48 protein-coding genes (1 of these 48 running past the window's edge) are annotated in these 57,671 nt (G+C 60.4%); 18 read left to right on the top strand and 30 right to left on the bottom strand.

Annotated elements, in window-relative coordinates; all coding sequences use genetic code 11:
- Positions 1-859: the end of a BCCT family transporter gene (locus EKN07_RS11030; protein ID WP_108715804.1), read on the top strand. The gene continues 1,070 nt to the left of window position 1, outside the view; only the last 859 of its 1,929 coding nucleotides appear in the window; the start codon falls outside the window, past its left edge; it ends in the stop codon at positions 857-859.
- Positions 860-963: 104 nt separating this feature from the next.
- Here the strand turns inward: EKN07_RS11030 and dnaG are convergent, their stop codons facing one another.
- The 5 genes from dnaG to EKN07_RS11005 all read right to left on the bottom strand — a co-directional run bounded on the left by dnaG (position 964) and on the right by EKN07_RS11005 (position 8,506).
- Positions 964-2,937, bottom strand: a complete 1,974-nt coding sequence (gene dnaG / locus EKN07_RS11025) for a DNA primase (protein ID WP_126146413.1) — start codon at positions 2,935-2,937, stop codon at positions 964-966.
- 210 nt (positions 2,938-3,147) lie between these two features.
- Positions 3,148-4,383 carry a deoxyguanosinetriphosphate triphosphohydrolase gene (locus EKN07_RS11020; protein WP_108715805.1) on the bottom strand — a complete coding sequence of 412 codons (1,236 nt, stop codon included), beginning with the start codon at positions 4,381-4,383 and terminating at the stop codon, positions 3,148-3,150.
- A 48-nt stretch (positions 4,384-4,431) separates the two neighbouring features.
- Positions 4,432-5,691 (bottom strand): tRNA dihydrouridine synthase DusB, encoded by a 1,260-nt coding sequence (gene dusB, locus EKN07_RS11015; protein WP_108715806.1) that lies wholly within the window; start codon positions 5,689-5,691, stop codon positions 4,432-4,434.
- A complete protein-coding gene (locus EKN07_RS11010; RefSeq protein ID WP_126146412.1) occupies positions 5,688-7,109 on the bottom strand; it encodes a YibE/F family protein in 1,422 nt (473 codons plus the stop codon). Before EKN07_RS11010 ends, dusB begins: the two co-directional genes overlap by 4 nt.
- Positions 7,109-8,506: a glycine--tRNA ligase gene (locus tag EKN07_RS11005; protein ID WP_126146411.1), complete on the bottom strand. Its 1,398-nt coding sequence runs from the start codon at positions 8,504-8,506 to the stop codon at positions 7,109-7,111. Before EKN07_RS11005 ends, EKN07_RS11010 begins: the two co-directional genes overlap by 1 nt.
- 562 nt (positions 8,507-9,068) lie before the next feature.
- Between EKN07_RS11005 and EKN07_RS11000 the strand changes: the two genes are divergently transcribed.
- The 9 genes from EKN07_RS11000 to EKN07_RS10960 all read left to right on the top strand — a co-directional run bounded on the left by EKN07_RS11000 (position 9,069) and on the right by EKN07_RS10960 (position 15,413).
- Positions 9,069-9,293 carry a hypothetical protein gene (locus EKN07_RS11000; RefSeq protein WP_108715808.1) on the top strand — a complete coding sequence of 75 codons (225 nt, stop codon included), beginning with the start codon at positions 9,069-9,071 and terminating at the stop codon, positions 9,291-9,293.
- 113 nt (positions 9,294-9,406) lie between these two features.
- Positions 9,407-11,050, top strand: coding sequence for an alpha/beta hydrolase (locus EKN07_RS10995; RefSeq protein WP_126146410.1), 1,644 nt, complete (start codon positions 9,407-9,409; stop codon positions 11,048-11,050).
- Positions 11,051-11,054: 4 nt separating this feature from the next.
- Positions 11,055-11,624: an LppA family lipoprotein gene (locus EKN07_RS10990; protein ID WP_126146409.1), complete on the top strand. Its 570-nt coding sequence runs from the start codon at positions 11,055-11,057 to the stop codon at positions 11,622-11,624.
- Between the two features lie 38 nt (positions 11,625-11,662).
- Positions 11,663-11,956: a hypothetical protein gene (locus EKN07_RS10985; protein ID WP_125482461.1), complete on the top strand. Its 294-nt coding sequence runs from the start codon at positions 11,663-11,665 to the stop codon at positions 11,954-11,956.
- A 130-nt stretch (positions 11,957-12,086) separates the two neighbouring features.
- Complete coding sequence (locus EKN07_RS10980; protein WP_240611207.1) at positions 12,087-13,007, top strand: metal ABC transporter substrate-binding protein; 921 nt, start codon at positions 12,087-12,089, stop codon at positions 13,005-13,007.
- A gap of 13 nt (positions 13,008-13,020) precedes the next feature.
- A complete protein-coding gene (locus tag EKN07_RS10975; RefSeq protein ID WP_126146408.1) occupies positions 13,021-13,848 on the top strand; it encodes an ABC transporter ATP-binding protein in 828 nt (275 codons plus the stop codon).
- Entirely contained in the window at positions 13,845-14,723 is an 879-nt protein-coding gene (locus tag EKN07_RS10970) for a metal ABC transporter permease (protein WP_108715813.1), read from the top strand. Before EKN07_RS10975 ends, EKN07_RS10970 begins: the two co-directional genes overlap by 4 nt.
- A complete protein-coding gene (locus EKN07_RS10965) occupies positions 14,720-15,193 on the top strand; it encodes a Fur family transcriptional regulator (RefSeq protein WP_108715814.1) in 474 nt (157 codons plus the stop codon). Before EKN07_RS10970 ends, EKN07_RS10965 begins: the two co-directional genes overlap by 4 nt.
- Before the next feature lie 4 nt (positions 15,194-15,197).
- Positions 15,198-15,413 (top strand): RNA-binding S4 domain-containing protein, encoded by a 216-nt coding sequence (locus EKN07_RS10960; RefSeq protein WP_108715815.1) that lies wholly within the window; start codon positions 15,198-15,200, stop codon positions 15,411-15,413.
- Positions 15,414-15,433: 20 nt separating this feature from the next.
- On the opposite strand, the gene dnaE is transcribed toward EKN07_RS10960, so the two are convergent.
- From dnaE to dinB, 23 genes are all read right to left on the bottom strand, one after another.
- Complete coding sequence (gene dnaE, locus EKN07_RS10955) at positions 15,434-18,970, bottom strand: DNA polymerase III subunit alpha (RefSeq protein ID WP_126146407.1); 3,537 nt, start codon at positions 18,968-18,970, stop codon at positions 15,434-15,436.
- 10 nt (positions 18,971-18,980) lie between these two features.
- Positions 18,981-19,511, bottom strand: a complete 531-nt coding sequence (locus EKN07_RS10950; protein ID WP_108715816.1) for a GNAT family N-acetyltransferase — start codon at positions 19,509-19,511, stop codon at positions 18,981-18,983.
- 60 nt (positions 19,512-19,571) lie between these two features.
- Positions 19,572-20,501 carry an RluA family pseudouridine synthase gene (locus tag EKN07_RS10945; RefSeq protein WP_108715817.1) on the bottom strand — a complete coding sequence of 310 codons (930 nt, stop codon included), beginning with the start codon at positions 20,499-20,501 and terminating at the stop codon, positions 19,572-19,574.
- The gene (gene lspA, locus EKN07_RS10940) at positions 20,494-21,216 is read right to left on the bottom strand and encodes a signal peptidase II (protein ID WP_241228189.1); all 723 of its coding nucleotides are present in this window, start codon (positions 21,214-21,216) and stop codon (positions 20,494-20,496) included. The genes EKN07_RS10945 and lspA overlap by 8 nt, the downstream gene beginning before the upstream one ends.
- 46 nt (positions 21,217-21,262) lie before the next feature.
- Positions 21,263-21,859, bottom strand: coding sequence for a DivIVA domain-containing protein (locus tag EKN07_RS10935; RefSeq protein ID WP_108715818.1), 597 nt, complete (start codon positions 21,857-21,859; stop codon positions 21,263-21,265).
- Positions 21,860-22,030: 171 nt separating this feature from the next.
- Positions 22,031-22,318, bottom strand: a complete 288-nt coding sequence (locus tag EKN07_RS10930) for a YggT family protein (protein WP_108715819.1) — start codon at positions 22,316-22,318, stop codon at positions 22,031-22,033.
- A gap of 19 nt (positions 22,319-22,337) precedes the next feature.
- On the bottom strand, positions 22,338-22,757 hold the full coding sequence (locus tag EKN07_RS10925; protein WP_108715820.1) for a cell division protein SepF: 420 nt from the start codon (positions 22,755-22,757) through the stop codon (positions 22,338-22,340).
- 40 nt (positions 22,758-22,797) lie between these two features.
- Positions 22,798-23,694 carry a polyphenol oxidase family protein gene (locus tag EKN07_RS10920; RefSeq protein WP_108715821.1) on the bottom strand — a complete coding sequence of 299 codons (897 nt, stop codon included), beginning with the start codon at positions 23,692-23,694 and terminating at the stop codon, positions 22,798-22,800.
- Between the two features lie 238 nt (positions 23,695-23,932).
- Positions 23,933-25,186: a cell division protein FtsZ gene (gene ftsZ, locus EKN07_RS10915; protein WP_126146406.1), complete on the bottom strand. Its 1,254-nt coding sequence runs from the start codon at positions 25,184-25,186 to the stop codon at positions 23,933-23,935.
- A 239-nt stretch (positions 25,187-25,425) separates the two neighbouring features.
- Positions 25,426-26,565 carry an FtsQ-type POTRA domain-containing protein gene (locus tag EKN07_RS10910; RefSeq protein ID WP_126146405.1) on the bottom strand — a complete coding sequence of 380 codons (1,140 nt, stop codon included), beginning with the start codon at positions 26,563-26,565 and terminating at the stop codon, positions 25,426-25,428.
- Positions 26,562-28,052, bottom strand: coding sequence for a UDP-N-acetylmuramate--L-alanine ligase (gene murC, locus EKN07_RS10905; protein ID WP_108715823.1), 1,491 nt, complete (start codon positions 28,050-28,052; stop codon positions 26,562-26,564). Before murC ends, EKN07_RS10910 begins: the two co-directional genes overlap by 4 nt.
- On the bottom strand, positions 28,036-29,154 hold the full coding sequence (gene murG / locus EKN07_RS10900; RefSeq protein WP_126146404.1) for an undecaprenyldiphospho-muramoylpentapeptide beta-N-acetylglucosaminyltransferase: 1,119 nt from the start codon (positions 29,152-29,154) through the stop codon (positions 28,036-28,038). Before murG ends, murC begins: the two co-directional genes overlap by 17 nt.
- The gene (locus tag EKN07_RS10895; protein WP_126146403.1) at positions 29,147-30,358 is read right to left on the bottom strand and encodes an FtsW/RodA/SpoVE family cell cycle protein; all 1,212 of its coding nucleotides are present in this window, start codon (positions 30,356-30,358) and stop codon (positions 29,147-29,149) included. The genes murG and EKN07_RS10895 overlap by 8 nt, the downstream gene beginning before the upstream one ends.
- The gene (gene murD / locus EKN07_RS10890; protein WP_241228188.1) at positions 30,351-31,811 is read right to left on the bottom strand and encodes a UDP-N-acetylmuramoyl-L-alanine--D-glutamate ligase; all 1,461 of its coding nucleotides are present in this window, start codon (positions 31,809-31,811) and stop codon (positions 30,351-30,353) included. The genes EKN07_RS10895 and murD overlap by 8 nt, the downstream gene beginning before the upstream one ends.
- Positions 31,808-32,893: a phospho-N-acetylmuramoyl-pentapeptide-transferase gene (mraY, locus tag EKN07_RS10885; RefSeq protein ID WP_108715826.1), complete on the bottom strand. Its 1,086-nt coding sequence runs from the start codon at positions 32,891-32,893 to the stop codon at positions 31,808-31,810. The genes murD and mraY overlap by 4 nt, the downstream gene beginning before the upstream one ends.
- Positions 32,893-34,299, bottom strand: a complete 1,407-nt coding sequence (murF, locus tag EKN07_RS10880; protein ID WP_126146401.1) for a UDP-N-acetylmuramoyl-tripeptide--D-alanyl-D-alanine ligase — start codon at positions 34,297-34,299, stop codon at positions 32,893-32,895. Before murF ends, mraY begins: the two co-directional genes overlap by 1 nt.
- Positions 34,296-35,738, bottom strand: coding sequence for a UDP-N-acetylmuramoyl-L-alanyl-D-glutamate--2,6-diaminopimelate ligase (locus EKN07_RS10875; RefSeq protein WP_241228187.1), 1,443 nt, complete (start codon positions 35,736-35,738; stop codon positions 34,296-34,298). The genes murF and EKN07_RS10875 overlap by 4 nt, the downstream gene beginning before the upstream one ends.
- A 31-nt stretch (positions 35,739-35,769) precedes the next feature.
- Positions 35,770-37,671, bottom strand: a complete 1,902-nt coding sequence (locus tag EKN07_RS10870) for a penicillin-binding protein 2 (protein WP_126146399.1) — start codon at positions 37,669-37,671, stop codon at positions 35,770-35,772.
- On the bottom strand, positions 37,672-38,067 hold the full coding sequence (locus tag EKN07_RS10865; protein ID WP_108715827.1) for a hypothetical protein: 396 nt from the start codon (positions 38,065-38,067) through the stop codon (positions 37,672-37,674).
- A gap of 1 nt (position 38,068) precedes the next feature.
- On the bottom strand, positions 38,069-39,052 hold the full coding sequence (gene rsmH, locus EKN07_RS10860) for a 16S rRNA (cytosine(1402)-N(4))-methyltransferase RsmH (RefSeq protein ID WP_108716687.1): 984 nt from the start codon (positions 39,050-39,052) through the stop codon (positions 38,069-38,071).
- Positions 39,053-39,271: 219 nt separating this feature from the next.
- Entirely contained in the window at positions 39,272-39,703 is a 432-nt protein-coding gene (gene mraZ / locus EKN07_RS10855) for a division/cell wall cluster transcriptional repressor MraZ (RefSeq protein WP_108715828.1), read from the bottom strand.
- A gap of 682 nt (positions 39,704-40,385) precedes the next feature.
- A complete protein-coding gene (locus tag EKN07_RS10850; RefSeq protein WP_108715829.1) occupies positions 40,386-40,781 on the bottom strand; it encodes a DUF3040 domain-containing protein in 396 nt (131 codons plus the stop codon).
- 91 nt (positions 40,782-40,872) lie between these two features.
- Entirely contained in the window at positions 40,873-42,120 is a 1,248-nt protein-coding gene (gene dinB, locus EKN07_RS10845) for a DNA polymerase IV (RefSeq protein ID WP_126146398.1), read from the bottom strand.
- Between the two features lie 364 nt (positions 42,121-42,484).
- On the opposite strand from dinB, the gene EKN07_RS10840 reads away from it, so the two are divergent.
- Entirely contained in the window at positions 42,485-43,312 is an 828-nt protein-coding gene (locus EKN07_RS10840; RefSeq protein ID WP_126146397.1) for a fused MFS/spermidine synthase, read from the top strand.
- Between the two features lie 214 nt (positions 43,313-43,526).
- Here the strand turns inward: EKN07_RS10840 and EKN07_RS10835 are convergent, their stop codons facing one another.
- Positions 43,527-44,855 (bottom strand): PAC2 family protein, encoded by a 1,329-nt coding sequence (locus EKN07_RS10835; protein WP_164505489.1) that lies wholly within the window; start codon positions 44,853-44,855, stop codon positions 43,527-43,529.
- A gap of 419 nt (positions 44,856-45,274) precedes the next feature.
- On the opposite strand from EKN07_RS10835, the gene EKN07_RS10830 reads away from it, so the two are divergent.
- Together EKN07_RS10830 and serA are read left to right on the top strand one after the other, a co-directional pair.
- The gene (locus tag EKN07_RS10830; protein WP_241228186.1) at positions 45,275-47,578 is read left to right on the top strand and encodes a UvrD-helicase domain-containing protein; all 2,304 of its coding nucleotides are present in this window, start codon (positions 45,275-45,277) and stop codon (positions 47,576-47,578) included.
- A gap of 109 nt (positions 47,579-47,687) precedes the next feature.
- Positions 47,688-48,899: a phosphoglycerate dehydrogenase gene (gene serA, locus EKN07_RS10825; RefSeq protein WP_108715833.1), complete on the top strand. Its 1,212-nt coding sequence runs from the start codon at positions 47,688-47,690 to the stop codon at positions 48,897-48,899.
- A 154-nt stretch (positions 48,900-49,053) separates the two neighbouring features.
- Here serA and EKN07_RS10820 read toward each other — a convergent pair whose 3' ends face one another.
- Positions 49,054-50,703 (bottom strand): hypothetical protein, encoded by a 1,650-nt coding sequence (locus EKN07_RS10820; protein ID WP_126146395.1) that lies wholly within the window; start codon positions 50,701-50,703, stop codon positions 49,054-49,056.
- A 295-nt stretch (positions 50,704-50,998) separates the two neighbouring features.
- Between EKN07_RS10820 and EKN07_RS10815 the strand changes: the two genes are divergently transcribed.
- The 5 genes from EKN07_RS10815 to EKN07_RS10795 form a co-directional block, all read left to right on the top strand.
- Positions 50,999-51,712 carry a hypothetical protein gene (locus EKN07_RS10815; protein ID WP_108715835.1) on the top strand — a complete coding sequence of 238 codons (714 nt, stop codon included), beginning with the start codon at positions 50,999-51,001 and terminating at the stop codon, positions 51,710-51,712.
- A gap of 261 nt (positions 51,713-51,973) precedes the next feature.
- Positions 51,974-52,315, top strand: a complete 342-nt coding sequence (locus tag EKN07_RS10810) for a hypothetical protein (RefSeq protein WP_108715836.1) — start codon at positions 51,974-51,976, stop codon at positions 52,313-52,315.
- 242 nt (positions 52,316-52,557) lie between these two features.
- Complete coding sequence (locus EKN07_RS10805; protein ID WP_126146394.1) at positions 52,558-55,032, top strand: hypothetical protein; 2,475 nt, start codon at positions 52,558-52,560, stop codon at positions 55,030-55,032.
- 96 nt (positions 55,033-55,128) lie between these two features.
- A complete protein-coding gene (locus EKN07_RS13155) occupies positions 55,129-57,318 on the top strand; it encodes a hypothetical protein (protein WP_164505490.1) in 2,190 nt (729 codons plus the stop codon).
- Between the two features lie 135 nt (positions 57,319-57,453).
- Positions 57,454-57,671, top strand: a 218-nt coding sequence (locus EKN07_RS10795) for a transposase (protein ID WP_164546662.1), incomplete at its 3' end; no start/stop codon positions are given.

Raw genomic sequence — 57,671 nt, 5'->3', positions numbered from 1 at the left:
TATTTTCATCGCCCGTATTTCTCGCGGTCGCACCGTGCGCGAGTTTATCCTCGGTGTGCTCATGGTGCCCACCTTGGTCACCTTCATTTGGTTTGCGATCCTGGGTGGAAACGGACTCTACCAGCAGATGTTCGGCGCTTCGAATCTCATTGGCCCCGACGGCACCGTTACCGTTGATACGGTCCTCTTCCAAACCTTCGCCAACATGCCCGGAACGACGATTCTCTCCATCCTCGCAATGATCGTCGTCATCATCTTCTTCGTGACCTCGTCGGACTCCGGTTCGTATGTTATGTCGATGATCTGCTCTGGTGGAGATCCGAATCCACGTACCTCCGTACGGCTGACCTTTGCAACACTTTCGGGAGCGATCGCCGCCGTCATGTTGGCACGCGACTCCGACGCCGGTATGTCTGCCCTGCAAACCATCGCCATTCTCATCGGACTGCCATTCTCCGTCATCATGATCGTCATGTGTGTGGCACTGTGGCGGGAACTGGCGAAGGAAGAGAAACTCCGGATGCGGATACAGCGCCGCGAATTCGCCAAGGCGCTCGCTGAGAGGGTATCCGGCGAAGTACGCTCGGATATCTATGCGGAGATCTCCCAGCACACTGCCGCTTCACGCGCACGGCCAATTGAAACGACGGTTGATCTGCGGCGCTTCTTCGAACGCCTCTCCCGTCAATCCAGCCGCAGCGCATTGCCACGATCACGGCGTGGAGCCACAACCAACACACCGCTAAGCACCGCTGGTATTCCGAACGAGATCATCAACAGCACAAGTACAGCGGTAGATCCGACCGAGGCACCCGATCCATCCGATGACGATGGGCGACCATCCTCCACCGCATCGTAAAGCCCGTCGCCCCGGCTCATAGCGCCGAGTATTTCTTCATACGCTCCGGTTCCGCAACGATCAGTTCCGAAGCAGTGTGCAGCGCGGTGGAAGCAGACTCGAGGTTACTCAATCTGTTCGTCGCAGGCTCTGCGCTGCCCTTCTAATTCGATGAGTCGAGCAAATAACTCGCCATGGCGGGGATCGTCGGCAGATGTGCGCTGTAGTTCGGAGCGCAGGTCGGCTATCTGCCGCGTAATACCCTGCCTGATCAGAGACACGGCAATACTCCACACGTACCGCTCCAACCGTTCTGGACGATTCTCCGGCAGCTCCTCCACCGCTAACTGCGAGACTGCTCGCGCGATTACGGGGTCCGCCTGCGCCGCAACCTGCTCAACGAACCACGCGGACGCCTCACGGTCGGCTTGCAGCGGGTCCACGCCGTTGCCCTGCAGCTCCTTGAAACGCTGCAGGTAGCATGCGGTGCCCCCCACCGCTCGAATCGCCTCGTGGACGCGCCGATGTGCTGGAACGGTGAAGGTCTGAGACGGAAGCTCATCCATTTGCGCCGACGCGGCATAGCGGGGCAGCTGCAGATAGACCTCCAGTGCTTCCCGCTCAATCCGCTCGACCGGATCACGCAGACTCGCACGTGGGGCAAGCGGCGGCCCGGATGCGGCTTCCGGTTTGGGAGTGTTCGATTTGGCACGCCGTGGCTCCGATGCCACCTGCCGCCCTGCATGCTGAACCGCCTGCCGAACCGTTGTTTCATCCATACCGAGCCACCCGGCGAGTTGCCGGGTGTACTCGCCACGCAGAACCCGATCACGGATTGAGGCCACCATGGGCGCCGATGCGCGCAGTCCCACTGTTCGCCCCTCGGCGGTGCCGAGCGGCACTCCCTTCAACACGGATTGAATCGCGAACTCGAATAGCGGCCGCCGTGACTGAACAATTGCGCGAACTCCTTCATCCCCGTATGCCATGCGAACCTCACACGGGTCCATGCCCTCGGCTGCCACGGCCACGAAAGTCTGGGCTGCGAAGGCCTGGTCTTCCTGAAACGCGCGCAGGGCTGCCTTCTGGCCGGCGGCGTCACCGTCGAAGGTAAAAATGACTTCTCCACCGTAGGCACGCCCTGATGACAGCATCACCCCCGCCGCTGGGTCGGCTCCATCGCCAATCAGGCGACGCACGATCTTAACATGCTCCGCACCGAACGCGGTACCGCAGGTAGCGACGGCACATTCAATACCGGCCAGTTGAGCAGCCATAACATCCGTATATCCTTCGACGACGACGATGCGCCGCTCCCGCGCAATCGCACGCTTGGCCAAATCCAGCCCATACAGCACCTGCGCCTTGTGATAGATCGGAGTCTCCGGTGTGTTGAGATACTTGGGGCCGTTGTCCTCATCACTGAGCTTGCGGGCCCCGAAACCGATCGGTTCGCCGGTGATTGAGGTAATCGGCCACATCAGACGGCCGCGGAAACGGTCGTAGAGACCGCGCGATCCTTGCGCCGTCAACCCGGATGACGCGATCTCCTTTTCACTGAATCCGTGCCCGCGCAGCTGCTTGAGCAACCCATCCCAGGTATCGGGAGAGTACCCGATACTGAAACGCGCCAGGGCATCATCGTCAAAACCACGCGTGGTGAGCAACTGGCGTGCCTTCTCCCCTGCCGGGGTATGCAGCTGGGCGACGTAAAAGTCCACCGCCACGCGATGCGCGTCGATAAGACGCTGCCGGGTGGCTCCACCTTGCTCCCGGCGCTTCCCGCGGCCGTTATCCTCGTAGTGAAGCTCAATGCCCGCCTTGCGTGCGAGCAGCTCAACGGCCTCAACGAAGGAGATATGCTCGATCTGTTCCACGAAGGAGATGACATCGCCTCCCTCACCGCAGCCGAAACAGTGCCAACGGCCAACATGCGGACGCACATGAAATGACGGCGTCTTCTCGTCATGAAAGGGGCACAGTCCGACCTGCGAATCCACGCCTGCCGTGCGGAGTGAAACGTATTGACCGACGACCTCTTCAATACGCGTGCGGGCGCGGACCTCGTCGATGTCCTCCCGTTTGATCAACCCGGGCATGGATCCAGTGTAGTCTGCCCCACCGACACACTTCACCGCGTGTCCCCATAGCTCAATCATCGCCGCAGACATTTGTGAAATGTTCCCTTATACCCGTCGAGAGCAAAACGGTATTGGATGTCCTATCCCACCACGCATCGGCGGTGGATTCGCGGCGTTGCGTCACCTGACCCGGGCTCTATCCACGGCCCGTGCCGTCGCGGTGCCGCATTAGTGTCGGAGCATACCGCATAGGCGGGAATGCCACTGCCGCGCCGACTGGTCCGTTAACGATGCCACCTGGTCGACCACCACCCGCAGCCGGGCGTCGTCGTCGGCCCGCTGCCACATCTCATAGAAGTGCGGCTCAAGTTGTGCCGGAGATTCCTGCAGAGCGTCTACAAGGTCGAACAGAAGTGAGCGTTCCTCGAAGTAGCGCGGTTCATGTTCACGCGGCATCATAACGTATTCGACTGCGATGCCCTTCAGAATCATGATCTCGTCCAGAGTGCCCGGAGGGATGACGATGTCGCCTTCATATCGTACGAGCGGGGCACGGCCAGTCGCATCACACACGGCGGAGACGAAGCGCCCGATCAGGTCACTCGTCAGGTCCTTCATTACGGCCAGAGCACGGTATGAACCGGTGAACTCCTCCGGCCATGCCTCCTCGCGCAGCAGGCGTTGCAGGGCGTTATACAGTCGATCCGAGTCGGTGAGACCATACCACTGCTGCGTCGAAGCAATAATCTTAGACTGTTCTGCCGGGATGCGTAGTCGGCCAGGCGAGACAAAGCCACGCACCACGCCGTCTTCGACATCGTGCACCGAATAGGCGATGTCATCTGCCAGATCCATAATCTGCGCTTCGATACAGCGCGCGGTTCCCCGCGTTGAACGTACCCACTCAAAGACCGGCATGTCGTCGTCGTACACGTTGAACTTCGAGGTGCGCAGACCGTCGGCCCCATACGGCCTGTTTTCCGCCGACCAGGGATATTTTACGACGGCGTCCAACGCCGCGCGCGTCAGGTTCAGACCCGCTGGTCGCCCATCCGGTTGCATACGTTTTGGTTCTAGGCTAGTGAGGATCCGGAACGTCTGTGCATTACCCTCGAAACCGCCAACGGAGTGCGCTACCTCGGCCAAGGCTCGCTCACCGTTATGCCCGAAGGGCGGATGGCCAAGGTCATGGCATAAGCAGGCCGTCTCGACGATATCGGGATCGCATCCCAGGTTCTTGCCCAGCGAACGCCCGATCTGGGCGACTTCCAGAGAGTGAGTCAAACGCGTGCGAATGAAGTCGTCGGATTCGGGCCCTAGGACCTGCGTCTTAGCACCGAGCCTGCGTAGCGCAGAGGAATGCAGCACACGGGCACGGTCGCGTTCAAACTCCGTGCGGCTTGGATTCTTACCCGGCTCCGGTACGAAACGTTCCCGGTCGGCAAGACTATACTTCTGGTCCACGTCCTGAGCCTAGCGGCTAGCCCCCAGCATTAGCCACTGACACAGGCGTTAACCACCGGATATGTTCAGTTCCGCCAAGTGTAAAGAATTGCGTTGCGCTGGGCTGAGCGTGCGTGATTCCAACCAGCCGTCGGGTAGGTGGGGTCGCCTATAACCTCCGGCACGCCCGCGCGGCCCGTCTGCCGCCTGCGGATAGGGTTGATACAGGTCCAGCTGTTCGAGGCGTTCCTTCACTTCATCCAGCGTTGATACCAACGCCAATTGGCGCCGCGCCTGCCCACCCACGGCGAATCCACGCAGGTACCAACTGATGTGCTTACGAAGCTCGCGCATGGCACGGTACTCGTCACCGTTGAAGTGGGCAATGGAGAGTTCCCCGTGGCGAATGATCGTGTTGGCAACCTCGCGCAAGGAGGGTTCAGCATGAAAGTCGTAGCCGTGGAAATAGGCGGCCAGATCGGTGAAGATCCAGGGGCGGCCCTGGCAGCCACGGCCAATGGCAATGCCCGCGCAGCCGGTGTGCTGCAACAGATGATCGGCGTCTTCTACTCCGAAAACGTCACCATTGCCAAAAACGGGCAATTTGGTCATTGCTACCAGGTCACCGATACGGTCCCAGTTGGCTTGGCCGGCATAATGCTGCGCCGCAGTACGCGCATGCAGAATGATCCCCGCTACACCTGCATCTTCACAGATACGCGCGGCATCGCGGAAGGTCTCATGGTCATTATCGATACCGATGCGGATCTTCACCGTCACCGGTATTTCGCGCCCTCTCGCCGCGACGGCGCTGCGGGCGGCCCGAACCGCCTGGTCGACAATAGCCTCGAAAAGATCGAGTTTCCATGGCAGAGCGGCTCCTCCGCCCTTGCGAGTGACTTTTGGAACCGGACAACCGAAATTGAGGTCAACGTGGTCGGCAAGGTCTTCCTCGGCCAGGGTACGAACCGCGCGTGCCACCACAGCCGGGTCAACACCGTACAGTTGCACCGAGCGAACCGGGTCACCCGGATCGGGACGGATCATATTAAGTGTCTCGGCATTGCCTTCCACCAGGGCGCGCGACGTGATCATCTCGCAGACCCACAGGCCAGCCGGAGCACAAGTGCCGGCAGACAGGCGAGGATCGGCGTCGGTATGCGCGGGCTCGCCATGACCAGCAAGCCGACGCGCAGTAGCAAAAGCTGCATCCACACCGCGCTCTGCTGCTTCACGGCACAGCTGACGGAAGGGCGGATTCGTCACCCCGGCCATCGGTGCAAGAATAACGGGAGTTTCCAGTGCCAGCGACCCTAAACGAACGGTCACAGGTCTGCCTCTTTTTCGCTGATTTCAAGCTGACTCGCAGTATCCGAATCCGCCGCAGCCTCTCGTTCTTTCGTGCCCTTGCGGCCTTCGACGGCCGCCGCATCATTGGGAGTGCCCACGCCTTGCACGCTCTCGCGTTCTGTGCCAGCAGCGCCGTGCGCGTGACCCGTTCCTTTCACGGTATCCGTCTTTACAGCGCCGCCGGTATTCCCGACGACGCCGTCCCGGTGCCCGGGAGCGATCCGCGCCAGCGAGGCCGCAATCGCCGTCGTGAGCGGTATAGCGAGCACGAGCCCTACTGATGCAACCAGGGTACGGGCAATCTCTTCGGCAATCTGCCCGGCCTGCAGCAGATCCTGCACCGGACGATTAATCAAGGATGCACCGATCAACAGGGGCAACGCGGAACCAACGTAGGCAAAAACCAAGGTGTACACGGTTGAGGCGATATGGTCACGTCCAACAGCCATACCCTGTTGAAAGAGTCTGCGGCGCGAAAGAGATGGGTTGGCAGCATGCAGTTCCCACACGGAGGATACCTGCGTGATAGTGACATCGTTAAGCGCACCCAGCCCGGCAAGAATCATGCCGCATAGCAGCAGCGCCCGCATATTCAGTCCGGGCACCGCGCTGGTCAAGAGTAGCGCTTCGTCACCCAGGGTGCCCGATAACTCCACCGTGCCGACCGACCAGACGGCTAGCAAGGTGGTGATGACGAGACCCGCAAAAGTGCCGAGCACCGCCGTCGTCGTACGAACGGATACGCCGTGCGCCATATACAGGGAGGCGAACATCATTGCCGCCGCGCCGACAAGAATCACTAGCACGGGCGGGCGGCCAATGGCCAGCGCGGGGATCATGAAGGCGCCCACGACGGCTAGCGAGACCCCTAGTCCGAGCAGCGCCCGGATTCCTTTCCCACGCGCCACGAGCGCCACGCAGACCACATATGTCCCCAACAAGAGCAGCAGCGGAGTTGTGCGCACGTAGTCCACGAAGGTGTAGGAGTTGCCCTCCCCAATCGTCCGCGGATCGAAGACGGCACGGATCTCATCTCCCACGTCCAAGCCGTTTTGTACGATCTCCAACGGAACGTGGACGCCGACTTCGACGCCCGACACCTCCATCGTGACCGGGGTCTGCCCACTCTCATCCAGCGTGCCGATGGACACGATTTTCCCGGTCACCTGCTCGACACCCTCCGCATACAGCGGCATTGAGCCCACGGGCGACTCACCGCGCGGCCACAGAACGGCCAGCGCTATGCCCGTGGCAAGAGCCAGTGGGATCACCAGTGCCGCCAGTACCCGGCGGATTGTGCGCAGCTGACCCGGCGGAATGTCGAGTGGTCCCGTGGCGTGAGAGTGGGCGTGAGAGTGGGCACGCCCATCTGCCTGGGAGTATTCCCCGTGCGCCATCAGCAGCCGACCAGTTTGCCCGCCAAATAGGACTCGATGGCGTCGATGGGCAGGCGTACCTGCCCCATCGTGTCACGGTCGCGTACCGTTGCCGCGTGATCCTCCAGGGAGTCGAAGTCAACCGTGATACACCATGGGGTTCCGATCTCATCCTGACGCCGGTAACGACGCCCCACCGCTCCGGCGTCGTCGAAGTCGACGTTCCAGTTGCGCCGCAGCTTGGCGGCGAGTTCGCGGGCAATGGGCGAGAGCCGCTCATCGCGTGACAACGGCAAGACGGCAGCCTTCACGGGGGCTAGTCGCGGATCCAGTTTGAGTACTACTCGCTTATCGACGCCGCCCTTGGTATTCGGTGCCTCGTCTTCCACGTAGGCATCCACCAAGAAAGCCATCAGCGAGCGGGTCAGCCCGGCCGCCGGCTCAATCACATACGGGATCCAGCGCTCTCCGGTGGCCTGGTCGAAGTAGGAGAGGTCCTTCCCAGAATGCTTGGAGTGCGTGGAAAGATCGAAATCGGTGCGGTTGGCGATGCCTTCCAACTCTCCCCAATCGGAGCCCTGGAAACCGAACTTGTACTCGATATCGACCGTGCGCTTGGAGTAATGCGACAGCTTCTCCTGCGGATGCTCATAGAAGCGCAAGTTCTCCGGGGCGATACCCAGATCGACATACCACTGACGACGCTGTTCAATCCAGTACTCATGCCATTTCTCATCGGTACCCGGTTCGACGAAGAACTCCATCTCCATCTGCTCAAACTCACGGGTACGGAAGATGAAGTTGCCGGGCGTGATCTCGTTGCGGAAGGACTTTCCGATCTGCCCGATGCCGAAAGGCGGACGCTTACGCGCGGATGTCATGACGTTCTGGAAGTCCACGAAAATGCCCTGCGCAGTTTCGGGACGCAGGTAGTGCAGGCCGGATTCGTCCTCAACCGGTCCGAGATAGGTCTTCAGCATCATGTTGAAATCGCGCGGCTCGGTCCATTGGCCACGTGTGCCGCAGGCCGGGCAGGGCAGGTCTGCGAGCTGCACTGAATCGGGGTCGGCAATGTCTTTACGAGCCGCGTACTCCTCCTGCATTTGATCCACGCGGAAACGCTTGTGGCAGGAGAGGCACTCGGTGAGTGGATCGTTGAACACACCCACATGGCCAGAGGCAACCCAAACCTCTTTCGGCAGAATAATGGAGGAATCCAGGCCGACGACGTCGTCGCGCGACGTAATCATCGCTTTCCACCACTGGCGCTTGATATTGTCCTTCAGTTCGACTCCCAGCGGCCCGTAATCCCAGGCCGAGCGGGTACCGCCGTAGATTTCTCCGCAGGGGTAGACGAAACCTCGGCGCTTGGCGAGGCTAATGACATTGTCGAGTCGCGACGGGGCCTTCTTGGCCATGTGTGTTCTCCTTTCCTCCGCATCTGGATGATGCGGGCCGGGCGCTAGTTTAGCTTAAGTACATGGCCGCGCACAGTTCGGGCGAAAATGCGGGCAGAAGGAGAGGCCCGCCAACACAAGGAGAGGCACAGCAAAGTAACGGGCCTTCGAGTTGAGTGCGCTGTTTGCGGTGGAGTAGATGGTTCCTCCCAAGAAGGAAGGGGAGGTAGGGAGGCGCGCACAACCTGTGCTTGGGTGTTGCAGAGAACGCCCGAATTGCCACCGAAGACTTGCGCAACATGCGGATCCGCATCCGGGCCACGGCTCAGTCACTGTATGCACTCTTTGCCGAATGCGGCTAAAAGTGCTGGTTATTCGGCTATACGGAGTGAGGCCTTGAGTCTTGTGCGAATGCGTCATTGCATGGTATGGGTTATCTGGTTAAGCTAACGGTGATCGTCGCGGTCGGTGTGGTTGCCTTGATTACCGTCTGGAGGTTTTCACTAGGTGGCGGGACGACTACTGCTGACGGACGAGGCACGGCAACAAGCTCGCAGAGAACTTAGATGGAAGGACGCAGAAGGTGTCGGAGTTGAGGGTGGTTTCGTCTAGTGTGGAGGAGGCGGCTTGGGTGGTGGGGAATGCGCGGGATGAGGCGGTGACGGTCAAGCTTGGTGACTCACTGGACGCTGTGGGGTCTGCTATGCCGGGTGGGGATGCGGCGGGCTCGGCGCCTGCGGCGGCCGGGTGGGTGGACGCGACCGCGGGGAAGCTGGCGGAGCTTTGGGCGGGTATCAGGACGCATTGAACGGGGCACTGGCCGCCTATACGGCAACTGATCAGAGTACGGACGTGGACTTCACGGCTTTTGATGCACTGGTCGACGAATAGGGCACAACGCGAAGGAGGGGGTGGACGGTCATGATCTGGGACGACGTGCTGGGATGGAACGAGGACGCGTTGGACCCGGCGGTGGATGCGTTGATCCGGATCCGTCAACGTGCCTACACCGTCGGCGAGTACATCCAGAGCATTGACGTGTCCTCCGGCTGGTCGGGTGCCGGAGCAACCGCCGCCCAAGAACGCCGCGATGGCCTAGAGGACTCATCCGAGCTGGTCCTCGGCTTGATTGGTGACCTGATTAGCGGGCTATCCGCCGCTCAGCACGGCGTGGCTGAGGTACGCCTGGCGGTGAGCGAGGCCCTGTCACGGGCAAGTTTCTTTGGTTTCCATATCTCCTCGTCCGGGAACGTGAGTGATCCTTGCGCGCGGGATCCGTCCATGACTCGTGGGGAGAAGGATGAGCGAGAAGCTGCGATGCAGACCACCCAGACCAACGTGTGGGACGCCGTGGACAAGGCGGCAGACGTGGATGCGGCGTTGAAATCCGTGTTGGATGTGGTGGGTCAGGGCAAGGCGTCGCAGGTGGAGGATCTCTCGGACACGCCAGGCCTGGCGGATTCGCCACCGGTGGGCGCCTCCACGCAGGAGGTGGCGGCATGGTGGGACGCGCTCACCGACGAGGAACGCCAACGCATGATCAAGGAGTATCCACGCCAGTTGGGCAACCTGGATGGTATTGATGCCTGGGCACGCAATGAAGCCAACCAGCACAACCTCAACGAGGATCTTGCCGCCGTGGAACGGCGTATAGCGGAGTTGGAAGGACAGTTCAACTACAAGGAACCAAAGCCGGGCGAGCCCAGCGATAATGTTTCCTACCAGGATCCGGCACTCGTGACCGAACTCCAAGACTTGGAACGCCAACGCGACGACATACTGTCCATCAAAGACGCCCTCGCGCAGGGTAGCCACACTCAGCTTTTGCTCTACGAACCCGCCACCGGCGGCCCGGGCAACGAACTGACCCACGCCGCCATCGCGGTCGGCAACATGGACACCGCCGACTATGTCGCCACCTACGTACCCGGCATGACCACCACCGCAGCAGACATGCCCGGACTGACGAAGGACATGCGGAACCTGCGGGACGTAGCGGAGGAAAACTGCTCCGGTGGGTCTGTTGCGACTATTGCGTGGATGGGGTATGACGCTCCACCGGATGTGCCGGCTGCGGCTGGTCTTGGCCGGGCGGAGACCGGTGGAGACTCGCTGGCCGCGTTTGTGGAGGGGATTGAGGACTCCCGCAACGTGGACGGCCAAGGCTCGGGGGTGTATCAGACCGTGCTCGGGCATTCCTACGGGTCAACCACCTCAAGTTATGGCGTGAGCCAGGCCCGTCCCGGCGTGGTGGACGGGTATGCCGTGTTCGGTTCCCCCGGAATAGTCAACGACTCCTGGGACATGAACGTCCCCGAAGACAACCGCTATATGATGGTGTTCAATGACGACCCGCTCTATTACGGTAATGGTCTTGTATGGGGTGAGGAAGGCCTACCACCCGGCAGTGGCCTGCTAGGCAAAGACCCCTTCCTGGATGACGGCTTCACCCACCTGAACCCAAAAGACGCCAACACGACAGTCACCGGGCACTCCGGCTACCTCGTCAACAACAGTAAGGCACAAGAACAACTCGCCAGAGTCGTGGTCGGGAAAGCCGGATAACACCATGCGACCACGACAACCCATGCAACGCCTGGCCGGGCTACTACTAGCAGCCCCGCTGGCGTTGAGTGGGTGTGCACTACTCGGAGGAAACACCATGTACGAACGGTCCTACTACGACGGAAACCTCCCCTCCCACCAACGCACCGACATCCAAACCACCCACACCGAACTCACCGGCGCCCTACAACGCGTCCGCGACCGCATCGATGCCGAATACGGACCCCAAAACTGGGAAGCCATACAGACACTCGAAGACAGAGGCACCGCCTATTGCAAGGACGGAGAGAACGAAGGACGAGAAGACGCCCGTAAGCAAGGACGCGCATTTGGTCTTCCGATTGACGACTTCCCGCACTTACTGGACATCGTAATCGAAGAGCTGGCTCCGCTCGGCTTTACCGAAGTGGTCGACATCTCCGACGAGAAAGACCGCTGGGTGAATATTTTCAATACGGAGGACGGCGGCTACGTCACTGTTATGATGCCCGAACCCGCCAGAAACTTCTCACTCCTCTACGCCAGCGGCTGCCGTCCCGAAACCAGCGACTCGAGCACATCCCCGTCGCAGTGATCCACCTCCGGTCATCACTTAGGTGCAGAGTGGTTCAGATGCGAACACGACGGTCACCGGGCACTCCGGCTACCTGGCTAATAACAGTAAGGCACAAGAACAACTCGCCAGAGTCGTGGTCGGGAAAGCCGGATAACACCATGCGACCACGACAACCCATGCAACGCCTGGCAGGGCTACTACTAGCAGCCCCGTTGGCGTTGAGTGGGTGTGCACTACTCGGAGGAAACACCATGTACGAGCGGCCCTACTACGACGGAAACCTCCCCTCCCACCAACGCACGGACGTGCAAACCACCCACACCGGACCGGCCATCACCCTAACCTCATGATTCCTCTCATCCGGCTTCCGCCCAGCTCACCCCAAGTCATGCCACCACAAACACACCCCATGTCAGCCCATCGGTGACCGCCTGCAGATACGTTTGACAGCGGGCACTAGCGAAACTGATAATGATTCTCATGACTCCTTTGTTTCGTTCGCGCTTTATAGCTCTATGCGCCACTCTGGCCGTGACGCTCGGAGCAGTCGGCTGCTCCTCCACGAACTCCAGCGACGATGGTACTCTCCATGTATCCGCGTCGTTCTATCCCATCGCCTGGCTCAGCGAGCAAATCGGCGGTGACAGGGTCACCGTCACCAGCGTGACGCCAACCAATGTTGAGCCGCACGATTACGAACTCTCCCCCGCCGATGTCACAGCCTTGAGCAAAGCAGATCTCATCGTGTACGTGGCTGGTTTCCAACCCTCAATGGACGACGCAGTCGACCAGCTCACCGGTCCGAGCGTCGCTGAACTCTCTTCAGTCGCCGACCTGCAAAAGGCGTCCTCAGCCGCGGTGGAAGCCGACGGGAGCACAAGCGAGTCCAACCTGGATCCGCACTTCTGGCTCGATCCGGTGCGAATGCAGGCAGTCGCCGCCGAAATCGAGCGGTCGCTGGCAGAGCAAGACCCTGATAATGCAGCCACATATGAAAAGAACCTTGGCGCACTACAACAAAGACTGACCGCACTCGATTCTGCCTATGAGACGGGGCTTGCCACTTGCGAAAGAGACACGATAGTCACATCCCACGCTGCCTTCAGTTATATGGCGAACCGGTACGGCCTCACCCAAGTCTCCATTTCTGGCATTGACCCTGAATCGGAACCGAGCCCAGCCGATCTAGCTGCGGTGAAGAAGGCCGTTGAAGAAACCGGTACGACCACAATATTCACGGAGTCGCTGGTCTCCCCGAAAACCGCTAACGCGCTCGCGGCCGAAACGGGTACGGAAACCGCTGTTCTTGATCCTATGGAGTCACAACCTCAGGAAGATGACTACCTCGCGGCGATGGAGAGTAATCTCAGTGCGTTGCGAACAGCCTTGAGTTGTCAGTGAATGAGAGCCACCAGTGACTGAAGTACCAGTGAACTCTTCCCACGACCGGGACCTCTACACTGCTATCGCAGTAGAGGATTTATCCGTGGTTCTCGGGGCCACGCGTATCCTCTCAGATATCACCTTCACCGTCGCGACGGGTTCCTCCGTCGCGCTTCTCGGCGCGAATGGCTCGGGAAAATCCACCCTCGTCAAGGCTATTCTCGGCGTCGTACCCCCAGCGTCCGGAACGATTAGGATATTCGGCACTCCTCTTTCGTCCCGACGCACCGTTACGTGGCAGAAGATCGGCTACGTACCACAGCGTGTCAGTGCCGCATCCGGTGTACCAGCCACCACCCTGGAGGTCGTCAGATCGGGACTCCTCTCCCCCGGCAGGCTCTGGCTAAGACGCGGACGCAAAGCCAAGGCGCGCGCACTGGAAGCTCTCGATGCGGTTGGGCTAGCAGACCGTGCACGCGACCATGTCCAGGTACTCTCCGGTGGGCAAGCTCAACGCGTCCTCATCGCACGGGCCCTAGTACGTAATCCCGAACTGCTTATTCTGGACGAGCCACTGGCAGGCATTGATCAGGAGTCACGGGAAACGCTTGCGCTTACCCTCTCGCGCCTTCGTGAACAGGGAGTCACTCTGCTCACCGTACTACACCAAATTGGCGAGCTAGCACCCCTCATTGGCCGAGTGATTGAACTCGACAGCGGCAGGATTGTCCGCGATAACCCGTTCTCCCCCACGGAGCATGCTCAGCAGAGCACTGGCGAAGACCACGACCACCACGGACCGGAAGCAGCGGGGCGTCCCCCGCATCACGCACCCGTATTGCGAACGGAAACACGATGATTGAACTCTTGTCCTCCGACCTGATGCAGCGTGCCCTCGTCGTCGCCTTCCTTGTCGGACTGTCCGCTCCCGTTGTCGGCACCTATCTAGTACAGCGTGGTATGGCGCTGATGGGCGACGGGATCGGACACGTGTCGCTCACCGGCGTTGCACTGGGTTGGCTGGTAGCGGGAGCGCTCGGACTCTCCCCTAACGATATTCTCGCCATTCCGGGCGCGATCCTCGCGTCACTCGTAGGTGCCATTCTCATCGAGGTTGTCCGCTCAACCGGTCGCACCGGCGGCGACGTCGCCCTGGCAATGCTCTTCTACGGCGGCATTGCCGGAGGCGTACTCCTCATCCGCATCGCTGGCGGCACAACCACCAATCTGAACAGTTATCTCTTCGGCTCCCTCGCCGTCGTCTCTACGGCCGATGTGCGATACACTGTCGCCCTTGCGATTGTCATCATGACGATTGGCATTGGTCTGCGAGAAGCACTTTTCGCCCTCTCCCATGACGAAGAGTTCGCCCGGGCATCCGGCCTGCCGGTGCAAACCCTCAATGTACTTGTTGCGGTCGTGGCGGCGCTCACGGTCTCCGTGTCCATGCGTGTCGTCGGCGTGCTCCTCGTCTCCGCCATCATGATCGTTCCAGTAGCAATCGCCCAGCTCGTCTCATCGTCCTTCGCACGCACCATGCATATTGCCATGGGTATCGGGGTGACGGCGTGCATTAGCGGCCTTGTCATCACCTACTATGTTCCGGCCTCGCCCGGAGCGACTATTGTCGTTATGCTGATAACCGTATACGCAATTGTCGCACTGGTCCGGGCGACAATGTCGGCAACGGCACGGCGCCGTTCACGGCATCAGCAGGTAGAGGCGATTTCATGACAGAACAACCACGCCGAACGGCGCAGCGGATGGCCATCCAAGAGGAAATGGCACGAATGCCGGGATTCGTCAGCGCGCAGGAACTGCACGGCAGGCTTGTGAACTCAGGGCAAGGAATCGGCCTCGCCACTGTCTATCGCACGCTACAGAGCCTCGCAGATCGGGGAGTACTTGACGTGCTCCGTCGCGACAACGAAACGCTGTACCGGCACTGCGTTTCCGAAGAACACCACCATCACCTCGTGTGTCGGCAATGTGGAGCCACCGTCGAAGTATCCGGCGCCGATGTCGAGGCATGGGCCTTGCGAGTAGCTGCAGAGGCGGGTTTCACAAATATCTCACATACCTTGGAACTGGACGGAATTTGCCGAGACTGCACACGGGCCAATACGGTGCCAACCAGCACCAATGATCCTGCCGAAAAACCCAGCATGCAGAGCAACACACGCACAACAGAAGAGAGAGGCTGACACAATGGACGAAATCCGGGTGCGTCTTCCTATCCGGCTGGGACAGTTCTTAAAACTCGCTTCACTGGCTGACTCGGGTGCACAGGCGCGTGAACTCATCGAAGACGGCGAGATCACCGTCAACGACGTAGTCGAAACTCACCGTGGGCACCGTTTGGCGGACGGCGACGTCGTCGCACTGGACGGCACTACGGTGCGCGTGCGCGGAACCGACAGCTAGCGGCTTGCCTGCGCGCAGGATCAGCTCAGCAAGCAGTTACGCCCGAGCAAAACCCGCAGATCTGAGAACATGCCTGGCCCCGGATGAACATAAAAGGCCCGGTCCACTTGCACAACCGCAGTAGAAGTCGGGCGTCGGATATGCAACCGGACTGGAGCCGAGCCGGGATACGAGCGGAGAATATTTGCCAACGACCCCATAAGCTCCTGCGTACACATCCTCTCCGGGACCTCGAGATCCAATGGCGAATCGGGCAGGAGATCCCCGGAAGGTAAAGAAAGATCCTGCGCGGACAACTGGATCGAACCGTCACGATCCTGCACCCGACAGGTCACCACTGCAACGGCGTCTTGCGTTAGCATCGTTGACACCGCTTGATATGTGGCCGGGAAGAAGTTGATCTCCGCACTTCCGGTGAGATCCTCCAACACCACCGTGGCCCAGAGCTTTCCGTTCTTCTTCGACACCCGCGGTTGCACCGAGGTGATTAGTCCGGCCAGGGTCACACTGGCGCCGTCGCGGGGATTCTCCTCGTTCATCAGACGAACGATGGTGGTATCTGCAGAACGTTCCAGCACGTGCTCTAGACCAGAAAGTGGATGGTCGGAAACGTACAGGCCGAGCATGTCGCGCTCGTGATCGAGCTTTACCTTCTTATCCCACTCAGGAATATCCGGCACGCTTACTTCCACGCCCCCTGCTATGGCAGGGCTGGCGCCTCCGAAGAGATCGAACTGCCCGGCCGCCTCGTTCTTCTTCAGCGCGACGACGGAGTCAACCGCTTCCTCAACCCGCGACAACAGAGCACGGCGCGTGTAGCCAAGTGAATCGAATGCTCCCGCTTTGACGAGGCACTCGATGGCACGCTTATTGCAGACCTGCAACGGAACCTTGTCAAGGAAGTCCTGGAAGGAGGTGAAGGGTCCCTTCTCTTCACGCGCCTGTATGATCCCAGCGACGACGTTCTCGCCTACATTGCGCACCGCGGAGAGTCCGAAGCGAATCTCGTTGCCAACGGCGGAGAAGTTCGAATCCGATTCATTGACATCCGGCACCAGGACCGTGATATCCATGCGGCGGCACTCGCCCAAATACAGTGCGAGTTTGTCCTTGTTGTCCTTCTTCGACGTAAGAACCGCCGCCATGAACTCGACCGGATAGTTGGCCTTGAGGTAGGCCGTCCAGAAGGAAACAACCGCATAGGCAGCCGAGTGAGACTTATTAAAGGCGTACTGGGCGAAAGGCACCAACACACCCCACAGCGTGTCGATGCACTCGCGAGAGTACCCCTTCTCCAACATGCCCTGCGAGAAGGACTCGAACTGCTTATTCAGCACATCGATCTTCTTTTTGCCCATGGCCTTACGCAGCGTATCCGCCTGCCCCATGGTGAAGCCAGCCACCACACGCGCGATCTCCATGACCTGCTCCTGATAGACAATCAGGCCATAAGTGGGAGCCAGAATGTCCCGTAGTTGCTCCTCTAACTCCGGGTGAATAGGCTCAATCTTCTGCAAGCCATTCTTGCGCAGAGCGTAGTTGGTATGGGAATTCATGCCCATAGGACCGGGGCGGTACAGGGCAGACACAGCCGAAATATCTTCGAAGTCCGTCGGCCGCATCTGCTTAAGCAGCGTCCGCATGCCAGCACCATCAAGCTGGAACACCCCGAGGGTGTCCGCCCGGCTAAGCAGGGCGAAAGTTGCCGGATCGTCCAGTTCTACCTTCTCGATATCAAGCGGTTCCTTATTGTTCGCCGCGATGTTGTGGAGGGCATCATCGATCGTTGTTAAATTTGATAGTCCGAGAAAGTCCATCTTGAGGATGCCCAGTTCCTCACATTGTGGATACTCAAATTGGGTGATGACGGCGCCGTCTGCCGGACGCTTCATCACCGGGATCACATCGGTGAGAGGCACACTTGACATGAGGACGGCACAGGCGTGTACGCCCCACTGGCGTGTTAGCCCTTCCAGTCCGTGGGCGAGGTCGTAAATCCGCTTTGCCTCGGGATCGGCACCGATTAGTTCTCGAAACTCACCCGCCTCCATATAACGTTCGGAGCTTTGATCGAAGATCTGCCCGAGCGGGATGTCCTTTCCCTGTACCGAGGGAGGCAATGCCTTGGTGAGTTTCTCCCCCATCTCGAATGGATAGCCCAGTACGCGCGAAGCATCCTTGAGTGCCTGCTTCGTCTTAATCGTGCCGAAAGTGACGACCTGCGACACTTTGTCCGCCCCATACTTCTTCTCGACATACTCGATGACTTCACCCCGTCGACGCTCATCGAAGTCAACGTCGATATCCGGCATGGAGATACGTTCCGGGTTCAGAAACCGTTCGAAGAGCAGACCGTGCCGGATGGGATCGAGCTCAGTGATCTGCAGGGCGTATGCAACCATCGATCCTGCACCGGAGCCACGGCCTGGTCCGACCCGAATACCGTGCTCTTTCGCCCAGAGAATATAGTCCGAGACGACTAGGAAGTATCCGGGGAATCCCATCTCAACAATGACCCCAACCTCATAGTCAGCCCGCTTCTGCACGTCTGCGGGAATGGTCTCCCCGTAACGCACATGCAGCCCGCGCTGGACCTCCTTCACGAACCAGGAGGTGATATCTTCACCGGGTGGCACCGGGAACACCGGCATGTAGTTTGCACCCTCGGCAGCGGTCTGGAAGGAGACATCGCAACGCTCCGCAATCATCAGGGTGTTCTCGCAGGCTCCGGGCAGGTCGCCGAAGAGATCCCACATCTCTTGAGAGGAACGCAGGTGGTAGCCCTCTCCGTCAAAGGTGAAACGGTTCGGATCCTGCAGGGTAGAACCCGAGTTGATGCACAGCATCGCATCCTGAATAGCTGCGTCACTGGACTGGACGTAATGCGAATCGTTGGTGGCGATCAGCGGCGCGTCGATCTTACGTGCCAACTCCAGCAAGTCATTGCGGACCTTACGCTCGATGGCGTTGTTGTGGTCCATGATCTCCACAAAGTAGTTCTCACGGCCGAAAATCTCCTGCATGCGTCCGGCTGACTCAAGTGCCTCCTTATGCTGTCCAAGACGCAGCCGGGTCTGCACCTCGCCCGAAGGGCACCCGGCTGTGGCGATGAGACCCTCATGGTAGGTCTCCAGAAGCTCCATGTCCATGCGCGGCCATTTGCCCATCTGTCCTTCGAGAGATGCCCGCGAGTCCAAGCGAAACAGGTTGTGTAGGCCCGTGTTGTTATACGAAAGCAGAGTGAGATGAGTATACGCGCCGCGTGCGGAGACATCGTCGGCACGCTGAGTTTCGTCACCCCACAGCACCCGCTCCGTTCCAAAACGGGAAGTGCCGGGAGTCATGTAGGCCTCGACGCCGATAATCGGCTTGATACCCTCGGCTTTTGCTGCCTTATAGAACTCATAAGCGCCGAAGCAGTAGCCGTGATCCGTGATGGCCACTGCCTCTTGGCCGTGTGCCTTTGCCTCCGCCACAAGTTTCTTGATCTTCGCGGCACCGTCGAGCAACGAGTATTCGGTATGAACATGCAGGTGAGCGAAGTCCTTGGCAACCATGTGCATCAGTCTAGTCCGGCTCGTCGACTCGGTCACCTTTCGCCGCACCGATGCGCAGCGTCTTCTGCATGTCGCGGTGCCAAATCCCCGCGTCAAGATAGCGTTCTCCCGCAAGGAGGCGATAACCACATTTCTCGTAGAAGCCGACGGCCTGTTCCTGAGAGGACAAGGCAATAACGACGCCGTCGCTATCCGCGCAGCGGTCTAGTGCCACGCGTTCCGCGTAACTCATCAAGGCATAACCAATGCCGGTGGCGCGTGCTGCTCTGCGAACTGCAACCCGCCCAATATGGCAGTAACCGGGCTTTTCCGGAAGCACCCGCAATGTCCCCACGTCAACGCCGTCTACGGTGGCGATGAGGTGCACAGTGGAGAGATCGGTGTCTAGGGCATCGATTTCCTCCTCCGGCGGCACATTCTGCTCGTGGACGAACACTTCCATGCGGATGTCCCAGCAACGCCGCAATCCGCTCTCGTCTGTCACAACTTCAACATGTGGGGCGCCTTTGGTCTCTACCATGCGCGTTTCGTCCTCACTCATTCGAAGTATCCGATGATCATTGGAACCCGCGGCATCATCACGTTCACCGGTCGTGCCGCGCTACCGAAACACTCCACCACGCATTGCGCTGAGAGCTTCTTCCAACTCGGGTGCATACGGCGACGTGAACTCCACCCAGGTGCCCGTGCCGGGATGCTCAAAGCCAAGCCGCGTCGCGTGCAGCCACTGCCGATTCAATCCGAGCCGCGCCGACAAACTCGGGTCGGCACCATACATTTCGTCACCCACACATGGATGACCGACCGCTGCCATATGCACTCGAATCTGGTGGGTGCGCCCGGTCTCGAGCTGAATCTCAAGCAATGAGCCGCCGGCCATTGCTTCCAGCGTGCGATAGTGTGTCACGGCGTGCCGCCCGTCTTGCCGTACACCCATCTTCCACTGATGGCGGTAATCGCGGCCAATTGGCGCATCAATCGTCCCGGTACTCGGATCGGGATGTCCCTGTACAAGAGCGTGGTATACCTTGGTCACTTCTCTATCACGAAAAGCGCGCTTCAGTGCACTGTATGCACGATCAGACTTTGCGACCACCATGCATCCCGATGTACCCACATCCAGGCGATGCACAATGCCCTTGCGCTCTGCGGGTCCGGAGACCGTCAACTGTCTCCCCAATGCCAGCAAGGCGCCAAGAACATCGGGGCCGACGAAGTTCAAAGAGGGGTGGGCCGCCAAGCCCGCTGGCTTGTTAACGACGACAATGTCCTCATCTTCATACACAATCGGCAGATCTGCCGGAGTCGGAACGGGCTCAATCGATGGTGGCGTCGGCACATCGATCTCGAGAGTCTGACCGGCAACAACTCGTTGCGAACGAGAGGGTGTCGCACCATCGACGCGGACCTCTCCGGCGTCAATGAGCCGAGCAACCGTACTGCGCGACATTCCGGTCATGGTCGCGAGAACCGCGTCAACCCTTCCGCCCTCCAGCCCGTCTGGAACCGGATAGTATCGACGCTCACTCATGGCGTACCTTCGACACCTCCGGCTCAGACGACCGACCGTCGTCCTCATCCGTCTGAGCGGCAGAATCGGCCTGTCTCGGCTCCGCGGAATCGAACTCGTCCGTCTTCCCAGAATCGGTTCCCTGCGGACCTGCCGTCCGCTGCCCGGCGTCGCCATCGACGTCGCTCTTGATAGTCGCCCCCGCCGCGCTGCCCTCCGGGTTCGCCTCCCCTTCCGTCAACTGGTTTGTACCGCTTGTATCCGCTGTTGTGAGCGGTGTGCCCCGCAGCATCAAAACAACAAGTGCAGCAATGCCAACCACCAGCGCAATATCGGCGACATTTCCCACGAAGAGATCACCGTAGGCAATGAAATCGACGACGTGGCCACGAGTGATCGCCGGCGGGCGGACCAAACGGTCAATGAGATTGCCTAAAGCGCCGCCCCAGACAACGCCGATAACCGCCATCCAAGCGCGCGATGTCGTCCGATATACCCAGATAGGCAGAATAATGACCACCAGCGCCGCGACAACAGTGAACACGATAGTGGCATTCTCCCCCAGAGAGAAGGCCGCACCCGGATTGTAGAGCAGGCGCAAGGACAGCGCCCGCCCCAACACCGGAATCGTGTGTCCATCGCTCAGGGTGCCTAGCGCCCATTGCTTAGTCAACTGGTCGGCGGCGACCGTGGCGATACCGCAAGCCGCGCCCAACACCCAGTACTCGCGCTTCACAATTCGGCTCCCCTAGTCCGGACGACCGGAGAACGTAATGCTAGTGTCAGTGCTGTGCACCTTCCGAGGCCGCCGAGGACTCCACATTGCTCAGCAGTGACTCGAGATAGCTCTTCAAGCGCGTACGGTAGTCGCGCTCGAAGTCGCGCAGCTCGGAGATCTTGCGCTCCAGCAGACCGCGCTCCTGCTCAAGTTGAGTGAGCGTGCGGTTGTGCTGCTCTTCGGCCTCGGCAACAATCTGCTGCCCCTTGGTAGTGGCTTCGGCGACGATGCGCTCCGACTCTGCCTTTCCGTCATTGATGTACTGATCATGCAGCTGTTGTGCCAGCGCGAGCATTCCTGTGGCCGTCTGAGCGTCGGCGCCACCGACTTGCGGTGCGAAGGACGAGGTCGACGTCGCCGAATCCGGAGCCTCCGCCTGCTGGGTCGGTACAGCGTGTTGAGCATTCTCCAACTCGGTCACGCGAGCCTCGGCGACCTTTACCTTGTTCTCAAGCTCAGCATTCGACTTCGTCAGTTGCGCAATAGTATCCGCAACCTCGTCAAGGAAGAAGTCGACCTCGTCCTGGTCATAGCCTTCCTCGTTCGGCTGCGAGTTCTTAAAGCGCATGTTGACGACATCTTGTTCCGTGAGCAGCGCCATGAGTATCCACCTCTAAGAATCCAGTTTCAACGGGACAAAGCGACCCGGCGGGCCGTTACACTATTGAGACTACCCGAGAGCCTACCAGATCGTGTGACAAATGTTCATAAAGTGATATGTGAGACTGAATGACCAGACTTCACACTCAATGTCACGTGCACAGCTGGGGCGCTATGCCATGCTCCGAAAGACCATGGAAAGAATCTGCACCCCGAAAAAGAGTACCAAGAATCCCATATCCAGCTGCACCCCTCCAAAACGAAGTGGCGGAATGTACTTGGCCAGAAGACGCAGCGGCGGATCCGTCAGCCGGTACGTGAGATTAGCCGCGACCAGGAAGAAACCCGTTGGACGCCAATCCCGTGCGGCCGTCATAACGACGTCGAAGACCACGCGGACGAAAAGCACAAAAACGTACAGGCTGCACAGTGCCGCGAGAGTGGCAAAAACCAGGTGCATCGTATTCGTCAACCAGCGTTTAGAACCGGTCAGCCTGCTCCGGTCGGTGCGTCTCCATTTTCACCGTGCGCGGCGTCATCAGCAGGACATCCCCGGAAATCTGATTGAGATGGCCGTGCAGCCCGTAGCAAACGCCAAGGGCGAAGTCAACGATGCGGTACCGGGCGGACTCCTCCGCTCCCGACAGGTTCAAGATAACCGGAAGGCCCTTACGGAACTGGTCGGCAAATCCCTGCACATCGTTGAACGTCTTCGGCCACACCGTGACGATACGAGCCAGGTCTGGCGCCGATGCCACGGACCGGATCGGCGTCACATCCGCCGCCTCTTCCTCAAGACCTTCGTCAAGGTACTCATCTTCGAAGCCCTCATCGCCATACTCGTCGTAGGCGTCGTCACTCAGTGTTGCTTTATCGACGAAGCGCTGGAACATTCCCATTGCCGGATCCTCTCACTGTGGGTCGCATGCTTCTCTCAAGCTAAGCGACGGCGGCACCAGGATTCGTGAGGCTGCCCGGGCGTGTCGCAACTTCCACAATGCCGACGAAGCGTCCGGTCACTCCACCATCGCGCCGATGCGAGAACAAAGAGGGAGCCTCAAAGGTACAGCGCCGGTCGTGCCGAATCTCGGGAACTCCCGCTCGGGCGAGCTGCGCATGAAGACCGGCTGGAATATCGATCGATGGGGTACCCCACCTCGTCTCAGCCACGCACTCCGGGCATTGCAGGGCGGCGGCATCACGCATCTGGGCGGGCACTTCATAGCACTGTCCGCAAATTGCCGGGCCTATTGTCGCGACGAGGTCCTCCACCTCGGTTAGAGCCGACAGTTCAGTGACAGCATGCATCGCAATGTCGGCAAGAAGCCCGGCGCGACCTACGTGGACAACCGCACCTACGGGAGAACTCAGTGAAAGTAGGAGAAGCGGCACACAGTCAGCCACCATGACGCATGCAGCAACTCGGTGCATACCGGACGCATCGCCTCCGCCAGGGTTTGCGAGGCTTGGAGCAAACGATTCCGCGCCGCTCACCGAAGCTTTCCGCTTGTCGCGGAAGTACACCTGTTCGGCGATGCCAAGATCGGCGAAGCTAAGAATCGCACCATCCGTGGCTGTCAACGTCCGGCCCGGTTTAACCGCGCGCCCTATGTGCTTGCCGTGGACCTGGTCCATCCAGACCGGCTCGACTCCTAGTTCTTCGGCTAGGGCACGCCTGTTCGCCGCCACAGCGTCCGGATCGTCGGCCACGTGGAACCCGAGATTCAGCCCGGCATATGGACCGCGCGAGAAGCCCCCTTGCCGGGATGTGAAACCGGCGCGAGTCACCCAGTTGTCACCGGTGATTGTCTCCGCCCAGTCAACAAGAGATTGCATGGCCTCATTCTCTCCGATTCAGCGTCACAATACGCACATGACAACCGTTGATGCCGACGGATCCATTGCCGCTGTTGGCGCGTCATGGAACACGACATGTGATATGACAATGTGCTGGTGGCCCGCGGCAATGCGCGGGCCACCCTGAAGTCAGACACCCCGTAGGGCATCCCTTCGGCGCTCGGCGCCGAAGCTTATCCTGTGCCGCCGACCGGAGCAGCCAGCGGGCACTAAATCGTCAGTTCTCCTCGAAAAGGAATGCCGGAATATCGAGGTCACCACGCCGCGAGGCCGGTTCCTCCACCGCGGGCGGAACGCTCGCGTTTCGTTCCGGTTCGGTCTGCTCGACTGTGGCGGGTTCGGCGACCGGATGGCTCGGAGTCGCTACAGCGCCGGTAACCACCGGCTGAGCCGCAGGCCCAGGTGCCGACGGCACCGGTTGGGCCGCAGGAGCGGGCGGTGCAGGCGCAGCGGCATGCGAGACCGCCGAGACCGGGGCGCTCGCCGCCACCGGGGCGGCCGAGCGAGTCATCGCCAGCAGATGATCCTCCGACTCGTCAAACCCGGCAGCAATAACCGTGACGCGGACCTCGTCTCCCAGCGCCTCGTCGATGATCTGCCCGACGATGATATTCGCGTTTGGATCAACAGACTCCTTAACCAACTTCGACGCGGCCGCAAGCTCTTGCATGGAGAAATCAGCACCGGCCTGGAAGGAGAGAAGCACCCCATGTGCCCCGTCGATGCTGGCCTCGAGCAGCGGAGAGGAGATGGCGTTCTCAGTAGCACGCATCGCACGGTCATCTCCGGATGCCGATCCGATTCCCATAAGTGCGGTACCGGCGTCTTTCATAATCGCCTTGACATCGGCGAAGTCGAGATTGACCAGCCCGGGAATAGTAATCAGGTCGGAGATACCCTTGACACCGGAACGCAGAACCTCATCAGCGAGATGGTAGGCCTCGATGACGGTCAGGCCCTTCTCGGCAATTTCCAGCAGACGATCATTCGGAATCACAATCAGTGTGTCGACGGCCTTGCGAAGTTCGCCAATGCCGGAGATCGCGTTATTGGCGCGCTGCAGTCCTTCGAATTCGAAAGGCCGAGTAACCACACCCACCGTCAAGGCCCCGAGTTCCCGCGCGATGCTCGCCACAATAGGAGCGGCGCCCGTCCCGGTACCACCACCTTCTCCAGCGGTCACAAAGACCATGTCCGAGCCCTCAAGCGCAGCTCGAATCACTTCAACATTCTCCTCGGCAGCACGTTTTCCGACCGTTGGATCTGCGCCCGCCCCTAGCCCTTTGGAAACGTCTCGACCGATATCGAGTTTGGTCTCTGCTTCCGACTTGACGAGCGACTGGCCATCGGTGTTGACCGCGATGAATTCAACACCGGCCAAGCCGTCCTGGATCATTCGGTCAACGGCGTTCACACCACCGCCGCCTACGCCGATAACCTTGATATTCGCGGCGTTGTTCAGAGCGGGCATTGCCCCATCCTTTCCGACCTCAACTAGTACTTGAGGTTTTCCGTGTCTGACTTCGCGGAAAAGGTAGAGGCATGGGAAAGTTGGTGCAATCACCTGGCCGGGCGTGTCGCAAGATTCTCATCCGCTCAACGCGTCTTTGCATGGAATACGCAGCTGAAATGTGCCCACACTCGGCGCGGAGACGGGATGCCTACCCACGCCAGAGCAAACCCCGCAATGCCGTATCAATCCCGCAATGCTCAGTCGCTTGTCATGGGCGAGAGAGGAACCGAGACATCGTAGTGCGAGGCAGTTGTCGTATTCTTCATCAGCATGCCGAGCACCTGGGCCTTCAGCTCATTATCCTCACCATCACCCCACAGTACGGTCGCGCCGTCGGTCAATGTGAGCGTCACTTGATCGGCCGAGCTCACCGACACACTCGCAACCCGCCCCCGTGTCTCCGAATCGAGAGCACCAAGAACATCGATCATGAGAGTCGCTGCATTTCCGGCCTCGTTCTGCCCAGACGGCAGTGTCAAGCGCGGCAGGGCATCAGCGCTGTCGGCGGGAAGATCAAGATGGACTCCTTCTGCGTCTATCGCCACGCACGCGCCATCAACCATGAGGCAGGCAACGGGTTCCCGTAAGGTCACGCGAACCCGCAGCGTATGCGGGAAGTCACGAGTTACTGTTGCATCCCGAACAAGGGGGATCGTGTTTGTGAGGTGATCCTCCACCTCACCCGCGCGCAGGCGCAGCAAAGAGGTGCCGTCGTAGGCCGAAAGAGATTCCTTCACCTGCTCTTCGGTCACGGCCGAGTCCTCGCCAATGCCAGACACCGTCACGTTGCGGCAGGCGAGCAAAGGCGAGAAAAACAACACCCAGCCCAGCAGAACAACCATGCCAAAAGCACCGGCGCCAATACCGGCTCGTTTCACCCGGCGCCTATGCGTCTCGGCAGCCCGCTCACGCCGTCGTTCCGAGAGTTCATCCGCTGATGCCCTCGTGGAGCGAGGAAGACGCGAGAGAATGCCGCGCCTGGCAGGTTTCTGATCGTCGCTCGTATGACTGACCGACACTGTGCTGTCAGGCTCCGAGTCAGTGGCCGTCGCCCGTCGCAGGCCACCCACGAGGGCCGAGCCACCCGCCTTAGTGCGTCGCGCCGGTGAACCTCCCGCGCGCAGCCGCCCCCTATCCTTCACATTCGTGTGGCTGCCGGGCGCTACCTGCTCGTCAAGATCTACCACATCCGCAGGCAAATCCGTCGCTTCATCGGGGCTTAATGCAGCGGTTGGAACCGAGTCCTGCTCTGGGGAAGCGTTCTGTTCCCCGCGGGCCGACTGCCTCCCGGTCGCAGTGAGTCTCTCCGGGCGACGTGGAACATGTGGTTGCCTCATGGGGCGCCGATCCTGTCTAGTATGACTGCAGCTAACTCGGTTACGTCGCCGGCACCGACGGTCAGGACCAAATCTCCGGGCTCGGCCGCATCCGCGATCACGTACGCCGCCTCCATCCTGTCAGGGATAAAACGCCTCTTCCCGGCCATCTGATCCGTGATGAGGAATCCGTCAACGTCGGGAACCGGATCTTCCCGTGCACCGTAGACGGAGGTCACGACGACGTCGTCCGCCAAAGTCAACGCCTCCGCAAAGCGCGCTGCGAAACGCTCGGTGCGGGAGTAGAGATGCGGTTGGAATAACACCCGGACCGCTCCCCGGCCCGCGCGGCGCCGCGCTGCTCGCATCGTCGCTGCCACTTCCGTTGGATGGTGCGCGTAATCGTCGATCACAGTAACTCCATGGGCGGCCCCGCGCACCTCGAACCGTCGGCTCGTCCCTTGGAAATGCCCGAGTGCTGCGGCCATGTCCTGCCGGGCAGCTCCCAGCTCCACTCCAGCCGCCCAAGCAGCGGCGGCGTTGAGCAAGTTGTGTTCACCCGGTACTGCTAGGCCAAGGCGTATTGCACCGCGCCCGTCATCCAGGACCGCTGCGTTGGTTATGAATGAACTCGCAGCCCGGTGCTCCTCGTTATCCAGCCTCTGGAGAGTCGGCCCGTCGGCCGCACCGGTGACTCTCACGTGTCCACAGGCCCCAAGTACCCCCTCGCCGACGCCGTATGTCAACACCCTTTTGCCCTCGCCAATGGCCACACGAGCCAAACGGGTCGCTCCGTCGTCGTCGGCGCAGGCTATGAGCAGTCCTCCGGGCACCAGCCGTCGCGAGAACTCAGCGAAAGCCTCCTCGAATGCCTCGCGAGTGCCGTAGTGGTCGAGATGATCGGGCTCCACATTCGTGACAATCGCAATTCGCGGAGCATAGTTCAAGAAAGACGCATCCGATTCGTCTGCCTCCGCCACCAACACCGAGCCGGAACCAAGGTGGCCTCCCGCTCCAAGACCGGTGATGGACGAGCCGATCGCCCATGAAGGCTCATAACCCAAGTGCTGCAGGCAAAAGGCGAGCATGGCCGACGTCGTTGTTTTACCGTGAGCACCGGCAACTGCCACGAAATCCCTGCCCGAGGCCGCCAGGGCAAGCGCCTGGGAGCGGTGGATGACTCGCTGCCCCCGGGCGCGTGCGGTAGCAAGCTCCGGGTTCGAATCCCGAATCGCAGAAGAAACTACAACAATGCCATCGGCCGGCACAGCAGCAGCTTCATGGCCGATATTCACCGTCAGCCCCAACCCTCGGATATGCCTCGTCGCAGCGGACTCGCGGGCGTCAGAACCCGAAACAACGGCTCCCTGGGCTGCCAATAGTTCAGCTAGTACGGACATTCCCGCGCCGCCGATCCCAATCAGGTAAAACCGTGTTCCCTGCAGTGTGTTATCGGCGTTAGCTCCGGTGCCATGGTCCAGATTCGTCTCCTCACCGTTCGCCGTCATATGCTTCTCCCACATCCGCAATGATCTGTGCGAGGCGTCCGGCCCCGTCCAAAGGACTCGTTTCACGTGCTGCGGCACCCATAGCGTCCAGCCGGTTCTTATCGGCCACAAGTGCAAGCACATCGTGAATAAAACGCTCTACGGTGAACTCTCGATCATTGATTAGCTTGGCACCACCGGCCGCCACCAGATCTGAAGCGTTGCGTGCCTGCTCGCCATTGCCAACCGCCAGCGGCACAAAAACCGCCGGAAGTCCGAGAGCTCCTAGTTCTGCGACCGTACCCGCCCCGGAGCGGCAGAGTACCAGATCTGCGGCAGCATACGCATCCTCCATCTCTGCCAGATAATCGAGCACGACGTAGTTACTCCTATCGGCGACGGCCTGCCGCACCGGTCCGTCCTTCCCGCGCCCGGTCAAATGCAACACCTGAATATCGGCGGCGGTAATGGCGTCAAGGGCTGCGGTCACCACCTCGTTAAGATGTTGAGCTCCCAAAGAGCCTCCGGTAACGACCAGGGTGGCTCGAGTTGGGTCCAGGCCGAGCCTTTGGGCCGCACGCGTCCGCCCCGCACCAGTTTGCATAGCGCGCTGCGCGGCGAGGGTGGCGATGGCGGGGCGAAGTGGCAGTCCAACGGTCTGTGTCACCCCACGCCGCGCGCGCAGCGGCGTGGACGGAAATGTCAAGGCAACAGCGTGCGCAAAGCGCGCGCCATAGCGATTCGCCAGGCCCGGTTTGGCATTCTGTTCGTGGATGACCACGGGGATACCACGCCTCTTGGCCGCCGCATACACCGGCGTCGAGGCGAAACCGCCGAAGCCAACCGCAACCGACACACCGTCGAGGACGTCCTCCGCCTGCGAAATTGCGCGCCGAAAACGCGCCGGGAACGTCAGAGCCGCCCTTCCCGGACGACGCGGAAACGGAACCCGCTCAATGGCAAAAAGCTCAAAGCCGGCCGCCGGCACAAGATCCTTCTCGAGACCGTCCGCAGTTCCAACCGCACGAACGTCCAGCCCCATCTCCCGCAACGTCAGCGCCGTAGCCAACAGCGGGTTGACATGCCCGGCGGTGCCTCCACCGGCCAAAATAATGCTAGTCATGAGAGCCTCTCTTCAGAACAGCACGGGCACGATGGGCGATATTGCGTTGTGGCCGCAAGGAACTTCGCACGCCGGGAACCGCCAACGTGCAGGACAGGCCGACCCCCACGGCAAGCAGACAGGCCACTACTGCCGATCCGCCCTGCGATATGAAGGGAAGCGGCACGCCGAACACCGGCAACACGCCCGTGACGACCAACATATTAGCCAGCGCTTGGCCACACAGCCAGATCGCAACGCCACCGCATGCCAGCCGCGCGAAACGCGCCGGATGGTGTACACAGATACGCAGGAGACCCCATCCAAGCAACATGAACATCGCTACCACAACTAGGCAGCCGCCCATGCCGAGTTCTTCACCGACGACGGCGAAGATGAAGTCGTTTTGCGCCTCCGCCAAGTTGCCAGGCCATTTCTCAGCCCCGGTTCCCAGACCGGACCCACCGACACCACCCGACCCGAAGGCCCATAAGGCGAAATCCGCCTGGCTGGGATTGAGACCGTCAGGCAATGAGAACAGGTTGCTCAAGTAGTCGGATACGCGCGCCAAACGGTCGGGTTTGGCCGCCACCAGTACTGAGGCGAGAAGAACGGCGGCACCCGCCACACCCCAGAAGTACTTCCCCGGCGCTCCCGCGAGCCAAAACATACCCACGCAGATCAGGGCGACGACCATAGCCGTTCCCATGTCGCCACCCAAAAGCACGGCACTGATAGCGCCAGCCGCCGAGGCAGTTGCTGGCCACGCCAGGTTACGCAGCTCAATCCTCTCCGGGAGCAGGCGAGCGAGCGCGGCGGCCAGCCACACAATAGTCGCCAGTTTCAGAAACTCCGAAGGCTGTACCGAGAAGCTTCCGAAACGTAACCAGTTCGTGTTGCCCGCCACCGTATGTCCCAGTGGCGTACGCACCAACAACTGGAGCAGAATCCCCATCGCAAAGATGGGCAGAGCGAGCCTCTCATACAACCGCATCGGCACGAACGCGGCCAGAACGCCGATAACCAGGCCCCCTACCGCGTAGACGAGCTGACTGACCGCAGTCGCGAAGGTGTTTGAGGTGCCGTTGAGCCGCGCATAGTGAATTGCCGATGGCGCCGTGGCCGAAAAGACCATGACCACGCCCAGCACAAGCAGCACACCTGTTGCCACGACAATCGTGATGATCGCCTGCCGCATAACGCCCGTCTGCTGTTCCTCAGCCATGTAGCTCCCGAGCCGCTGTGGCAAAGAGTTCGCCGCGTTGCGCATAGGAGGAGAACTGGTCCAGGGAAGCGCAAGCGGGTGCCAACAGGACGGTGCCCCATCCCGCCGCCAGCTGTTGCGCTGCCTTCACGGCCTGCGCCATCGGATCACGCGCGTCTGGCGCAATCCATACCACCGGTATGTCAATACCATCTAGCGCCTGCCGCCACGGCTCCTGGTCGACGCCTATAACAACGACACTCCGTAGTTTGCCGCGTTGGCTGGCCACTAACTCGTCGAACTGCGCACCTTTCGCCTGACCGCCTACGATCCATACCACGCTCCGGTCTTCCTGGGCTTGCAGCGAAGCGCGAGCCGCATGGGCATTAGTGGCCTTCGAGTCATCCACGTAACGCACACCATCCACGCTGTTGACTAGTTCAAGTCGATGCCCACCAGAGGAGAAATCACGCAAAGCATCCCGAATCACGCCTGGCTCCACGCCCGCTGCTCGTGCCAGGGACGCGGCGGCGATAGCATCGCGCAGAATATGCTCCGGAAGAGCAGCCCCCGCCGACGCCAAATGCGCGATATCGGCGATCTCGAACAGCTCAATTCCTTCGGTCCACCGCTTCTTACCGAAGGCGCGATCAACCACAATGCCATCGACAACTCCGATCATCCCCACGGCAGGAAGACCTGGTGTCATCCCAATGGCACGTGCCCCCTCGATAACGTCGGCCTCGTCAACCATCTCTTGCACGACGGCGTCGTCGGCAGGGTACAGACACGCCTGTTGTGTGTGCTCGTAGATGCGCGCCTTGGCATTGCGATATGCGGTGCGGCTGCCATGCCATTCCAAATGGTCATCGGCGAGATTGAGACACACCGACGCCAGCGGCGACATGGCGTGGGTTGTACGCAATTGGAAGGATGACAGTTCGAGGGCAAAGGCCTGCGGCGCCTCCTCATCGGTACGGGAAGTCTCGCAAACAGCCGGATTGCCGACGTTACCGATCGCTCTGCCCCCCAGCCCTGCGCGGTCGAGGATTGCGGCCGTCATCGATACGGTCGTCGTCTTCCCATTTGTTCCCGTCACACACAGCCACGGGGCGTACCAGCCCCCCTCGTCAACCGCCCGCAGCTGCCAGGCCAGTTCGATCTCACTACACAGCTGCACGCCGGTGGAAAACAACGGGGATATCTCAGCGATAGCCGGAGCGGGCACGATGATATCCGGTTGCCAGGTCAGCACCTTGTCAGCCAGATGGGAGGGATCCTGATGGCTTCCGGCCGTATCCAATGGCAGCGCTGCAACGCCGGCCAAAGACGAGATATCCGCATCCCAGGCGCTGACGATCGCTCCTGTCAAGGCCGTCAACGCTTGCAGGCTCGCCTGGCCAGATTTGCCCAGCCCGACCACCGCGACCCGTTTGCCGTCGAACTGAGCCGCCCCCGGGTTCGTTAAGCTCATTGTTGCGCCAACCATTCCGTGTAGAACAGCCCGATTCCGCCGCCCATCAACAACGCTTCGATCACCCAGAAACGCACGACGACGGTCACCTCATTCCAGCCTTTCAGTTCAAAATGATGGTGTAGGGGCGCCATGCGCAGGACCCGCCGCCCGGTTAACTTGAAGAAACCGACCTGCAGCACATCCGAGCAGACTTCGATAACGAAAAGACCGCCGATGAGCACCGCAAGGACTTCGGTATGCGTAAGAATAGACAAGCCGGCAAAGGCACCTCCCAGCGCCAGCGAACCGGTGTCGCCCATAAAGATCTGTGCCGGAGATGTGTTCCACCAGAGAAAGCCGAAACACGCGCCCATAATGGCGACGCAGATAATGGAGAGGTCTCGCGGGTCACGGACCTGATAGCAGCCCGGTGTGGCACCGAGTACGCCCTGACAGGCCTGGTTGCTCTGCCAAATGGTGATCACTGTATATGCGCCGAAGGCGATCATCGACGCGCCGGTGGCGAGGCCATCCAAACCGTCGGTGAGATTCACGGCGTTGGTCCACGCCGTAATGAGGAAATTCGCCCAAAGGATGAAGAGGATAATGCCCACTACTCCCCCGGCAAAGGCCAAGGTGAGCCCCGTGTCGCGTATGAACGAGATATTCATCGTGGCCGGCGGACGATTGTTCTTATCCCGGAACTGCAGTACCAGCACCGCGAAGATGATTCCGACGGCGCCCTGTCCGATGATCTTGAGAATCGGGGTCAGCCCGAGGGATTGGCGGTGACGTATCTTCGCGAAGTCGTCGAGAAAGCCCACGAAGCCCGTCCCCACCATGAGGAAGAGCAGTAGCAGTGCCGAGGCACTTGGACCGCGCCCCATGACGAGCAGTGCCACCCCGTAACCTATCACCGTGGCCAGGATAATGATCAGGCCGCCCATTGTCGGGGTCCCGCGCTTGGTGAAATGACTCGTCGGGCCGTCCTGCCGCACAAACTGGCCGAATTGGTGGGCCACCAACAGTCGGATAAGCAGCGGAGTTCCCAGAAGGGTGACGAACAGTGAAACCGCGAGGGCAATGAGAATAGCAAGCATCAGCCGTGCTCCTCTCGCAACACGTCCGCTAGCTTCCACACGCCGGAGCCGTGTGATCCCTTGAGTAAAACGACATCACCGTGACTGAGCAGGGCATGAAGCACTGCCAGTGCAGCATCGGTATCCTCAACGTCGTAGACGGTGATTCCTTCACGGGTGGCCGCTGACGATAGCGCCTTCGTACCGTTTCCGACGCAAACCAGAATCTCCACTCCGCATTCGCGCGCAACCGCTCCCAGAGCCTCATGTTCCGCTGCGGAAGACTCACCTAGCTCCAGCATGGTCCCCAGGACGGCGATCTTCCGACGCCCCTCTCCCAGCCGAGCCAACCCGGCCAGGCCGGCGCGCATGGAATCCGGGTTCGCATTGTACGAGTCATCAATCAACAAAAGCCCGTTGGTTTCGAACACGTCCATTCGATGCGGGCTTGCCGCGCCTACGCCGCTGAGTACCCGCGCCACCTGTGCGAGAGGAACGCCGATTACCAGCGAGAGCGCTGCGGCAGCGAGTGCATTGGCGACCTGGTGTTCGCCCACCAGCCGTAGTGAGACCGGGGCGCTTCCCCATGGAGTGACCAGAGTGAAACTGGCACGCCCCGCGGAGTCGATACGGATATCGCTAGCCGTAACATCACCGCTACCGGTAACTGAGAAGGTCGTGACGGGGCCTTCAGCCAGCGTCGCCATGGCTGCAACGCGCTCATCGTCGGCATTGAGCACGATATTGCCCCCGGGGCGTGTCCCGGTGACGAGTTCCGCCTTCGCACGAGCGACATTCTCAATCCCGCCGAACTCGCCCAGGTGGGCCCGTGCTACAACGAGAACGGCTGCGGCATCGGGCTGAGCGATCGAGGTGAGGTAGTCGATGTTTCCGATGTGATCGGCCCCCATCTCCAACACCAAAGTGGCGGTTGATGCATCGGCCCGCAACACGGTCAGCGGCAATCCAAGTTCATTGTTGAAGGAACCCGGAGGAGCAATGATCGGGCCGCGATCAGCCAGTGTGGCAGCCAGGAGGTCTTTCGTGGTTGTTTTGCCCACGGATCCCGTCACGGCCACAACCTTAAGATCGGGATGCCCCTCACGCCGCAGGCGTCGCAGATTGGCTCGAGCCAGCAGGCCAATGGCTGTGGGCACGTCATCGACTTCGATAACGCGCTGCGGATCGGCACCAGAGGCGAGCGCCACCTCTTGGTTCGAGGTGATGACAGCCGCCGCACCGGCTGCGAGCGCCCGGCCCGCCAGGGTGGCGCCGTTAATCCGCTCACCTTGGATTGCGGCGAAGACCTCACCCCCTGTAATCACGCGGGTGTCAGTTACCAATGTGTCCACCGTAATCTCGGAATCGGCTGTTGCCATGCGACCTTCACAGCTTGCGGCCAACTCCCCCAGCGTGACGGGGATCATTCACTTTCCTCCTGCGCTCTGAGTGCCAGTACTCGCCGTGCTTCGGCGCGGTCGTCAAGCTGAATGAGCTCACCGCCGACATCCTGGATCGTCTCGTGTCCTCGCCCGGCAAGAAGAATCGTATCGTGCACCGAGGCGTCAAGGATGGATTGACGTATCGCTTCCGCACGATTCGCAATTTCTTTCACAGGCGTCTTATGCCGTCGTGTTCCCTCTAGGACGGCGGCGCGGATGGCGGCCGGGTCCTCCCCGTGCGGGTCGTCGTCGGTGATAACCACCGCGTCGGCGTATCGCGCCACGGCCTCACCCATTGCGGGCCGCTTCGCCTGATCACGTTCCCCCGCGGCACCGGTCAAAACGATAAGCCTCCCGCGCGTACTCGGTCGAAGAGCCTGCATTGCTTTGACGAGCGCGTCCGTATTGTGCGCGAAATCGACGACGACGCGCGGACGCGTGGAGATCACCTCCATCCTGCCCGGCACTACCGGGGCGATAATACCCAGTGACGCGACATCATTGATCGCAAGGCCTCCCGCGAGGGCCATTGTCGCCGCTAATGCGGCATTGGCGATGTTGAAGTCGCCCGGCAGCGAGGTCTTCACCTCGAAACTGTCGCCCTCGGTGGAGGTGAGGCGTCCAGCCGAGAATTGCCAACCCTGCATCCCCGCCGGGAGCTCACTCTTGATGGCAAGCGCAACGACATCGATGTCATCAGCGCATTCGCGCACCAGGCGGCGTCCCCAGTCATCATCCACGACCACGACGGCGCGACGAGCACGTTCGGGCGTAAATAGCGATGCCTTTGCGGCAAAGTACTCCTCCATCGTGTGATGGAAATCAAGATGGTCCTGCGTCAGGTTGGTGTAACCGGCGACGTCGTAGCAGATGGGGTCGGTCCTACCCTGGACTAGGGCATGTGACGACGTTTCCATCACCAGGTCCGTCCCTCCACGCCGCACGAGTTCGGCAAGAAAACCTTGCAGCTCAGTCGGCATCGGCGTCGTGAGCGACGCGGGGATGTCTTCCCCCGCAATCCGCAATGCGACGGTTCCAATGAGTCCAGTCTTCCGCTCCAGGCGCGACAGGATGTGCTCCAGCATGAATGCTGTCGTTGTCTTTCCGTTCGTTCCGGTGACTGCGAACGTCGTGAGTTTATCTGCGGGATGGCCGTATATCTGCGCGGCGACGGCACCCAGATGGGCGGCGACGTCGTCGATCACGACTAGAGGGCCATCACCCGCCAGTGCCGAACCTTCCGAATCTGTCAGTACTGCCGCTGCACCGGCGGCGCGGGCCTGCGCTGAAAACCGCGCACCGTGTATATGTAAGCCGGGCACACCGGCGAAAAGGTCACCCGGTCGCACCGTTCGATTGTCCGCGCATACTCCCGTGACCAAGGCGTCGCCGCGGGAACGACCACCTAATTCCGAAATGCTCACGGGCGCCGCAATTGGGCGCGGTAGGCCCGTCTCACCCATTAGCATTTGATCCCATCTCGTAGGCGAACCACGGGTATTTGTACAGGGGAACCGTGGATGGGGGGATGCCGAGCTGGCGCACCGCAAATCCAGCGACGTCCGAGAACACCGGAGCGGCGACCTCTCCGCCGTACCCGGCCCCTGCGGGGTTGTATACGACGACGGCCACCGCGATCTGCGGGTCCTCCGCCGGAATGACACCGACGAAGGTTCCGACTCGCTTCGTCAGGTTGCCGTTCTCGTCGGCAACCTGGGCGGTACCCGTTTTACCGGCGATGTTGTAGCCTTCCACCCGGGCGTAATATCCGGTGGATTGCGGATCGGTTACCGCTTGCATCATCTGCAGCATAGTGTCCGCGCTGTCTTCCGAAATGACACGATGCGAGTCGCCGACAACCGTTGGCGTCTCCTGTCCATCCGGCGAGATGGTCGAATCGATGATATGCGCCGGAACGTAGACGCCACCGTTGCCGATAGTGGCTCCGATCTGAGCCAATTGCAGTGTCGTGGCGGCCCAGCCCTGTCCAAACATCGTTGTGTACCGGGTCCGGTTGTCCCAGGTGGTGTAGTCAGAGAGGATGCCGGCCGACTCTGCAGGCAGTTCAATGCCGGTTTTGGATCCCAGCCCAAACTCCGTCATGTAGTTGTAACGAGTTTCATCCGAGATGGTGTCACCAATCTGCACCAATCCCGTGTTGTACGACTTTGCGAGAACGCCTGCTACCGTCATATCTTCCGTGGCATGCCCGTCATTGTCGTGGATGGTTTCGCCACTGGACGTTGTAAAGGTGTCCGGGACGGTGAACAGTGATTCGGGGCTGACGGTCCCCTGGTCGATCGTCGCCGAGAAGGTAACAAGTTTCCCGGTTGATCCCGGCTCTACCGGTGCCGACACCGCCCGCGAGCCCCATGAGTCCGCACTGCTCGCCGCCAGATTGGAGGGATCCGGGCTGCCCGAGTCAACAAGAGCTAGAACACGACCGGTACCGATTTCGATGACGACCGCAGCACCCCATTCGGCGCCGTTGTCCTGTACGGACTTGTTCACCGCTTCCAGCAACTCATTTTCCAGGTCACGATCAATGGTCAGTTTGACACTTGAGCCGTCAATCGCCGCCACTTCCGAACGCTGTCCATTGGGTAGTACCGCGCCGCCACCGGCAAGCTCGACGGAAAGCGAGCCGTCGGTGCCGGAGAGGATCTCGTTTTGAGAGCGTTCGATACCGGCCTGACCCGTCGGCTCAGCGCTTTCCTCCGTCTCCCCGACATAGCCGATGACGTTCCCCGCCACCGCACCATTCGGATACTCACGTTTCATGTACTGTTCCGGTTCGATACCGGCGATACCGAGTGAGTTGATCTCCCTCCATAGCTCGGGGGAAATGTCCTTCCTAATGTAGACGAAGGTTGACTTCTGCTCGCCTCCCAGCAGAAGGCCACCGAGCTCGGCCTGATCCATGTCCAGAAGCGGTGCGAGCACCTCGGCAGCCGCAGCGGCACCGGTTCCGATCACGTTTCCGTCATCGTCATAGCGCACATAGTTGCCGATCAACTTTTGATTGACACCGACGTTATATCGCTCGATAGAAGTAGCCAGAACAGCACCGGAGGAGTCGAGAATGTCTCCACGCTTGGCATGCAAGGCGTAGGTGCGAGTACGGAAACTCGAGGCGGTGTCCGACAGTGTCGTGGCACGAACCACCTGTAGATCGACGAGCCGTGCCGTCAAAACGACCGCACACATCAGGAAAATGGTGGCGACAGAGCGAATACGCCGCACACTGATCGGCTGGCGCAGATAAGAGCGCCGCCACGAGTCAATTCCCGTCCGAATGCGTCCAGAGCCGGGATGCTTCGGGGTTGACCGTCGCTGCTGAGCCGACGAAGCCGCCATTTAGTTCCCTTCGGAATCAACGGGTGCGATAACACTTCCTGTCGCGAGATCCAGGTGTTGGATCTCAGTTGCTGGGACCAATCCTAGTTGCTTCGCCTTGGCCGTGAGACCTTGCGGAGTAGACACGTCCACCAATTCGTCCTGCAAGGTTGCCTCTTTTGCCGTCGCAGCGTTGATTTCTTGGTGCACCGACTGAATCTCGTACGCCGTCGAAACCAGCTGTGTGTTGAGGAAGAAGACCACGCCAAAGGCACCAAGGAACAGCGCCAGGCAGGCGATTACTGTTCCAACGAAGCCTCGCACGGGCGCCGGAGTTGGAACCAGTTCGAGGCTCGGCAGGCCTTGAACGACAGGGCGGGCCTCACTGCGAACAGATCGTGCCGGAGTGGCAGCCATTTTATCCTTCCTTCCTACTTAACTTCTCGGCAGCGCGTAGCCGCACTGAAGCACTGCGCGGGTTGGTCGTGATTTCGGTGACATCCGCTTTACTGGCACCGTGCGTCACGAGCCGCAGGTACGGCTCGTGTCCTGCCAGTTCGACCGGCAGCCCGCGCGGGGTACGTGAGGTGGCTCCTGCAGCAAAGGCGCGTTTGACAATTCGGTCTTCGAGCGACTGATAGGATTCCACGACGATACGGCCACCGATACGAAGGGCATCGATAGCGCGTGGAATGGCTCGCTCGAGGATGCTGAGCTCATCGTTCACGGCAATTCGCAGTGCTTGAAATGTCCGCTTGGCAGGATTGCCGCCTCGACGGCGGGCCGCTGCCGGAACGGCTGCTCGGACGATCTCAACGAGTTGTCCGGTACGTACGATGGCCTCGCGGTCTCGGGTGGCGACGACGCGCCCCGCAATTCGCGCCGCGAAGCGCTCCTCGCCATACTCCGTCAAGATACGCGTGAGCTCCTCATAGCTCGCGGTGGCGAGGATCTCGGCCGCAGTGCGACCACGCGTGGCATCCATCCGCATGTCAAGTGGAGCGTCGTGGGCGTAGGAGAATCCGCGTCCCACCTCATCGAGCTGGAGCGACGATACTCCAAGGTCCATGAGTACGCCGTCGACCCCATCCTGCGGACCGTAGGTTGCAGCAATGTCGTCGATGGCGTCATAGGTGCTTTGAACGGCCTGGAATCTATCCGCGAAGGATGCGAGACGTTGCAACGCCAACGCCACTGCTTCTCCATCACGATCAATACCGACTACTGTCAAATTGGAGAAGCGCTCGAGCAATGCCTGCGAATGCCCACCCAGCCCAAGTGTGGCATCGATAAGAACAGGATTGGCGCGTTCGCGCAGAGCCGGGGCAAGTAGATCGGCACAGGCATCCACCATGACAGGAGTGTGGAGAGCATTTCCCGCCGCGCGCGCCCCTTCAGGCATGGCAGACTCACCGCGCTCATCTGATTCCGCCACCGCCTGTGAATCACTGCTCGGGTTCACCGCTGCATTCACCTCCTACCTGCCTGCGGTCTATTCCGTGCCACTGAACGCCACCACGGCGCCCACCGTTGACTATCTGACCGTACGGCGGCCCGCCCTCTCCGCCCATCTGAAGCTGGGGAATTGCCTCAAAGTGGCGGAAGGGGACTGCCGCCCGGCTCAGAAGAGGCCCGGTATGACCTCTTCCTCGCGATCAGCAAACGCCGATTCTTGGTCAGTCAGATATGCGTTCCACGCCTGCTGGTCCCAGATCTCGACCCTGCTGCCAGCACCTATCACTGCCAGCTCCCTGGTCAGCCCGGCGTATGTGCGCAACACCGCCGGGATTGTGATCCTGCCCTGCTTGTCGGGAACCTCATCAACCGCACCCGAAAGAAAGACGCGAAGGTAAGAACGTGCTTCCTTCGACGTCAGTGGGGCTTGGCGCAACTGCTCCTGCATCCGTTCGAACTCGGAGAACGGAAAGACATAGAGGCAGTGCTCCTGGCCACGCGTCATCACCAACCCGCCTTGAAGCTGGTCACGATACTTGGCCGGCAGGATCAGGCGCCCCTTGTCATCGAGCCGCGGCTCATACGTTCCGAGGAACACCCGTCCACCTCCCCTGCGTTGACGTTGCACACCACTTTACTCCACATTGCTCCACCAGCAAGTTAGAAAAGGGTGTGTTCTATGAAGGAATCGCAGAAAGCATAAGACAAAAACGAGGTGGAGGGAAATTTCGCTCATGTCACGATAAGCGTATAGCTCAGGCCCACTCCTTGCCGAGCGCAAGCGTCAAGGTAACGGAAGGTCACGTTGGACAGTCGCCGTCAGGTGCGAACTTGACCGTGTAGCAGCTCGTCCCCTAACTCCGACTTCCATCCAGCGGGGCATACACTTGGCTACACGTATGGCGCGGCTGGTGAGGTCGGCCACGCCAACATTGCGCGTTGGTTGGGGCCTCCAGCGATCCATTCACGATCCCGGGAGCGGCACTCGCGGGAAATCAACCTGGAGCAGGAGCGCCGCACCACCACGTGCTCCGCCTGTCAGGCCAGGCTCTGCTCTTGCTCCGCTCATGGATTGCCATGTCGGGGATTTGGCCGATCAAAATCAGGTCGGCTCGTGCGCGAGTGTATCCGCATTCCATGCAGCACGGATGCCCGGTGCCCAGACGGGGGTGGGCAAGATGGGCAGGATGCCGAGCGGACAACAATCACGCGACCCAGGCCGGAAATGACAATGGTTTCCGGCCTGGGAAAGAAAGACAGTTGTGTGAAGGCAGCAGCCCTCAGCCCCGCTCGCGGCGGCGCTTCTCCCACTCCTCGGCTTGGCGCGCCATAAAGCCGCGACCACTCTTGGGTTTAGGCGATGGTTTGCTGGCAGCGTCCGCCGGATCGACCGGTCGTTCAACAATCCCCTCGGTGATGTACCAAGCGCCGCCAAACATCACGACGACTCCCAGCACACCAATGATCACCTGCTCCAAGGCAACACCGGCAACCAGCACGGCTATCCCGGCGACCAGCACCAAGAGCCCCAGGACGAGATGCCGGATTGAGAATTGGCGCGAAACACTCTCGGATGTTTGCTCCGGTTTGAGAGTATCCGCGAACGTCGGGTCCTCGTCTGCAAGCTGAGCTTCCAGCTCATCAAGCATCTTTCGTTCGTATTCGGACAGAGGCATGGCATCTCCTCATCGATCGCTGATACCTCCACAATAGCCGTTCGGAGGCATGCGGCGATAGTTTACATGTATCAGTCTCCGGCCGTCACCCTCACTCGCGGGGATGACGGCTCCCACGGTCTTCGACTTGGTCATCGGCAAGTAGGCTCGCTGGACCGAGCGCTGATTCGCCAAACTTCTTACGAATACCGTCCATGGCGTTCTCGGCCTTGCCGCGTCGCGGGTCGTCGTCGAACGCCAGCTGGATTCCGCCTCGTGCACTCTGCAATCCCTCCGCACGTAGTCCCAGTAGCCGCAATCCCCCAGATGGAATCCGTACCTCACTGAAGAGCCGTTGCGCATGGTCATACAGATCTGCAGCTAGAGAGGTGGGCCGATCAAGCGTCACCGAACGAGTAATGGTTGTGAAGTCGGCGAAACGCACCTTGATGGCGACCGTCGCGGCAACAAGGCCGCGCTCACGCAGTCGCCGCGCGGTGTCATGGGCCTGCCGGAGCAGAACTCTTTCCATCGCCCTCCTGCCCTCAAGATACTCGAAGAAGGTCTCCTCTCGGCCTAGGGACTTCTCTTCACGGCTCGGCACCACGGGGCGCGGATCAATCCCCATCGACAGTTCATAGAGATGCTGCCCCGCAGCCTTCCCAAGCAAGCGAACTAACCGTGCCTCCCCCAGCGCAGCCAGGTCTCCCACGGTCTCCACCCCCTGCAACGCCAGTTTCTCGCGCGTTCGGTCACCGACGCCGCTGATGGTTCCGACCGGCAGGGAATGAAGGAAAGGCAACGTGGCATCGGCGGGAATCAACAACAGGCCATCCGGTTTGGCATGCGCTGATGCAATCTTTGCAACGTGCTTCGTGGCGGCTATCCCAATCGAGGCAGGAACGTTTTCTTGTTCACGGATAGAGCGCCGAAGGGACGTGGCAATTTGCACGGGCGAACCGAAGAGGCGGCGCGCACCCGAGACATCAAGGAAGGCCTCGTCCACCGAGACTTGCTCCATGCGCGGCGTAACCTCACGCAAGATCTCCATGATGCGACGCGACACCGCACGATAAACCGAACCTCGTGGCTGCAGCATGACCAGTTGCGGACAACGTCGGTAAGCCAGGCCTACCGGCATGGCAGAGTTCACCCCGAATTCGCGCGCCTCATAGGATGCGGCGGCAATTACTCCCCGTTCTTTGCCGCCGACGGCGACCGGTTTTCCACGCAGCTCAGGATGGTCGAGGAGCTCCACCGACACGAAAAAAGCATCCATATCCACGTGCAGAATGGGGGTGGCCGAGTCGTCATCGCCCCAGGAACGCCGTGCCTGGTCGGACCGCGGTGCTCGCGACATAGCTCCTCCCCAATACCGCGCACAGTTACTGTGCCGCTCTTTGATTGATGGATGGTCGGCTGCGCACGCTGCGCTTCTCTGATCGACCAGAACCAATCTCGTACCACCAGGGTACGCGGTACCTCCACCACATTGGCGTGCAAGTTGCCGTCCCACGCTCCCACGCAACGGAGTCGTCGGAACAGCCGCCTTGCCGCACCGCCTACGAGATTCGCTCCAATACCTATCGAGGACCGAAGGCAGTGCCGCTGGCTGAAAGGTTGCGCCCGGTTTGCTCATGGGTGTCCAACGGTACGCTCAGCGGACCCGAATGGGCCGCCAAGCGATCAGTCTGTGGATCACTGAGTGAGATAGGCTCTCAACCATGAGCAACCGAGCAGAACGTCACCGCCTACCACAGCATCCGGTGCGCACCGATTACGCCCTGGCGGAGGTCGAGTTAAGTCCCGACGGCTCGCTCGCCACGCTATTCCTCGATGGAGTCGAATCCTCGGCCCTGGACCTGAACCAACCGGATTACTTGGAGTTCGAGTACATGCAGCAGATGCGCGAACTCATTGACTCGCGGTTTCTTGCTGAACAGCCACTGCATGTACTACACCTCGGCGCTGCCGGTTGCGCCTTCCCACGCGCCCTGGAAGCCAGCCGCCCGAATTCGCGACAACTCGCCGTGGAGATCGATGGCGCCCTCGCCCGGCTGGCGCGCGAATGGTTCGATCTTCCCACGTCGCCCCGCTTGCGCATCCGCGTCGGTGAGGCGCGACAGGCCCTCGACACCACGCATGCCACCTGGGATGTTGTGGTCCGTGACGCATTCTCCAACCGGGATGTGCCAACGCGTCTACGTACAGCGGAGTGTGCGGTGCGTGCTCAGCACGTCCTCACGCCGGAGGGCATTTACCTTCTGAATTCCATCGCTTCGGCGGGGATAAGGCGGGTTGGAGAAGAGGCGCGCGCCTTATTCGCGGCTTTCGATCATGTCATTGCGATCACGGATCCGGCCGTGGTACGTGGCAGACATTTCGGCAACATCGTCCTGGCCGCATCCATGCAAGCATTCAATATCGCCGACGTGAGGCGCCGAGTGCACCGTCTTCCTTTGCCTACAACGGTTCTTACGGAGGATGATCTGCACCGGCGGGCGGAAGGTGCTCGACTACTGCAAGACCGTGATTTGGGGCCTGGTCAGTAGCGGTCCGGCACAGAGGTGATTTCGCACGACGCCAACACCGGCAACCCGAGCACCTGCTGAAGGCTCGGCGTGTTGACCGGGCACTCGCAGCGGCGAGAGCTTCTGGCATGGTGGGCGGCAGCTGCGGCGAAACCCCGGCCGCAGTCACTAGCCGCCCGTCATGGCGCTAGGAGTGCGCCGACACTAGCAGCACTAGCCGCCGCCGTCGTTGCAGTCACTCGTCGCGATGCCACGAGTGACGCCCCCAACGACGTCGGCGCTGCTGGGATTGAGGCGTTGCTTGCTCTTGGCCGCGCGATTCCTTGTGTTGGTCCGTTGGTTCGGGCTGCTCAACGTCTGTTGACGTTTCCTGCTGCGCCGGAGACGGAGCGGCTTCACTCTCGGCAACACTGCCGGTATCCGCACCGGCGCCATCAGACCCCGACTCAACACCGGCATCGCCTGCTTCTTCGCCGCCAACGACGTCGTCATCCTGCGGTCCCGACGTGCCCGCGAGCGCGGTGTAACGGGCCGCGTCCTCGGAAGCCATTGCCGATGTGTACTCGGTGACCGGCGTGGTGAAATGGCCCTTCCCCTTCTGGGACCGTGATTCCCGGTACTCCGCAATGCGGCGGATCAAGCCTTGTGGATCGAATTGCATTTCCGGGCGATTAGCCTGTTCGGCGGCATCTGCCTGTGCCAAGAACTGCTCCGCAGCACGGCCGATCTCATCAACAGAGGGCACGGAGAGTTCGGCCTCCGGTGCCGTCACGAACCCCGGCGTGACGCCGTGCTCGTCATGCTCTTTCTCCAGGTTTCCAATGAGCACCGCTAGTTCTGCGTTCTCTTTGCCTAGTTCAGCCAGTGCCACGTTTTCGGCGCTGGCTTCTCGTTCGAGATCGCCCATCGGGAAACGAAGTCCGGAGAGACTGGAGACCATGGAAAGGGCGCCCGCGGCCCCGGCGGAGTAGCGGTTGCCGGTCAGGTAAAACGGAACGCGGACGGCCACATTCGTCGTCGTGATGCCCAGCTCGCCGGCGTGGTATTCGAAGTAGTCGGCAAAAGATGAAGGGAACCAGAAGTCAGCCTTGAGCACCGGCCGGTCGACTCCGGGGTCACTGGTACGGACGATCATATCCGCCGGTCGCGTATGCGGTGTTGCGGCCCCCACGGCGGTGAAGGAGTAGACGGACTGCACACTGAAGCGCTCGGCAAGATCAAGCATATCCGCAGTCAGCGAGTCCCATCTGAAGTCGGGCTCTGCCCCATGCATGTGTAGGAATGGGCGACCTTCAACGTCCTTGGCCACATGCACGGTCATGTGCTGACGAACCAGACCTGTCAGTTGCCCGTCACGGTAGTTGAGCATTGGGCGCTGAGCACGGTAGTCCAGCAGAGGATCGGTATCGAAGAGTGCCGCCACGTCTCCGTCAAGTGACCGGAGATTGCTTGAAACGAGAGATGGCACGGCACCGGCGTCGGTTACCGGATCCACCAGACTCATTACGAGAATGGGGATATTGTCCGGCTCAGTGCCCGGCGGGAATGAAATGAAATGTCCCATTGGCCAGCTCTTCCTCTCGTCTCGCCCTTCAAAACCATCGTGCCACATGCCTCCGACACCCCGCGGACCTACGGCTGTGGTTGTGCGCACGGCTGCGAGCCGTACACCTACCCGAGCCCGAAGCGCAGCAACAGGCTCCTTCATTCCGGAACGGCGTGACACCGGCACAATCACCCGAGCCCGCCGAGACCATCGGCACACGACCTCCGGGATCTCGATGCAGTTACGTACCCAGTCCATGAAGGCATGAACTCGGGCCTCAAAGAAGAGAACGCCGTCAGCCTTTCCGCCTTCCCGACGACGGCCACCCTACGCTAGGCGCGAAACTGATATCGGCCATGCTCGGTTGGCCAAACAGCAGGAGATATCGGATAATTGATAACCGCACTTTTGCGACGACCAGTTCAAGGAGGTCGCCCGTGACCAACGCAGAAGGCTCATCGCGGCAGCGTGCCCTTGATGAGGAACAGGCGTATGTCGACACCGCCTACGCGGCGCTCGATAGGCAACGTGCCGGTTATACTGATCGCCTGCGGGAAATCCGTGCCCAGTCCGGCCAGGAGAGCGCCGGGGCGCTATCCGAACGCGACTCCTTCGCTACGCACTATGAGGACAATCTCATCCGGCTGCGCAACGTCGAGAACCGCCTCGTTCTTGGGCGCCTTGACCTGCAGGGAGGGCACCTCGAACATATTGGCCGCATCGGATTGAAGAATGAGGCGCAGGACATTATCCTCCTCGACTGGCGTGCCCCACAGGCAGAACCGTTCTACCGTGCGACGGCGGTTCACCCAGGTGACGTTATTCGACGTCGCCACATCCTAACGCGCCTGCGCGAAGTCACTGCCGTTGAAGATGAGCTGCTGGATTCTGACTCTTCGGCAGACGACGGCCTGAATCTCACCGGCGAGGCTGCCCTGATGGCCGCTATGAGTCAGTCCCGCGACGGGAAGATGACGGATATCGTCGCCACTATTCAGGCCGAACAAGACAGGATCATTCGGGACGATCTTGGTGGAGTCCTTGTTGTACAAGGTGGACCGGGGACCGGAAAGACCGCCGTGGCCTTGCACCGAGCCGCTTACCTCCTGTATGCGAATCGAGAGCATCTTTCCCGCTCCGGCATTTTGGTTATCGGCCCGTCCCCGGTGTTTCTTCGCTATATCGACCAAGTCCTGCCGGCTCTCGGAGAGTCAGACGTCGTCTCAACCACAATTGAGGGGCTGCTTCCGGGCGTGCGAGTCACCGCAAGCGACTCCGCTGAAGCAGCGGAGATCAAAGGCCGCTTGGCCTGGCGAGAAATTTGCCGCCGCGCCGTCCGGGAATTACTCGAGCGACCGCTCGCATCAACAGTGCGTTTCACGATTGACGGCGTTGCTGTGCGCTTGACTCCACAGGACGTGGATGCCGCGCAACGGCGCGCTCGTCGTGGAGGGCGCACGCATAACGAGGCACGCGATACCTACGCTCGCCAACTCGTTGAACTCCTCGCACAGCAAGTTGCGGAGGGGCGCGAATTGTCGTTGGCCGACAACGAGTGGATTGTTGGCGACGTCGCGGCAAGTGTTGACGCACGCCGCGAAATCAACCTGCGCTGGCTGCCGTCGTCGCCAACCCAACTATTGGAACGGCTGTTGGATAACCCGGCATTGCTCGCATCGATAGCTCCGCAGTTGAGCGAATCCGACCTGGCGGCAATCGCACGGCCCAAAGGCAGCGGCTTCACCGCCGCCGATATCGCAATTCTTGACGAGATGGCCGAGTATCTGGGTCCGTTCCAAGACAACTTCGAACGTCGGCAGCGTGCCGCCGCCGAGGCCCGTAATGCGGAGTTGTCCCAGTACGTCGCACAAACAATGTCCGCCATGAACCTGGGAGGCGGAATCGTCAGTGAGGCGGCTCTTACTGAACGCATGGCCGATACCGGGCCCACCCAGACGCTGGCGGAACGTGCAGCCGCGGATCGCTCGTGGACGTACGGGCACGTCGTCGTCGACGAAGCGCAGGAACTCTCCCCTATGCAGTGGGAAATGCTCCTCCGCCGCTGTCCGAGCCGATCGATGACTCTTGTCGGCGATCTCGATCAACGGCCCGCGGGTGCGCCACGAGAGGGGTGGAAGGAATTACTGGGCCGTTTGGGTGATCGACTTCGTGAGGAGCCTCTGACAATCTCCTACCGAACGCCTGCCACAGTGCTTAGTGCCGCCGGACGTACTCTCGCCGCCTCCGGTAAACCGGTGCGCGACGTGCGTGCGGCGCGAGACCTACCCGGCAGTTTAGAGACGGAACGAGCGACGACGGAGGAGCGAGATACGGCCGTCGTCACCGCTGTCCAGCGCCTGTGCCGCGAGCTTGATGCCGAGGTGGGTTCGGGGGGCACACTCGGTGTTATTGCCCCGCAGCACCGTGTTGCTGCCATCCGCGATGCTCTCGCCGCCGCGCCTGAGTTGGCAGAATGGAGTCTCGACCGAGACGGAAGTGAGGTCTCTTCCCGTATCCATGTCCTTGACCCACTGCAGGCGAAGGGACTCGAATACGACGTTGTGGTGCTTGTTGAACCGCAGGAGATTCTGGCCGACGGGCCGGGGCATCTGTACGTGGCGATGACACGGCCCACTCGGAAGCTGTGCATCGTGCACACCGGGGAACTGCCAGAAGGACTGGCGGAAGCCGAGGATGCGAGCGGCTCACAACAAGCAGACTCTTGCGTTCAGAGGGCGTGATATGCCGCAGGGGATCTATCGTTGTATGCTTCCGAGAACTATCCTCTCGGGTAGTCCCAGAGTCCGGGCCAATTTGGCGCGTCTTTTGAAGAACGGTGATAGTTAAGAAGTGGTACGCATCCTTCTCCTCGAAAACCCACACGGCTCGGCCAATGAGGTCTTTGAACGCGCCAATGCCGAGGTCGTACGCGTAAACGGCGCCCTGCAAGGTCAGGAGCTTATCGACGCTTTGCAAGGCGTCGATATGCTCGGGATTAGATCGAAGACCAACGTGACCCGCGAGGTGCTTGAGGCCTGTCCGCAGCTGACCGCGATCGGCGCCTTCTGCATAGGCACGAATCAGATTGATCTCGGCGAGGCTTCTCGGAGGGGAATTTCCGTCTTCAACGCGCCTTACGCCAATACACGCTCCGTCGTTGAGTTGGCGGTGGCCGAGGCGATTGCACTAACCCGTCATATCCCCGAGCGCAACCGCGCTCTGCACGAACGCCGCTGGGAGAAAACGGCGAACGGTGCACACGAAGTACGCGGTAAGACTCTTGGCATAGTCGGTTATGGCGCGATTGGAACCCAGCTTTCGGTGCTGGCGGAGGCCTTGGGGCTGCGGGTCGTTTTCTTCGACATTGCCGAACGCCTTGCCATCGGCAATGCGAAACGCGTACGTAGCCTCGACGAACTGCTGCATCAATCCGATATCGTCTCAATCCATGTTGACGGCCGAGCATCGAATCGCGGCTTCTTCGGACGGCATGAACTGGAGCAGATGCGAGATGGAGCGATCCTTATCAATCTGTCACGCGGATTCGTCCTCGACATCGATGCCTTGAGCGAACACCTGCAAAGCGGGCATCTCGCAGGAGCGGCTGTGGACGTGTTCCCGAGCGAACCGGATGCCAACGGCGAGCCTTTCGACTCCCCACTGATTGGTTTTGACAATGTCATCCTGACGCCGCATATCGGTGGTTCCACACTTGAGGCTCAGGAATCCATTGGATACTTCGTGGCAGGGAAGCTCATGACCTACTGGCGCAAGGGCTCAACCGAGCTTTCAGTTAACCTGCCGAATATCGACTCCTCCCCCGACGAGTCTTCGCTCTACCGCGTGGCCTGGATTCATCGCAATACGCCGGGAGCATTGGCACAGGTCAACCAGATCTTCGCGGATAACGGTGCCAATGTTGATACGCAGATCTTGGCGACGTCCGGAGAAATCGGCTACATGGTCACCGATATTTCCTCCGAGATTCCGGCCGATGCCGTCCGCACATTGGAGGCCTCACCGCGTAACATCCGCTTACGGGTTCTACGCCGTGATCACTGAGCAGATTTCCGCTGCGTAGCATCCGAACCGTGTAACGTGAGAGTTCCACTACGGCGACTCGCCCGGCTCGGAACACGAGCGATCCGAGCCGCGTAACGTGTGGATTCCACGCTGTAGTCGCTGCGTGACCGCACAAGTGGTGCGGACGGCCAGTTTATTGTTGTTGTCCGTTTTCGCGGGGTGGCCGCCAGTACAGCAGGGGCCGGGAGAACATTTCACGACGGGTAGCCTCCTCGGCCTCACGCCGCTGCCGCTCGCGCACACTCTCCGCGCCGTGACGGCTCAACCACACCGCATCCAAACGCTTAAGCGCTTCCTCCCGGCGACGCTCCTCTTCCTGCGGATCCGGAACCTCCCGACCACGCAAAGCAAACCGAACCTCCGGACTCCACTTCCGCTCCCGCTCATCCCGCTTCTTACGACCAGCACCACGCGCACCCCCGGTACCACGCACACCAGACTGCTGCACCTGACCGCCGCGAACACCCGTTCCACGGCCAGTCCCAGCACGACCACCAGCAGGCTGTCCACCACGAACACCGGTTCCACGGTCACCCTGGGCTTGGCCACCCCGGACGCCGCCCGCACCAGCCCCACGGCCATTAGCGGCTTGTCCGCCCCGCGCACCACCGGTGCCACGCATACCGGCCTGTTGTGCCTGCCCGCCGCGCACACCCGTGCCTCGTGTCCCGGCCCCGGTTCCTCGCGTCCCGGTGCCTTGTTGGGGTTGGCCTGATAAGGGGATACGGGTGGGACGCATACCCATCTGCTGCGCATTACTCCACCGCACACCAGATGCCGCACCACGGGCCAACCCCGCCGCACCAGCCGCAGCCCCGGCCGCCCCAGCAACACCAGCACCACCCGTGGGGTTGTTGTTGTTGTCTTGGAAGGAGAGGCGTCCGGCTTCCCGGACCCGGTCCATCAAATCCCCTCCACCCGGACCATACAAGTAGCGTGCCTCCGCGGAATCTGCTCGGATCATCCTGCCTTGTGGAGTACCCACCATGCCCTCCACACGCTCACCCGCATACCACGAAAACATCCACGCCAAACTCCCAGAAACACCCACACCCGCCGCAACCGCACCCACCGACGGAACAACAGACCCACCACCATCCGACACGTCCACATCCGGGTCCGTGTCTGTCGGGCGGCCCTCCGCCAACGCCGCCGCATACGACGCCCCACCATCAGACGGTAGACCCGTCACCGACGAATCCACACCAGACAACGACGGCGAGGGCGTGTAGGTCACATAAGAACGCGGCTCGGACTTCTCCGAGCGAGGCAGCATACGAATCGCACGATCCACCTCCTCACCCACATAATCCACCATCCGCCCAGCCCGCTCCTCATACCCACTATCCCGGGCCTCATGCGCCTGATGAGCATGGTCCAACTGCCCCGTCACATCCGGATTCACCGTCGCAACACCATTAAGCATCCCCGACTGCGCCGCATACGCCGCATCCGACGATGTCGTATCCGCACTAATCTCCTCATGCGCCGCCCGAGCCTCTTCCGCTGCATCCGCAATCACTTCAGCCGACTTACTCATCGCTTCTATGTCGTCGGCATGCTGTCCCATCCGTTGCCGGATACCGTCCATTGAGCTCCGAAACGCTTCACCCGCCGCGCCACGAATCCCTAAATCATCCGGATTCATCCGCCGAGCAATCGTGCCCCGCAAATCCTCAAAACCACGACTCACCTTATCGTAAATACGCGCGAGATCCCGGGCTTCCTCCGGATCAAATGTCGCGATCTCCGCTAATGTGTCTCGCTGCTCATGACTAGCCATGATGCTGTCCTCTCTCCTCACGTTCCAGTTAGGGTTGTACTCGGTGAGCGCCCCACTACTCAGAACAGAATCGGCTGTGATATCGCCGACTCTACCGGTGAAACGGCCATCTGTCTACAACGAATAACGACACGCACTCCCTCACCAGAACCACATCCCAACGCGTTTGCGCAGGTCACACCACGTGCCGCGGTCATATGCGCCTGTGAAGACTTGTCGGAAACTGCAGATCGTGACCAGATCTGCAACAATCAACGACAAGACAACCGACAGCACACAAAGAGAGCGGAGACCCATGACCACCACACCACCAGCCCCGAACAGCAATTCGTCCGACCCGACTGGGGGTGCTACCACCCCACGTCGGCGGGGCCTGCCAGGCTGGGCCTGGGCGGCCATCGGCGCCCTAGTCGTCATCGGGGTGGTGGTCGCCGGGGTCATGATCGCCGGACGCAACCACGCAACACCCACGCCCGCCCCCGGTGGTAACACGACCAGCCCCACCCACGCGCCGATCACGACTACGCCGGAGCCAACGGCCTCGCCGACGCCTGGGGAGACGCAGATCGGGGAGTGGAGCGTGGAAATCTTAGAATACAAGGCAGACGTCACCGACTACCTTGCAAACGCGGACCCACCCGTAACTCCCTCTATCGAGGGGCACCGGTTCCTCGGCATCAAACTCCGCGTCACCAACACCGGAGAACGAGCAGACCCCTACCTCCACCTCGCCGAACGCCTACGCGGAACCACCAACGGACACCCCCTCTACGAACCCTACCAAGTGAACGTTACCCGCTACCGCGGAGACGACTCCCTCGCCGGAGTCCCACGCCTGGAGACCGGCGAGTCCGGAGAAGGCTGGCTCTTCTACCAAGTCCGCGGCGACTTCGAACTCACCGGCATCGACATGCGCGACGAACGCGACCGCGACAACCCCACCCTCTGGACCGAAGTCCCCTACCCACAACCCACCAACACCACACCCACACCAACCGGCACCCGATAAGCTGGTCGGCTCGACCCTGGATACCCGCACTCGACTCATGAAAACTCCGTCAAATCCGGGAATGTCCGTTCGAGGAACCGCACCGCCGACCATGAGAGCCGCTGGACCATTCGGTAGGCAGAGGTGCTTCATACCACACATCGCCGTATTACACCATGGGTATCATTCCCCTGTGGATTAGCTAGACCTGGGAGCCATCTCCAAATACAGTGTGGCGTGTTACCTCCTCAGGTGCTAATGCTACAGAAGGGACCCGCTCACATGACTGACGAACTACTGCAATTCGATCCTGCTCTGGCAGGCATTGCCCGAAACAAGAACTGGAACGATTCCCAGACCTTTGTGAACATCGCGGCTGGGTATGGGAGAATTCGCGAGTCGTGCCCCGATATCGCGGATCTGATCGTAGAGACGACTGCCGCTCTCAGCGAGGTATGCGACTACGTCGCTGACCTCATGCAACAGGCATGCCTCGAGTTCTCCGATTCTGCAGGCGTACTCGGCTCAGGCGTTCAGGCTGCCATCGTGAACTACGACCAAGCCGAGCAAGACGCCGTCGACAACTTCGAAGTCGGCGGCGAATTCGACTTCATGAACAGCTAACTCTGAAGCAAAGGAACTCACCATGACTTGGTCTCCGGTACCGGCAGAGACGGCGCTGCCAAAACCCGCGAATAAAGTCGAGAAAATCAGGGATATCGGCATTGCCTTTGACGGCGCTGCGGGGGCGATGAGCGAGACCCAGATAGTTGGGCAGGGCGCTGCCGTCGAAGGATGGGGGGGGAACTGCTGGCACAGCGAATGCGGGCGCGGCGCAAGCCCTGCAGTCCGCAGTTCAAAGTGCGGTGAGCGCGCAGGTCGCTATCAAGCCCGTTCTCAACAACTACGCCGATGAACTCTCCACAGCTATCGGTCGAATCGAGGCAGCACAAGAGCAGTGGGACGCAGCTATCACCGCCCGAACAGCCGCGATCAACGAACTCACCGCGCCCGGAACCAACCGAATCCGCAGCGATGAACTTGATCCCGACTCGATCAACCCGCTTATAGAGAGTGCTAACACCCGATGTGCAGAAGACCAGGCAACTGCACGCGCAAACTACGACTCCGCCCTAGCAGAGTTGAATCTAGTGGCGCAGTCCACGACAACCGCGATCTCCGCCTGGGCAGACCGCTTCGTCCCGAAGGGACGCGTGATTGGTGCCGACGGTGAGTCTGTTGACCGGGATCGGCTCTCACTCGCGTGCTTCGGAACTGAGGACAATGTGCTCGGCACGGAGGCAAACTGGACATATGCGAATTCGGAGGCGATGCGGGCTGCGGACTTCTTCCAAGAGGGTGACATCACGGAAGCGGAGCTCCATGAGTTTCTTGAGGAGTACGGCGATGACTTCGATAACCCGTTCTTTGCTAACGCGCTAGCAGCCCGCGTATCGCCCGACCAGATGATTGGCGTGCTACAGCAGGTGGACTCCTCCTGGGATGGTGCTTCTGAGTTCAACGCTGGGGTCGGTACACTTATTGTTCTAGCAACAGGCGGAGTTGACACCTCCTGCAAGGAACTGGGAGCTTGGCAAGCAGGTTCCAACGGTCTGCGCATTAACGGCAAGACCCTTGTCTATCGACAGCTCCAGTTCGCTGGGCAACTGAAGGGGGTCGGCAACGCCGTCTACATGGACGGGAACAAGTACTCGTCGATGTCAGCGGCAGAGGCAGATCAAGGGCTACTGCCGTGGACGAAGCACGACCCGTCTTATGGATACGAGTGGATTGGCTCCGCTTTCGCCGCCGCAGGCGAGAACGAGTCGTTGGTCATTGGAGATGTGTTCCTCAATGGGCGAAGCGACAGCGATATATCGGTTGCCGATGACTTGCTCAGATGGGATAACAGCTCCTTGGAAACCGACAAGCACGGGCTTGACCCGGGCGGTTTCCTGGGCGAGGCGCAGTCTGGCGACGGAGTATACGCCCTGCTGAACCTGATGGATGAACCCACTGGCGGAACAGCGGATCCAGCCGCACTGGAAGAAGTTAACCACAACCGTATCGCCTCCAATCAGAAGTTCTTGGCCAGTGACAGTCTCATCTCCATTGATGACGGCGACGGCTCACGGAGACCCTTGGGAACCACCGAGTACCTTGTCGGGCATAGATCGGTGCCAGGGGACACCTTCAATGACTATGGCAACCAAGGCATTCCGATCACCACCTACGCCACACCTTACGAGTACCCCGATCAGGGGGATCTCCTTGGAAACGTCATCTACGAATCGACACGAGATCTGGATAATCCAGACTCGTATGCCATCATTCATCATTATCTTCAGGGCTACTGCGACGGGCTTGCCGCCGACTACCAACCCGCAGGCTGGATCGGTGACGCTGCCGGGCAGGACACCTTCGGCTACGCCAATCGCGGTCTTCGCGCTCACGGAGGGGAGATACTCGCACCCTATATGGATGACATCAGCCGAGAACTCAATGATCCGAATGGTAGGGACGGAGGCGAGATCGTTCTTGAGAGCGATGACGGGTACAAGCTGCAATTGACAGCAGAACTCCGCAATCAGTTGATTGCCATGGGAAATACGGACTCTCCTGGACTCTTCGCCGACCTGAGCTTCGACACAGATACGTCCAACGGCAGAATGCCATCGCTTGCCACTTTGGCAGAGGCCAATGACATGTTCTGCCAGCGAGACCTGACTGCGGCTATGAATGGTTGGCCCGGCAGCGCCGGTGTTCACAATGTTCTCGCCCAATACACCACTGGTTTCGTTGTCATTGAACGCGCGGAATACGCCGATGATATCCAACTCGCTAGGTCATCGGATTCCGTCAATAACGCTATCAAGGGTCTGATTCTTGATGGCGCTGGCTATTTTTCCTTCAGTAAGGTCGGTCCAGGGATGGACGTGCTCGATATACCTTCAAATGGAGGACCGCAAGAACTCATAGACAGCCTGCTACCTGAATCGAATAGTGAGTACATCGTCGCCGAGGTACGCGATAACAGCGACTCGCTGACTACGAGCCTCATGGAGGATCGCTACCTCAACTGCTATGCAGACTATCTCAATACTCAGCCTGACCTATTGGAGGAGGCAGCAGCAAGTCCTGCCTCCCTTCACTTTATGGAAGATGGCAGGATAAAAGACTATACGGACATGAGCGCCTCGGAGCAGCAGTATTTCTCCGACTGGGCAGCTCAAATGCCTTTGCCGGACGTCGTCGGTAACAGCAGTAGTGCTGCGAATATCATCGACGGCGAAGCAACCACAGCAAAGTCGAACATCGACAGCGCGTCGAATCGCAGGTGAACCAGCAATGAATCCCACTCGTCCTTGTCTGCCCCGCGGGCTGCCGCGAAGAGCCCCAATTCAGCACTAGAGAACCGTTTCCGTTGAAAGGCCAAGATGAAAACTTCCGTGTCACTGTTTCGTTTTTGGGGTGTGTTTGTTGTGGTGGCGGTGGTGGTGGTTTGTGTGGGTGTGGTGTGTGTGGGTGGGGTGGGGTTGTCTGGTCGGTCCTCTGCTGCGTGTACGGGTCTGGTGGACGGGAGTGTGTCCTCGTGGCAGGAGGCTGACCGGTTAGCCAAGGACGCGGCAGGTTTCTTCACCGACGACGACGTCGACCAGGCCGAGGTACAGGCCTTCGTCACGCAGTACGGTGCCCTGTTCTCCAACCACTACTTCGCCAACGCCCTGACCAGCCACGTCACTATCGACCAACTCGTCACCACCCTGCAACACACCAAGGCCTCCTGGACCTGTGGCAGTGAACTCAACGCCGGTATCGGAACCATCATCACCCTGGCCACCGGCGGCACCAACACCGCCGATCCCGCCCTTACCGCCTGGCAGCACGACCACGACACCATCACCATCAACGGCCAGCCCCTCACCGACCACCAAGCCCACACCGCTGAACAAGTCCGCACCGTCGGCACCACCGTCTACCTCAAAGACAAACCATACGCCTCCTTAACCGACGCAGAAGACCACCAGAGCATCATCCCCTGGACCAAAGGAACCCCCACCTACGGATACGAATGGATCGGCTCCGCCCTCACCGCCGCAGCCACCACCAACCCCTACCTACACATCGGCCCCATCTTCCTGACCGGAACCACCTACACCACCACCGACGCCACCACCATCCCCGGCCCCAACGAACCCATCTCCCCCACCCTCGACTCCACCGCCACCCACCTCCTCCTCTGGGACCACACCACCCTCCAGACCACACGCCAAGCCTACGACCCCGGCCACTTCCTCACCGACCCCACCACCGGCGACCCCATCTACGCCCTCCTCAACCTCGCCGACGAACCCGCCACACCACCACACACCACCAACACCACCGCCGCCACACAAATCACCGCCGATAACACCGCCGCCACCCGCCACTTCCTGGCAAGCTACAGCCTGATCACCATCACCCACCCCAACCGCACCTACCCCGCAACCAAACAACTCCGCACCATCGAATACCTCGTCGCCCACCGCTACACCCCCGGCAGCACCACAAACCCCACACCCGGCCTTACCAACGCCCTGCCCACCACCACACCCGACCACATCATCCCCTACCCCGACCACGGCAACCAGCTCGGCCTCATCATCACCCAAACCACCCGCAACACCCAAGCCCCCGACTCCTACACCATCATCCGCGACTACCTCCAGGCCTACTGCGACGGCCTCGCCCACAACTACGGACCCACCATCACCATCGGCCCCGGCAAAAACCAAACCCCCTACGGCTACACCAACCGCAACCTCAGAACCCACACCGGAAACATCCTCCACCCATACGCCAGCCACATCGCAGACATGATGAACCATGCAGGCGGTGCACCCGACGACCTCACCTACATCGGCCGCTCAGAACACAGCTTCACACTGCTGCCCACCTATACTCTCAAGAATCAACTGATTGGTCGTGTTGACGAATATCCCGGCTTCTTCACCGACCTCGCCTACGACACCAACACAACCAACGGCAGAACCCCCTCCCTCCAACACTTCACCCAAGCCACCAACACCACCTACCTGAGAGACTTACATCGAGCGATGGACGGACAAACAGAAACCAACGTCGAGAACACAGTCATGCGCTACGTCCCCCTCTTCGTCACACTCAACCACGCCACCACAGGCAACACCGAAACACCAAACAAAAGTGACCTAGAGACACAGATCTGGGATCTATACGGACAGGCATACAGCGAATGGGCCAACAACAACCCAGAGGCGTTACCCGCAGACGACAGCGGCTACGGGGCTTCCTTCATGGAGAACGGACGCATCATCGACTATACGGACATGGACGGGACACAGCTTTCGAACTACTTTGCCTGGATGCGCGAGCAGCCCATCCCCCAAAGCCCCAGCCGCGGCAATGAAGACATACGTACAGAACTGTCCACAAGGGTGAATACTCGCATTTCGGCATTCGAAGAAATGTACAACGGCAGACGGCGCGCAGATTCACCGCGTCAGTGGCTCACAAACGACAGCCTAGCCTTCATTCATCTAGCCGCAATCCTAGTGGTAACAACCGCACTCATCCACGACAACAGGCAGAAAAGGAGCCGCGCGTAAACGCAAATGCCAGCTGTCCAGAACCATGAAACCACACCCCAATCCCACTACCGATAAAGGGAGAGAGTACATGACTTCCCAACTGAATCGTCCCGGGTTTGATGGAGGTAGTGATTACACGGAAGGATTACTGTCATGAGTGCATCAAGGAAGTATCCGGAGGAGTTGCGGGAGCGGGCTACCAGGATGGCTGTGGAGGCCCGTCGGGACCCGGAGAGGTCTAAGGGGGCGATCCGCAGGATCGCTGATGAGCTGGGCGTCCATCCGGAGGCGCTGCGTACCTGGGTGAAGAAGGCCGAGGTCGACATGGGCGCCAGGCCGGGAACCACCAGCGAGGATGCTGAGCGGATTCG

The sequence above is a fragment of the Actinobaculum sp. 352 genome, assembly GCF_003957265.1.
Lineage (GTDB): Bacteria > Actinomycetota > Actinomycetes > Actinomycetales > Actinomycetaceae > Asp313.
The sequence above is the reverse complement of the archived record's forward strand: the minus strand, read 5'-3'. Positions and strand labels throughout refer to the sequence as shown.

What these genes read in the sequence shown, in the direction of transcription:
- dnaG (WP_126146413.1), bottom strand. Translation starts at nt 2,937, where the DNA reads ATGCCCGGGTTGATCAAACGGGAGGACATCGACGAGGTCCGCGCCCGC.
- EKN07_RS11010 (WP_126146412.1), bottom strand. Translation starts at nt 7,109, where the DNA reads ATGGCGCACGGGGAATACTCCCAGGCAGATGGGCGTGCCCACTCTCAC.
- EKN07_RS11005 (WP_126146411.1), bottom strand. Translation starts at nt 8,506, where the DNA reads ATGGCCAAGAAGGCCCCGTCGCGACTCGACAATGTCATTAGCCTCGCC.
- EKN07_RS10995 (WP_126146410.1), top strand. Translation starts at nt 9,407, where the DNA reads ATGATCTGGGACGACGTGCTGGGATGGAACGAGGACGCGTTGGACCCG.
- EKN07_RS10990 (WP_126146409.1), top strand. Translation starts at nt 11,055, where the DNA reads ATGCGACCACGACAACCCATGCAACGCCTGGCCGGGCTACTACTAGCA.
- EKN07_RS10985 (WP_125482461.1), top strand. Translation starts at nt 11,663, where the DNA reads ATGCGAACACGACGGTCACCGGGCACTCCGGCTACCTGGCTAATAACA.
- EKN07_RS10980 (WP_240611207.1), top strand. Translation starts at nt 12,087, where the DNA reads ATGACTCCTTTGTTTCGTTCGCGCTTTATAGCTCTATGCGCCACTCTG.
- EKN07_RS10970 (WP_108715813.1), top strand. Translation starts at nt 13,845, where the DNA reads ATGATTGAACTCTTGTCCTCCGACCTGATGCAGCGTGCCCTCGTCGTC.
- EKN07_RS10965 (WP_108715814.1), top strand. Translation starts at nt 14,720, where the DNA reads ATGACAGAACAACCACGCCGAACGGCGCAGCGGATGGCCATCCAAGAG.
- EKN07_RS10960 (WP_108715815.1), top strand. Translation starts at nt 15,198, where the DNA reads ATGGACGAAATCCGGGTGCGTCTTCCTATCCGGCTGGGACAGTTCTTA.
- dnaE (WP_126146407.1), bottom strand. Translation starts at nt 18,970, where the DNA reads ATGGTTGCCAAGGACTTCGCTCACCTGCATGTTCATACCGAATACTCG.
- EKN07_RS10950 (WP_108715816.1), bottom strand. Translation starts at nt 19,511, where the DNA reads ATGAGTGAGGACGAAACGCGCATGGTAGAGACCAAAGGCGCCCCACAT.
- EKN07_RS10945 (WP_108715817.1), bottom strand. Translation starts at nt 20,501, where the DNA reads ATGAGTGAGCGTCGATACTATCCGGTTCCAGACGGGCTGGAGGGCGGA.
- EKN07_RS10935 (WP_108715818.1), bottom strand. Translation starts at nt 21,859, where the DNA reads ATGGCGCTGCTCACGGAACAAGATGTCGTCAACATGCGCTTTAAGAAC.
- EKN07_RS10930 (WP_108715819.1), bottom strand. Translation starts at nt 22,318, where the DNA reads ATGCACCTGGTTTTTGCCACTCTCGCGGCACTGTGCAGCCTGTACGTT.
- EKN07_RS10925 (WP_108715820.1), bottom strand. Translation starts at nt 22,757, where the DNA reads ATGGGAATGTTCCAGCGCTTCGTCGATAAAGCAACACTGAGTGACGAC.
- EKN07_RS10920 (WP_108715821.1), bottom strand. Translation starts at nt 23,694, where the DNA reads ATGCAATCTCTTGTTGACTGGGCGGAGACAATCACCGGTGACAACTGG.
- ftsZ (WP_126146406.1), bottom strand. Translation starts at nt 25,186, where the DNA reads ATGCCCGCTCTGAACAACGCCGCGAATATCAAGGTTATCGGCGTAGGC.
- EKN07_RS10910 (WP_126146405.1), bottom strand. Translation starts at nt 26,565, where the DNA reads ATGAGGCAACCACATGTTCCACGTCGCCCGGAGAGACTCACTGCGACC.
- murC (WP_108715823.1), bottom strand. Translation starts at nt 28,052, where the DNA reads ATGACGGCGAACGGTGAGGAGACGAATCTGGACCATGGCACCGGAGCT.
- murG (WP_126146404.1), bottom strand. Translation starts at nt 29,154, where the DNA reads ATGACTAGCATTATTTTGGCCGGTGGAGGCACCGCCGGGCATGTCAAC.
- EKN07_RS10895 (WP_126146403.1), bottom strand. Translation starts at nt 30,358, where the DNA reads ATGGCTGAGGAACAGCAGACGGGCGTTATGCGGCAGGCGATCATCACG.
- murD (WP_241228188.1), bottom strand. Translation starts at nt 31,811, where the DNA reads ATGAGCTTAACGAACCCGGGGGCGGCTCAGTTCGACGGCAAACGGGTC.
- mraY (WP_108715826.1), bottom strand. Translation starts at nt 32,893, where the DNA reads ATGCTTGCTATTCTCATTGCCCTCGCGGTTTCACTGTTCGTCACCCTT.
- murF (WP_126146401.1), bottom strand. Translation starts at nt 34,299, where the DNA reads ATGATCCCCGTCACGCTGGGGGAGTTGGCCGCAAGCTGTGAAGGTCGC.
- EKN07_RS10870 (WP_126146399.1), bottom strand. Translation starts at nt 37,671, where the DNA reads ATGGCGGCTTCGTCGGCTCAGCAGCGACGGTCAACCCCGAAGCATCCC.
- EKN07_RS10865 (WP_108715827.1), bottom strand. Translation starts at nt 38,067, where the DNA reads ATGGCTGCCACTCCGGCACGATCTGTTCGCAGTGAGGCCCGCCCTGTC.
- rsmH (WP_108716687.1), bottom strand. Translation starts at nt 39,052, where the DNA reads ATGCCTGAAGGGGCGCGCGCGGCGGGAAATGCTCTCCACACTCCTGTC.
- EKN07_RS10850 (WP_108715829.1), bottom strand. Translation starts at nt 40,781, where the DNA reads ATGCCTCTGTCCGAATACGAACGAAAGATGCTTGATGAGCTGGAAGCT.
- dinB (WP_126146398.1), bottom strand. Translation starts at nt 42,120, where the DNA reads ATGTCGCGAGCACCGCGGTCCGACCAGGCACGGCGTTCCTGGGGCGAT.
- EKN07_RS10840 (WP_126146397.1), top strand. Translation starts at nt 42,485, where the DNA reads ATGAGCAACCGAGCAGAACGTCACCGCCTACCACAGCATCCGGTGCGC.
- EKN07_RS10835 (WP_164505489.1), bottom strand. Translation starts at nt 44,855, where the DNA reads ATGGGACATTTCATTTCATTCCCGCCGGGCACTGAGCCGGACAATATC.
- EKN07_RS10820 (WP_126146395.1), bottom strand. Translation starts at nt 50,703, where the DNA reads ATGGCTAGTCATGAGCAGCGAGACACATTAGCGGAGATCGCGACATTT.
- EKN07_RS10815 (WP_108715835.1), top strand. Translation starts at nt 50,999, where the DNA reads ATGACCACCACACCACCAGCCCCGAACAGCAATTCGTCCGACCCGACT.
- EKN07_RS10810 (WP_108715836.1), top strand. Translation starts at nt 51,974, where the DNA reads ATGACTGACGAACTACTGCAATTCGATCCTGCTCTGGCAGGCATTGCC.
- EKN07_RS13155 (WP_164505490.1), top strand. Translation starts at nt 55,129, where the DNA reads ATGAAAACTTCCGTGTCACTGTTTCGTTTTTGGGGTGTGTTTGTTGTG.